This is a genomic window from Citrobacter sedlakii NBRC 105722, from assembly GCF_000759835.1.
GTDB lineage: Bacteria > Pseudomonadota > Gammaproteobacteria > Enterobacterales > Enterobacteriaceae > Citrobacter_A > Citrobacter_A sedlakii.
Genome location: NZ_BBNB01000012.1, coordinates 171,941 through 227,403 on the forward strand (window position 1 = coordinate 171,941; position 55,463 = coordinate 227,403).

The 55,463-nt window shown below is 54.0% G+C and carries 56 protein-coding genes, 6 tRNA genes and 1 other RNA gene (2 of these 63 running past the window's edge); 28 read left to right on the plus strand and 35 right to left on the minus strand.

Features of this window, described 5'->3' with window-relative positions:
- Positions 1–18: the 3' portion of a LytR/AlgR family response regulator transcription factor gene (locus CSE01S_RS16585; protein WP_042290791.1), read on the plus strand. Its footprint begins 717 nt before the window's first position; the window shows 18 of its 735 coding nt (coding positions 718–735); its start codon lies off the left edge, out of view; it ends in the stop codon at positions 16–18.
- Positions 19–60: 42 nt separating this feature from the next.
- Here CSE01S_RS16585 and CSE01S_RS16590 read toward each other — a convergent pair whose 3' ends face one another.
- The 7 genes from CSE01S_RS16590 to glk form a co-directional block, all read right to left on the minus strand.
- Complete coding sequence (locus tag CSE01S_RS16590; RefSeq protein ID WP_042290793.1) at positions 61–543, minus strand: cold-shock protein; 483 nt, start codon at positions 541–543, stop codon at positions 61–63.
- Between the two features lie 76 nt (positions 544–619).
- Positions 620–1,159, minus strand: coding sequence for a DUF2058 domain-containing protein (locus CSE01S_RS16595; protein ID WP_042290794.1), 540 nt, complete (start codon positions 1,157–1,159; stop codon positions 620–622).
- A 163-nt stretch (positions 1,160–1,322) separates the two neighbouring features.
- Positions 1,323–1,748 carry a glutaredoxin-dependent arsenate reductase gene (gene arsC / locus CSE01S_RS16600; RefSeq protein ID WP_042290796.1) on the minus strand — a complete coding sequence of 142 codons (426 nt, stop codon included), beginning with the start codon at positions 1,746–1,748 and terminating at the stop codon, positions 1,323–1,325.
- A gap of 12 nt (positions 1,749–1,760) precedes the next feature.
- Complete coding sequence (locus CSE01S_RS16605) at positions 1,761–3,050, minus strand: arsenic transporter (protein WP_042290797.1); 1,290 nt, start codon at positions 3,048–3,050, stop codon at positions 1,761–1,763.
- 41 nt (positions 3,051–3,091) lie between these two features.
- A complete protein-coding gene (locus tag CSE01S_RS16610) occupies positions 3,092–3,412 on the minus strand; it encodes a metalloregulator ArsR/SmtB family transcription factor (protein WP_042290953.1) in 321 nt (106 codons plus the stop codon).
- A 113-nt stretch (positions 3,413–3,525) separates the two neighbouring features.
- Positions 3,526–3,783, minus strand: coding sequence for a hypothetical protein (locus tag CSE01S_RS16615; protein ID WP_217997763.1), 258 nt, complete (start codon positions 3,781–3,783; stop codon positions 3,526–3,528).
- Positions 3,784–3,869: 86 nt separating this feature from the next.
- Positions 3,870–4,835 (minus strand): glucokinase, encoded by a 966-nt coding sequence (gene glk, locus CSE01S_RS16620; RefSeq protein ID WP_042290799.1) that lies wholly within the window; start codon positions 4,833–4,835, stop codon positions 3,870–3,872.
- A 204-nt stretch (positions 4,836–5,039) separates the two neighbouring features.
- Here glk and CSE01S_RS16625 point away from each other — a divergent pair, with 204 nt between their 5' ends.
- Entirely contained in the window at positions 5,040–6,275 is a 1,236-nt protein-coding gene (locus CSE01S_RS16625; protein WP_042290801.1) for an ion channel protein, read from the plus strand.
- Here CSE01S_RS16625 and CSE01S_RS16630 read toward each other — a convergent pair whose 3' ends face one another.
- Entirely contained in the window at positions 6,276–7,931 is a 1,656-nt protein-coding gene (locus tag CSE01S_RS16630) for an alpha-keto acid decarboxylase family protein (RefSeq protein ID WP_042290802.1), read from the minus strand. It abuts the gene before it with no gap.
- A gap of 182 nt (positions 7,932–8,113) precedes the next feature.
- On the opposite strand from CSE01S_RS16630, the gene mgrA reads away from it, so the two are divergent.
- A complete protein-coding gene (gene mgrA / locus CSE01S_RS16635) occupies positions 8,114–9,112 on the plus strand; it encodes an L-glyceraldehyde 3-phosphate reductase (protein ID WP_042290804.1) in 999 nt (332 codons plus the stop codon).
- Positions 9,113–9,239: 127 nt separating this feature from the next.
- The gene (gene ypeC / locus CSE01S_RS16640) at positions 9,240–9,572 is read left to right on the plus strand and encodes a DUF2502 domain-containing protein YpeC (protein ID WP_042290806.1); all 333 of its coding nucleotides are present in this window, start codon (positions 9,240–9,242) and stop codon (positions 9,570–9,572) included.
- A 47-nt stretch (positions 9,573–9,619) separates the two neighbouring features.
- Here ypeC and CSE01S_RS16645 read toward each other — a convergent pair whose 3' ends face one another.
- Positions 9,620–10,858, minus strand: a complete 1,239-nt coding sequence (locus tag CSE01S_RS16645) for an Nramp family divalent metal transporter (RefSeq protein WP_060570077.1) — start codon at positions 10,856–10,858, stop codon at positions 9,620–9,622.
- Positions 10,839–11,003, minus strand: coding sequence for a hypothetical protein (locus CSE01S_RS23625; protein WP_420244010.1), 165 nt, complete (start codon positions 11,001–11,003; stop codon positions 10,839–10,841). Before CSE01S_RS23625 ends, CSE01S_RS16645 begins: the two co-directional genes overlap by 20 nt.
- Before the next feature lie 198 nt (positions 11,004–11,201).
- Here CSE01S_RS23625 and nupC point away from each other — a divergent pair, with 198 nt between their 5' ends.
- Positions 11,202–12,404: a nucleoside permease NupC gene (gene nupC, locus CSE01S_RS16650; protein ID WP_042290810.1), complete on the plus strand. Its 1,203-nt coding sequence runs from the start codon at positions 11,202–11,204 to the stop codon at positions 12,402–12,404.
- 45 nt (positions 12,405–12,449) lie between these two features.
- On the opposite strand, the gene CSE01S_RS16655 is transcribed toward nupC, so the two are convergent.
- From CSE01S_RS16655 to CSE01S_RS16665, 3 genes are all read right to left on the minus strand, one after another.
- A complete protein-coding gene (locus tag CSE01S_RS16655) occupies positions 12,450–14,648 on the minus strand; it encodes a bifunctional diguanylate cyclase/phosphodiesterase (RefSeq protein ID WP_042290811.1) in 2,199 nt (732 codons plus the stop codon).
- Positions 14,649–14,845: 197 nt separating this feature from the next.
- Positions 14,846–14,921: transfer RNA gene (locus tag CSE01S_RS16660), tRNA-Ala, on the minus strand.
- A 39-nt stretch (positions 14,922–14,960) separates the two neighbouring features.
- Positions 14,961–15,036: transfer RNA gene (locus CSE01S_RS16665), tRNA-Ala, on the minus strand.
- Between the two features lie 221 nt (positions 15,037–15,257).
- Here CSE01S_RS16665 and CSE01S_RS16670 point away from each other — a divergent pair.
- Positions 15,258–15,620, plus strand: a complete 363-nt coding sequence (locus CSE01S_RS16670) for a YfeC-like transcriptional regulator (RefSeq protein WP_042290812.1) — start codon at positions 15,258–15,260, stop codon at positions 15,618–15,620.
- A gap of 2 nt (positions 15,621–15,622) precedes the next feature.
- Complete coding sequence (locus CSE01S_RS16675) at positions 15,623–16,021, plus strand: MerR family transcriptional regulator (RefSeq protein WP_042290813.1); 399 nt, start codon at positions 15,623–15,625, stop codon at positions 16,019–16,021.
- A gap of 66 nt (positions 16,022–16,087) precedes the next feature.
- On the opposite strand, the gene gltX is transcribed toward CSE01S_RS16675, so the two are convergent.
- Positions 16,088–17,503 (minus strand): glutamate--tRNA ligase, encoded by a 1,416-nt coding sequence (gene gltX, locus CSE01S_RS16680; RefSeq protein WP_042290816.1) that lies wholly within the window; start codon positions 17,501–17,503, stop codon positions 16,088–16,090.
- A 257-nt stretch (positions 17,504–17,760) separates the two neighbouring features.
- Here gltX and CSE01S_RS16685 point away from each other — a divergent pair.
- From CSE01S_RS16685 to CSE01S_RS22450, 5 genes are all read left to right on the plus strand, one after another.
- A tRNA-Val gene (locus tag CSE01S_RS16685) sits at positions 17,761–17,836 on the plus strand.
- Between the two features lie 45 nt (positions 17,837–17,881).
- Positions 17,882–17,957: transfer RNA gene (locus tag CSE01S_RS16690), tRNA-Val, on the plus strand.
- A gap of 41 nt (positions 17,958–17,998) precedes the next feature.
- Positions 17,999–18,074 (plus strand) — tRNA-Val (locus tag CSE01S_RS16695).
- A 4-nt stretch (positions 18,075–18,078) separates the two neighbouring features.
- Positions 18,079–18,154: transfer RNA gene (locus CSE01S_RS16700), tRNA-Lys, on the plus strand.
- Between the two features lie 24 nt (positions 18,155–18,178).
- A non-coding RNA gene (locus CSE01S_RS22450) (RtT sRNA) lies at positions 18,179–18,312 on the plus strand.
- Between the two features lie 117 nt (positions 18,313–18,429).
- Here the strand turns inward: CSE01S_RS22450 and CSE01S_RS16705 are convergent.
- From CSE01S_RS16705 to xapA, 3 genes are all read right to left on the minus strand, one after another.
- Positions 18,430–19,314 carry a LysR family transcriptional regulator gene (locus CSE01S_RS16705; protein ID WP_042290817.1) on the minus strand — a complete coding sequence of 295 codons (885 nt, stop codon included), beginning with the start codon at positions 19,312–19,314 and terminating at the stop codon, positions 18,430–18,432.
- A gap of 96 nt (positions 19,315–19,410) precedes the next feature.
- Positions 19,411–20,667, minus strand: coding sequence for a nucleoside permease (locus CSE01S_RS16710; protein ID WP_042290818.1), 1,257 nt, complete (start codon positions 20,665–20,667; stop codon positions 19,411–19,413).
- Between the two features lie 60 nt (positions 20,668–20,727).
- Positions 20,728–21,561: a xanthosine phosphorylase gene (gene xapA / locus CSE01S_RS16715; RefSeq protein WP_042290820.1), complete on the minus strand. Its 834-nt coding sequence runs from the start codon at positions 21,559–21,561 to the stop codon at positions 20,728–20,730.
- A gap of 279 nt (positions 21,562–21,840) precedes the next feature.
- On the opposite strand from xapA, the gene CSE01S_RS16720 reads away from it, so the two are divergent.
- Positions 21,841–22,605 (plus strand): nucleoside-specific channel-forming Tsx family protein, encoded by a 765-nt coding sequence (locus tag CSE01S_RS16720; RefSeq protein WP_042290822.1) that lies wholly within the window; start codon positions 21,841–21,843, stop codon positions 22,603–22,605.
- A 385-nt stretch (positions 22,606–22,990) separates the two neighbouring features.
- Complete coding sequence (locus CSE01S_RS16725; RefSeq protein ID WP_042290823.1) at positions 22,991–23,989, plus strand: bile acid:sodium symporter family protein; 999 nt, start codon at positions 22,991–22,993, stop codon at positions 23,987–23,989.
- Here the strand turns inward: CSE01S_RS16725 and CSE01S_RS16730 are convergent.
- From CSE01S_RS16730 to zipA, 3 genes are all read right to left on the minus strand, one after another.
- Positions 23,986–24,204, minus strand: coding sequence for a DUF3820 family protein (locus CSE01S_RS16730; protein WP_042290824.1), 219 nt, complete (start codon positions 24,202–24,204; stop codon positions 23,986–23,988). The genes CSE01S_RS16725 and CSE01S_RS16730 overlap by 4 nt on opposite strands.
- 1 nt (position 24,205) lies before the next feature.
- Positions 24,206–26,221, minus strand: coding sequence for an NAD-dependent DNA ligase LigA (gene ligA, locus CSE01S_RS16735; RefSeq protein ID WP_042290826.1), 2,016 nt, complete (start codon positions 26,219–26,221; stop codon positions 24,206–24,208).
- Between the two features lie 72 nt (positions 26,222–26,293).
- The gene (gene zipA / locus CSE01S_RS16740; RefSeq protein ID WP_042290827.1) at positions 26,294–27,316 is read right to left on the minus strand and encodes a cell division protein ZipA; all 1,023 of its coding nucleotides are present in this window, start codon (positions 27,314–27,316) and stop codon (positions 26,294–26,296) included.
- 230 nt (positions 27,317–27,546) lie between these two features.
- Here zipA and cysZ point away from each other — a divergent pair, with 230 nt between their 5' ends.
- The 5 genes from cysZ (at position 27,547) to crr (ending at position 32,407) form a co-directional block, all read left to right on the plus strand.
- A complete protein-coding gene (gene cysZ / locus CSE01S_RS16745) occupies positions 27,547–28,308 on the plus strand; it encodes a sulfate transporter CysZ (protein ID WP_042290828.1) in 762 nt (253 codons plus the stop codon).
- 163 nt (positions 28,309–28,471) lie between these two features.
- Entirely contained in the window at positions 28,472–29,443 is a 972-nt protein-coding gene (gene cysK / locus CSE01S_RS16750) for a cysteine synthase A (protein WP_042290830.1), read from the plus strand.
- A gap of 382 nt (positions 29,444–29,825) precedes the next feature.
- Positions 29,826–30,083 (plus strand): phosphocarrier protein Hpr, encoded by a 258-nt coding sequence (ptsH, locus tag CSE01S_RS16760; RefSeq protein WP_000487600.1) that lies wholly within the window; start codon positions 29,826–29,828, stop codon positions 30,081–30,083.
- A gap of 46 nt (positions 30,084–30,129) precedes the next feature.
- Positions 30,130–31,857 carry a phosphoenolpyruvate-protein phosphotransferase PtsI gene (ptsI, locus tag CSE01S_RS16765; protein WP_042290832.1) on the plus strand — a complete coding sequence of 576 codons (1,728 nt, stop codon included), beginning with the start codon at positions 30,130–30,132 and terminating at the stop codon, positions 31,855–31,857.
- Positions 31,858–31,897: 40 nt separating this feature from the next.
- Complete coding sequence (crr, locus tag CSE01S_RS16770; RefSeq protein WP_042290834.1) at positions 31,898–32,407, plus strand: PTS glucose transporter subunit IIA; 510 nt, start codon at positions 31,898–31,900, stop codon at positions 32,405–32,407.
- Between the two features lie 55 nt (positions 32,408–32,462).
- On the opposite strand, the gene CSE01S_RS16775 is transcribed toward crr, so the two are convergent.
- Both CSE01S_RS16775 and pdxK read right to left on the minus strand, forming a co-directional pair.
- Positions 32,463–32,711, minus strand: a complete 249-nt coding sequence (locus tag CSE01S_RS16775; RefSeq protein ID WP_042290835.1) for a hypothetical protein — start codon at positions 32,709–32,711, stop codon at positions 32,463–32,465.
- On the minus strand, positions 32,708–33,574 hold the full coding sequence (pdxK, locus tag CSE01S_RS16780) for a pyridoxine/pyridoxal/pyridoxamine kinase (protein WP_042290837.1): 867 nt from the start codon (positions 33,572–33,574) through the stop codon (positions 32,708–32,710). Before pdxK ends, CSE01S_RS16775 begins: the two co-directional genes overlap by 4 nt.
- A gap of 82 nt (positions 33,575–33,656) precedes the next feature.
- Here pdxK and ptsJ point away from each other — a divergent pair, with 82 nt between their 5' ends.
- From ptsJ to CSE01S_RS16805, 5 genes are all read left to right on the plus strand, one after another.
- The gene (gene ptsJ / locus CSE01S_RS16785) at positions 33,657–34,949 is read left to right on the plus strand and encodes a MocR-like B6 salvage transcription factor PtsJ (RefSeq protein ID WP_042290838.1); all 1,293 of its coding nucleotides are present in this window, start codon (positions 33,657–33,659) and stop codon (positions 34,947–34,949) included.
- Positions 34,950–34,961: 12 nt separating this feature from the next.
- Positions 34,962–35,702: a type 1 glutamine amidotransferase gene (locus tag CSE01S_RS16790; protein WP_042290839.1), complete on the plus strand. Its 741-nt coding sequence runs from the start codon at positions 34,962–34,964 to the stop codon at positions 35,700–35,702.
- Between the two features lie 55 nt (positions 35,703–35,757).
- Positions 35,758–36,120, plus strand: a complete 363-nt coding sequence (locus CSE01S_RS16795; protein ID WP_042290841.1) for a YfeK family protein — start codon at positions 35,758–35,760, stop codon at positions 36,118–36,120.
- A 67-nt stretch (positions 36,121–36,187) separates the two neighbouring features.
- A complete protein-coding gene (locus CSE01S_RS16800) occupies positions 36,188–38,074 on the plus strand; it encodes a hypothetical protein (protein ID WP_148365430.1) in 1,887 nt (628 codons plus the stop codon).
- Positions 38,058–39,899 carry a tetratricopeptide repeat protein gene (locus CSE01S_RS16805; protein ID WP_148365432.1) on the plus strand — a complete coding sequence of 614 codons (1,842 nt, stop codon included), beginning with the start codon at positions 38,058–38,060 and terminating at the stop codon, positions 39,897–39,899. Before CSE01S_RS16800 ends, CSE01S_RS16805 begins: the two co-directional genes overlap by 17 nt.
- Before the next feature lie 40 nt (positions 39,900–39,939).
- Here the strand turns inward: CSE01S_RS16805 and cysM are convergent, their stop codons facing one another.
- From cysM to murR, 7 genes are all read right to left on the minus strand, one after another.
- On the minus strand, positions 39,940–40,851 hold the full coding sequence (cysM, locus tag CSE01S_RS16810) for a cysteine synthase CysM (RefSeq protein WP_042290846.1): 912 nt from the start codon (positions 40,849–40,851) through the stop codon (positions 39,940–39,942).
- A 66-nt stretch (positions 40,852–40,917) separates the two neighbouring features.
- Positions 40,918–42,012 (minus strand): sulfate/thiosulfate ABC transporter ATP-binding protein CysA, encoded by a 1,095-nt coding sequence (gene cysA, locus CSE01S_RS16815; protein WP_042290848.1) that lies wholly within the window; start codon positions 42,010–42,012, stop codon positions 40,918–40,920.
- On the minus strand, positions 42,002–42,877 hold the full coding sequence (gene cysW, locus CSE01S_RS16820) for a sulfate/thiosulfate ABC transporter permease CysW (protein WP_042290850.1): 876 nt from the start codon (positions 42,875–42,877) through the stop codon (positions 42,002–42,004). The genes cysA and cysW overlap by 11 nt, the downstream gene beginning before the upstream one ends.
- Positions 42,877–43,710, minus strand: a complete 834-nt coding sequence (cysT, locus tag CSE01S_RS16825) for a sulfate/thiosulfate ABC transporter permease CysT (RefSeq protein ID WP_042290851.1) — start codon at positions 43,708–43,710, stop codon at positions 42,877–42,879. Before cysT ends, cysW begins: the two co-directional genes overlap by 1 nt.
- Entirely contained in the window at positions 43,710–44,726 is a 1,017-nt protein-coding gene (gene cysP / locus CSE01S_RS16830) for a thiosulfate/sulfate ABC transporter substrate-binding protein CysP (RefSeq protein ID WP_042290852.1), read from the minus strand. The genes cysT and cysP overlap by 1 nt, the downstream gene beginning before the upstream one ends.
- 153 nt (positions 44,727–44,879) lie before the next feature.
- Entirely contained in the window at positions 44,880–45,671 is a 792-nt protein-coding gene (gene ucpA / locus CSE01S_RS16835) for an SDR family oxidoreductase UcpA (RefSeq protein ID WP_042290853.1), read from the minus strand.
- A gap of 125 nt (positions 45,672–45,796) precedes the next feature.
- A complete protein-coding gene (murR, locus tag CSE01S_RS16840; RefSeq protein ID WP_042290854.1) occupies positions 45,797–46,657 on the minus strand; it encodes an HTH-type transcriptional regulator MurR in 861 nt (286 codons plus the stop codon).
- Positions 46,658–46,914: 257 nt separating this feature from the next.
- Here murR and murP point away from each other — a divergent pair, with 257 nt between their 5' ends.
- Together murP and pbp4b are read left to right on the plus strand one after the other, a co-directional pair.
- On the plus strand, positions 46,915–48,348 hold the full coding sequence (gene murP, locus CSE01S_RS16845; protein WP_042290856.1) for a PTS N-acetylmuramic acid transporter subunit IIBC: 1,434 nt from the start codon (positions 46,915–46,917) through the stop codon (positions 48,346–48,348).
- Between the two features lie 3 nt (positions 48,349–48,351).
- On the plus strand, positions 48,352–49,650 hold the full coding sequence (gene pbp4b, locus CSE01S_RS16850) for a penicillin binding protein PBP4B (protein WP_042290858.1): 1,299 nt from the start codon (positions 48,352–48,354) through the stop codon (positions 49,648–49,650).
- Between the two features lie 91 nt (positions 49,651–49,741).
- Here the strand turns inward: pbp4b and CSE01S_RS16855 are convergent, their stop codons facing one another.
- The 4 genes from CSE01S_RS16855 to CSE01S_RS16870 form a co-directional block, all read right to left on the minus strand.
- Complete coding sequence (locus CSE01S_RS16855; RefSeq protein WP_042290859.1) at positions 49,742–50,641, minus strand: Dyp-type peroxidase; 900 nt, start codon at positions 50,639–50,641, stop codon at positions 49,742–49,744.
- Between the two features lie 95 nt (positions 50,642–50,736).
- A complete protein-coding gene (locus CSE01S_RS16860; protein ID WP_042290861.1) occupies positions 50,737–51,312 on the minus strand; it encodes an RpoE-regulated lipoprotein in 576 nt (191 codons plus the stop codon).
- Between the two features lie 59 nt (positions 51,313–51,371).
- Positions 51,372–51,821, minus strand: a complete 450-nt coding sequence (locus tag CSE01S_RS16865; RefSeq protein ID WP_042290863.1) for a DUF2919 domain-containing protein — start codon at positions 51,819–51,821, stop codon at positions 51,372–51,374.
- Positions 51,808–52,233 (minus strand): GNAT family acetyltransferase, encoded by a 426-nt coding sequence (locus CSE01S_RS16870; protein WP_042290864.1) that lies wholly within the window; start codon positions 52,231–52,233, stop codon positions 51,808–51,810. Before CSE01S_RS16870 ends, CSE01S_RS16865 begins: the two co-directional genes overlap by 14 nt.
- Before the next feature lie 213 nt (positions 52,234–52,446).
- Between CSE01S_RS16870 and amiA the strand changes: the two genes are divergently transcribed.
- Complete coding sequence (gene amiA, locus CSE01S_RS16875) at positions 52,447–53,316, plus strand: N-acetylmuramoyl-L-alanine amidase AmiA (RefSeq protein ID WP_042290865.1); 870 nt, start codon at positions 52,447–52,449, stop codon at positions 53,314–53,316.
- 2 nt (positions 53,317–53,318) lie between these two features.
- The gene (gene hemF, locus CSE01S_RS16880) at positions 53,319–54,218 is read left to right on the plus strand and encodes an oxygen-dependent coproporphyrinogen oxidase (protein WP_042290866.1); all 900 of its coding nucleotides are present in this window, start codon (positions 53,319–53,321) and stop codon (positions 54,216–54,218) included.
- Positions 54,219–54,282: 64 nt separating this feature from the next.
- Here hemF and eutR read toward each other — a convergent pair whose 3' ends face one another.
- Together eutR and eutK are read right to left on the minus strand one after the other, a co-directional pair.
- Complete coding sequence (gene eutR / locus CSE01S_RS16885) at positions 54,283–55,335, minus strand: HTH-type transcriptional regulator EutR (RefSeq protein ID WP_042290867.1); 1,053 nt, start codon at positions 55,333–55,335, stop codon at positions 54,283–54,285.
- A 46-nt stretch (positions 55,336–55,381) separates the two neighbouring features.
- On the minus strand, positions 55,382–55,463 hold the final stretch of the coding sequence (gene eutK / locus CSE01S_RS16890; protein WP_042290869.1) for an ethanolamine utilization microcompartment protein EutK. It continues 419 nt past the right edge of the window; 82 of the gene's 501 nt are visible here — the last part of the coding sequence; its start codon lies off the right edge, out of view; the stop codon is at positions 55,382–55,384.

Consider the following 55,463-nt stretch of genomic DNA (forward strand, 5'->3'; position numbering starts at 1 on the left):
CAGCTTATGCATCTGTGAAGGGGTAACCGGGCGCATCGCGCCCGTTTGCACGCCGCAATGTTAGATTTTGAGCAACTTCACCGTGGCGTCCACGTCAATCTCATCTTCGGAAAAGATCAACGTCGTTCCCTGAAAGGTGGTGATCGCCAGCTTTTTCACGGTCCGCATCTCGCCCGGCTTCACGGCAGATTTTGGACGGATATTGCTCATCAGAACACCGACCGACAACACCGCATTTTCTTTATCGATGGGGGCATCGACAGGCACTTCTTCGCTGAAGACCACAAACGATTTGATCGAGGTAAGCTTAAGCCGCTCGCCCGCAATGTAAATATATTTGCTGTCCGGAATGACCTTCACCGCATACGCCGACAGCCCTTTGTTGTTGGTGGTGGGTTCGAAGGTAACCTGAGCATCTTTCTTAATCAGCTCCGGATTGGCGACCTTAATCACATGAAAGTAGCGATTATCGCCATTTTCATCTTTGATAAATCCGAAGCCTTTATCTTTAAACCACGTTGTGATTGTTCCGTTCATCGCCATTACCGCCTGTTGTTCATACCGGATTATTTTAACGCGCGCAGTGTAAAGCCTAAAGGCCGGGATGAATAGCCGTTCATCACCACATCAAATCATCAGGCACTTTGAAATCAGCATACGGATCGTCTTCTTCAGCTTCTTCCGCACTCAACGCGCTGTTCAGGACAATACAGCTCGCATCACGCTGGGCAATCTTATCGGCAACGCTCGCCGGAATAATCGCGTATTCATTTTCGCCGTTGCTGTCGTTGACCAAACGGGCAATGGCCAGACGACCATTGATCAGCTGCGTCTGAGTGAGCTTATCAACGTCGATTTTTTTGATCAGATTATTGTCGGTGAAGTTAAAACCAATATTGCCTTTGGCCACGGTGATCCTGTTCATTTCGATGAGCTGCTTCACCTGCGCTTTCAGTTCCTTCGCCAGAACGGCCTGTCTCTGCTGCTCGCTGAGTTGCTTGTCACGCTCAAGCTGGGCTTTTTTATTTTCTTCCACCGCTTCTCTGGCTTCCCGCGCCTGAACACGTGATTTCTTCGCCGTTCTCTGGACCTTAGCCATCTTTTTACTGCTGACCAGTCCCGCTTTGAGCATTTGCTCCTGTAAGGTAAGTTTTGTCATCTTGCCGTCTGAATCTGTTAGGGAGTTTTTGTGATTATACCTGCAAGCTGACGTAGCGCAGACCGATTTTTCGGGATGACGATAATCAGCACGAGGAACGCCGCTGACATTGCCGCTTAAAACGGGTTGTCTGTTCCCCTGGATAACGTCACGCGGCGGCAGATTACTTCAGCCGTTTCCCTGTCTCGTTAATCACCTTTTCTCCATCTTCTTTGGTAAATGCGCCTTTCTGACCGTCAGGAAGAATATCCAGCACACGTTCCGAAGGCCGGCACAAGCGGGTGCCAAGCGGCGTGACCACGATCGGTCGATTAATCAGGATCGGATACTGAAGCATAAAATCGATCAACTGCTCGTCGGTAAAGCGGTCTTCTTCAAGGCCCAACAGGGCATACGGTTCAACGTTCTGACGCAATAACTCACGCGCCGTTATCCCCATATCGGCAATGAGCTTACTCAGTTCATTGCGGGTGGGCGGGGTATCAAGATAATAAATAATTGTCGGTTCGTGACCGCTGTTACGGATCATCTCCAGCGTGTTACGGGAAGTGCCGCAGGCCGGGTTGTGATAAAGGGTAATGTTGCTCATTTCAGTATCTCATTAAAAAGTGACAGAGAGCCGCCAGGCCAGCGCGGCGAGCGTCACAAACAGCACAGGCAGGGTCATGACGATCCCCGTGCGGAAGTAATAGCCCCAGGTGATGGTCATATTCTTTTGAGCCAGCACATGCAGCCACAGCAGAGTCGCCAGGCTGCCAATAGGCGTGATTTTCGGCCCTAAATCGCAGCCGATCGCATTGGCATAAATCATCGCTTCTTTGACGATGCCATTCGCGGCGCTCCCGTCAATCGACAGCGCGCCAATCAGCACGGTCGGCATATTATTCATGACCGACGAAAGAAACGCCGTCAGGAAGCCGGTCCCAAAGGTTGCGGCGAGGATCCCTTTGTCCGCCAGCAGATTCAACACGCCAGACAGATAGAGCGTCAGTCCCGCATTGCGTAGTCCGTAAACCACCAAATACATACCCAGCGAGAAAATCACGATCTGCCAGGGAGCGCCGCGCAGGACGTTGCCAGTATTAATCACACGGCCTCTTTTCGCCACCGCGAACAGCACTGCCGCGCCCACTGCCGCTATCGCACTGACGGGGATCCCCAACGGTTCCAGAACAAAGAAACCGACAAGCAGGGACAGAAGAACCATCCTGCCTGCTCTGAAGGTCGCCGGATCTTTAATCGCACTGGCGGGAGCGTTGAGTCGGGAGATCTCATACGTTGCCGGAATATCCCGGCGAAAGAAAAGGTGCAACATCACCAGCGTCGAGGCAATCGCGGCCAGATCCACGGGGATCATAACCGAGGCGTACTGCGTAAAGCCCAGACTGAAGAAATCGGCCGAAACGATATTCACCAGGTTAGAAACAATCAGCGGCAGACTGGCGGTATCTGCGATGAACCCCGCCGCCATGACAAAGGCCAGCGTGGCGCCTTTGCTGAAGCCCAGCGCAAGCAGCATCGCAATAACGATCGGCGTCAGGATCAGCGCGGCGCCGTCGTTGGCAAACAGCGCGGCAACGCTGGCGCCGAGCAAAACTATCCAGGTGAACAGCAAGCGCCCACGTCCCTTCCCCCATCGGGCGACGTGTAGCGCGGCCCATTCAAAGAAACCGGACTCATCGAGTAACAAACTGATAATGATCACGGCGATAAAAGCGGCGGTCGCGTTCCAGACGATATTCCAGACTACGGGGATATCATCGAAATGAATGACGCCCGTGCCCAGCGCCAGAACTGCCCCGATCGTCGCGCTCCAGCCGATACTGAGCCCCCTGGGTTGCCAGATAACCAGTACCAGCGTAAGTAAAAAAATACTCCCTGCCAACAGCATTTCAGGCTCCAACATATGTTTATACGTATATGATATTTGATTTAACAGGAGGTGCGGGCAGACTTCGCCAACCCGTCACGCACGTCGTCGCGCAGACACTGCCAGGAGATCGCGATCGTCTCGGCCGCCCACGCCGGCATATGTGGTGACAGACGATAGTGGATCCATTTACCTTCACGACGGTCAAGGACAAGCCCGGCCTCGCGCAGAATCGCTATATGCCGCGAGATCTTAGGCTGTGAGACGGCGGTAGCCGCGCAGATTTCGCAAACGCACATCTCCCCGGATTCCCGAAGTAGCATGACAATGGCGAGTCGGGTTTCGTCCGAGAGAATTTTGAAAAGTTGAACAGGTTGCCGCATTTCTCGCTCCATAAGCCTTTCCAGACACATATGGTAAATCATATTTGTGCGCATTGAAATGATGGGGCTGTCACAGCACTCAGTTAAGGCGCGTCAGGGGGGAGAAGATATGGTTACGACAAGGCCTTCGAAAACGGTGTCCCTAATGCGCAACATACCCAGTCGGGCGTAAAACCGATTAGCGTGGTCATTGTCCTCAGGCCCTTCCAGCCATCAATAATTTTTTTGGCGGCCACGGGCAAGTTCGATGATTTTTCAAACATACGCTGACCATAATGCGTATGGGTCTCGCGGCTATCCAGAGAGAGTTTGTTGAGAAGAATGTCCTGGCTATCTGTGTCAGGAAGCGTGTTTTCCCATGTCAGCTTCATATAGCCAATCGACAACATTCAGGTCATGTTGACAAAGAAAAGGAGTATCCGGCGCCGGACAGCGCAAGCGGCCGTCCGGCATCCAACTAAAGAATTTGCCCTAACGTCTGGCGCAGATGCGCGCCTGCGCCAAGCAGACCGGGATTATCATGAACAATCAAATAAACCGGAATATCCTGCACATAAGCCTTAAAACGTCCTTTATCTTCAAAAGCGCCGCGGAAGCCGGAGGCTTTGAAAAATTCAAGGAAACGCGGCACGATGCCGCCAGCGATGTACACGCCGCCAAAGGTACCAAGGTTCAACGCCAGGTTGCCGCCAAAGCGCCCCATGATCACGCAGAAAAGCGACAGCGCGCGACGGCTGTCGATACAGCTGTCCGCCAGCGCCCGCCCGGTGATGTCTTTTGGCTGTAGATTTTCCGGCAGACGGCCATCTGCTTTGACAATCGCCCGGTACAGATTCACCAGACCCGGTCCGGAAAGTACGCGTTCGGCGGAAACGTGACCGATTTCGGCGCGCAGCACTTCCAGGATGATCCCCTCTTCTTCACTGTTAGGGGCGAAATCCACATGCCCCCCCTCACCCGGCAGGCTGATCCAGCGCTTGTCGACGTGTACCAGATGCGACACGCCCAGCCCGGTTCCGGCGCCATACACCGCAATAGGCTTACCTTCAACCGGCTCCGCCCCGCCAAACTGGATCACATCCTCTTTCTTCAGCATCGGGATCGCCATCGACACCGCGGTGAAATCATTGATGATTTCGAGATGGCTGAAGCCGAGGTTCTTTTTCATTTCCGCAATAGAAAATGCCCAGGTATGGTTGGTCATAGCGACCCAGTCGCCGGTGATCGGACAGGCGATCGCGATACACCCATCTTCCACGCTCGCCTGATGTTCGTCGAGGTAAACCCGGACAACGGCTTCGAGGCTGGGATAATCGAGGCCGGAATACGTTTTGGCCTGCGAGATTTCACCGCTGTCGACGTCACACAGAGCAAGACGCGCGTTGGTGCCGCCCACATCGCCCACTAAAGCATACTTTGTCATTCTTCTACTGCTCCGCTAAAGTCAAAATAAGTCTTTGCCACACTGTAAATTCACAGGGGCATAACAACAACGCCAGAAAGGCAAGTCCCCTGAAAATATCGATCCCGGTCACACAATAACTTTATCGTTTCAGCACCATTTGCCGCGTCGCTGAAAGGCAACTGCGGCAAACTGAGCGCGAGATTCGGCATTAAGGAAAAAACCATGCTCCATCCGCGAGCCAGAACCATGCTGTTATTGTCGCTTCCCGCGTTAATTCTTGGGATAGCGTCAAGTTTAGTCCTTATTGTAGTAATGAAATTTGCTTCAGTATTGCAGCTTGTCCTGTGGCAGCGCCTGCCGGGCAGTTTCGGACTTGTCCCGGATTCCCCAGCCTGGATAATGCTCATCCTGACGCTGACCGGCGTACTGGTGGGACTGGTGATCCGCTACAGCCCGGGTCACGCCGGACCCGATCCGGCGACCGAGCCGTTGATCAGCGCCCCGGTCGCGCCTGGCGCGCTGCCAGGCCTGATTGTGGCGCTGGTGCTGGGGCTGGCAGGCGGGGTTAGCCTCGGGCCGGAACATCCCATCATGGCCGTGAATATTGCGCTGGCGGTAACGTTAGGCAGTCGATTAATGCCGCGGGTAAACGCACTCGACTGGACGATACTGGCTTCCGCAGGCACGATTGGCGCGTTGTTTGGCACCCCTGTCGCTGCCGCGCTGATCTTTTCGCAAACGCTGAACAGTTCTGACGATGTTCCGCTCTGGGATCGTCTTTTCGCCCCGCTGATGGCCGCAGCGGCAGGGTCCTTGACCACCAGTCTGTTCTTCCATCCTCATTTTTCGCTGCCCATTGCCCATTACACGCAAATGCGGCTGGTGGATATTTTCAGCGGCGCGGTGGTCGCGGCGATCGCCATAGCCGCAGGGATGGTGGCGGTATGGTGCCTGCCGCGTCTGCATTTTTTGCTACATCGGCTGAAAAACCCGGTGCTTATTCTTGGCGTCGGCGGATTCATGCTCGGCGTACTGGGGGTGATTGGCGGTCCCCTGTCGCTGTTTAAAGGCCTGGATGAAATGCAACAGATGGCGTTCAGTCAGACCCTTAGCGCTACGGACTTTTTCCTGCTGGCGGTGATCAAACTCGCGGCGCTGGTAGTGGCGGCCGCCTGCGGATTTCGCGGCGGGCGAATCTTCCCGGCTGTCTTTGTCGGCGTCGCATTAGGATTGATGCTGCACGCGCATGTCGACGCGGTACCGACGGCGATTACCGTCTCCTGCGCGATTCTCGGCATGGTGCTGGTTGTTACCCGCGACGCCTGGCTCAGTTTATTTATGGCCGCCGTGGTGGTGCCCGACGCCAATCTGCTGCCGCTGTTGTGCATCGTTATGCTGCCGGCCTGGCTGCTACTGGCCGGCAAGCCGATGATGCTTGCTCACCGACGGGAAAAATAGTCATCCGCTGTTGCGTGACTCCAGCGCCCGGGTCACCGCGCGCAGCAGCGCCGGTACGTCGGCTTTTGGCAGTATCACTTCAACCAACGACAGCCGCTGTGGCTGCGACAGGCGCGCCAGCACCTCTTTCAGTTGGATAGCCTGACTGACCTGCCAGCACGCCGCGCCTTCCTTCAGGCTGAAAGCGCGAGGTATCTGGGTCCAGTTCCACGGCGCAATGTCGTTATAACGCTGTGTTTCACCGTGGATCGCCCGTTCAACGGTATATCCGTCGTTGTTAAGCAGCAAAATGACTGGCGACAATGCTTCCCGCAACATCGATCCTATTTCCTGAATCGTCAGTTGTGCCGCGCCATCGCCGGTTATCAGTATCACCCGCCGCCCGGGCGCCGCCAACTGCGCGCCAAAGGTCGCCGGGAGCGCATAACCAATCGATCCCCACAGCGGTTGCACCAGCAGTTCCGCGCCGGTCGGCAGTGACAGACTGGCTGCGCCAAAGGCCGCCGTTCCTTGATCCGCCACAAGGATATCCCCTGGCTGGAGGGCCTGCTGCACGGTATGCCAGAAGTTTTCCTGGGTCAGCGATCCTTTTTCGACCCTCGCTGATTCGCCCGCGGGCTTCACGGGTAGCGGCGCAAACGACAGCTCCAGGCACAGCTCTCGCAGGGTAGTCACGGCCTGTTCCATCGATAAACCGCTGAACCAGATCTGGCCGACCCGGGCGCCCTGCGGCTGAATGTCTATCGTGCGCTGCGCCGCAAACTGTTGGGTAAATCCGGCAGTAAGCGTGTCGACAAAACGCGTCCCCACGCAAATAGTGGTATCCGCGCCTTCGATGATCTCACGAACATATTCGCTGCTGGCCCCTGCGCTGTAGATGCCAACAAAACCCGGCTGCTGTTCGTCAAACAGCCCTTTGCCCATGAGCAAGGTCGCGTGAGGCATGGGCGTCTCGGCCATCCAGCGTTGCAGGATTGGCTGTAAATCGAATCGCCAGGCAAGAAAGTCAGCCAGCAACGCCACACGACTGCTGTTCATCAGCATCTTGCGAGCCTGATAGCGGAACGCGGTGACCACGCTCTCCTGCGATTCTGGCAACGTCAAAGAGAGTGCTCTGGTCGGCGGGAACGCCGGGCGCTTCGCCACGTCTGCGGGTAACATCAGGTAGCCAGGACGACGAGAGGTCAGCATAATTTGCATTACGCGATCAATTTCATAGCAGGCGTTGTGTTCATCCAGCACCGCGCTGGCGGCTGAGATAGCCTGGCTCATACGGTAAAAGTGCTGAAAATCCCCATCCCCCAGCGTGTGGTGCATCAGTTCTCCCCGGCGCTGCGCCCCGCTACAGGGAGCGCCGACGATGTGCAATACGGGCACGTATTCAGCATAGCTGCCTGCCAGACCGTTAATCGCGCTCAGTTCCCCAACGCCAAAGGTAGTGAGCAGCGCCCCAGCCCCCGCCACGCGGGCATAACCGTCGGCGGCGTAAGCGGCATTCAGTTCATTCGCACACCCCACCCAGCGGACAGCCGGGTGGTCAATGACATGATCAAGGAACTGCAAATTGTAATCGCCCGGTACGCCAAACAGATGTTCAATCCCACAGCCTGCCAGTCGATCAAGCAGGTAATCCGCAACGCTATAGGGATTTTGCATGACAGCTTTCCTTTTGAAGGTCATCACATGTTGAGTATTGAATAACCGTGTGGCCTGTCCAGAAAGTAATCGTGATGGGAGTGGAAAGCAGCCTTTACAGGCGGCGCGGCGCAGAATGTGATTGAAAAAGAGGCAGTGTAAACGTATACACTGTAAAGCTGAACTCACCGCGAGGAAACACAATGGTTTACCAGCCTGATGAAAATCGCTATCAGAATATGACGTTCCACCGCTGCGGTCAGAGCGGCCTGAAGCTACCTGCCATATCGCTCGGACTGTGGCATAACTTCGGAGATACCACCCAGGTGGGGAACAGTCGGGCGCTGCTACAACGGGCGTTTGACCTCGGCATCACGCATTTCGACCTTGCCAATAACTACGGTCCTCCGCCGGGGTCGGCTGAGCGTAACTTTGGCCGCATTCTGCAGGAAGATTTTCTTCCCTGGCGCGATGAGCTGATCGTCTCCACCAAAGCGGGCTACACCATGTGGGACGGCCCGTATGGCGACTGGGGTTCCCGCAAATACCTGATTGCCAGCCTCGATCAAAGCCTGAAACGCATGGGGCTGGAGTACGTGGACATTTTCTACCACCATCGTCCGGATCCCGACACGCCGCTGCTGGAAACCATGAAAGCGCTGGACCATGTGGTGCGTCAGGGCAAAGCGCTGTACGTAGGGCTATCGAACTACCCTGCCGACCGCGCCCGTGAAGCCATCGATATCCTCAATGATTTAGGCACACCGTGTCTGATTCATCAGCCTAAATACTCCCTCTTTGAGCGCTGGGTTGAAGACGGATTACTCGCGCTATTGCAGGAAAAAGGGGTGGGTAGTATCGCCTTTTCACCGCTCGCAGGTGGACAACTCACCGATCGTTACCTTAATGGTATTCCAGCCGACTCCCGTGCGGCGAGCGGAAGCCGTTTCCTCAGACCGGAACAGTTGACAGAGGCAAAGCTGGAAAAAGTGCGTCAGTTAAACGCGCTGGCGGAAAAGCGTGGACAAAAGCTGTCGCAAATGGCGCTCGCGTGGGTGCTGCGTAACGATAACGTCACTTCGGTGCTGATTGGCGCCAGTAAGCCCGCGCAGATCGAAGATGCCGTTGGAATGCTGGCGAACCGGGCGTTCACCCCGCAGGAGTGCGCCGCGATCGACAGCATACTGAAGGGCGAAGATTAACGACGCCTTTAGCATTTCGTGCTCTCCTTCATCATTTAAGAGTTAAGGCGATAAAACGCAACTTTACTACCTCGTAAAATTGCGTTAACAGGCCGATTACGGCTTCGATCGTGAAGGAGAAAAAAGTATGTTCAGGTCACTGATTCTCGCGGCAGCCTTGCTGGCTTTTGCACCGCTGGCCGCAAACGCGGGAGAAATCACCCTGTTGCCATCGATAAAATTACACATTGGCGATCGCGACGACTATGGCAGATACTGGGACGGTGGCTACTGGCGCGACCGTGATTACTGGCATCGTCACTATGAATGGCGTGGCGACCGCTGGTGGCGACATGATAACGGCAAACACCGCGGCTGGGATAAACGCAAAGCTTACGAGCGCGGATACCGTGAAGGCTGGCGCGACCGTGACGACCATCGCGGACGTGGACGCGGCCACGGTCACAGACACCACGATTAAGCCGTTCATTACCTCACTAAGCCGGGTAGTTTCACCCGGCTTATTCTTTACCGTCCCAGCGCCGTTCCCACCAGCAGCCAGATATTCAGCACCACAACCAGCACGACAATCATCCAGCCTATTAATTTCACTCTGCGGGTATTCACCAGCTCACCCATCAGCGCGCCATCACTGGTAAAGATCAGCAACGGCACCAGCGCCAGCGCGATACCAAAACTCAACAGCACCTGGCTCATCACCAGTATCCGCGTCGGATCCAACCCCAGTAAAATGACAATAAATGACGGCATCATGGTGATGACACGGCGAACCCATAAAGGAATATGGAAACGCACAAAACCCTGCATGACCACCTGTCCGGCCAGCGTTCCCACAACCGTTGATGACAGCCCTGCAGCGACCAGACTCAGTCCGAAAACCGTTGCCGCCGCATGACTGAGCAAAGGTTCAAGGGTCAGATAGGCCTGATCGAGGTCGGCTACCCCGGTATGACCACTGAAGTGAAACGCCGCAGCCGCGGTCGCCATCATCGCCAGGTTGACGAATCCGGCAATCGTCATCGCAATCGCGACATCCCATTTCGTTGCAGCATAGCGCTGCTGGCGCGTTCCACCGTGTAAATGCTGGGTAAGAGACGAGTGTAGATAAATGACGTGCGGCATTATCGTTGCGCCCAACACCCCGGCGGCCAGAAAAACCGCCTCGCCGTTCGGCAAGCTGGGAATGATCATCCCTTTACTTAATTGCGTAAGGCCTGGCCGGGAAAAAATCAGTTCGACAATATACGCCACTGCCACAAACAGCAGCAGGCCGCCGATCACTTTTTCCAGCGGCTTTTGCCCCCGACGCTGCAGCATCAGGATCAGAAACGTGGCAATACCGGTTAGCACCGCCCCTTGCAGAAGCGAGACGCCAAGGATCAGTTTGAAGCCAATCGCCGCGCCGATGAACTCCGCGAGATCGGTCGCCATCGCAATAATTTCCGCTTGCACCCAATAAAACCACACCACCGGACGGGGATAATGGTCGCGAATCTGTTCGGCCAGATTCTTGCCGGTCGCGATGCCCAGCTTCGCTGACAACACCTGAATCAGCATTGCCATCAGGTTTGCCCAAACCACTACCCACAGCAACGTATAACCAAAGCTGGCGCCCGCCTGGATGTTAGTGGCAAAGTTGCCTGGATCGATATATCCGATAGCTGCGATGAACGCAGGTCCCATTAATGCGAGCCTTAACTTGCGCGCTGCCCTTCCACTGCTACGCTCAACGCGATCGTCTGTCATCTTGTGCCCCGGAAATATAGCCTTTGCTATGTTTAATGCTACGCCTAATGAGAATGGTTATCAAATGCAACGGCGACAGGTGATAATGATTTCTCAGATAGGCTGGAACGATAAGGTCTGCGGATACGGAAAATGCCCGCGGCATGTTTAACAATCGTTATAAGATTAGCACAAGGACGTAACTATTCACTTCGGTACTAGACATAACAGAAGTGTATGCGTGATCACTATTTTTGAATCTCGTCACAGGTCCTGATTATAGTGTGTGTTAGATCTCGTTTTCTTTGTATCTGTTACATAGAATGTGCACGGAAATTAAACCTGCCTCATATTTGGAGCAAATATGGACCGCGTCCTTCATTTTGTCCTGGCGCTAGCCGTTGTTGCGATCCTCGCATTGCTGGTAAGCAGTGACCGTAAAAAAATTCGCATTCGTTATGTTATACAGTTGCTTGTTATCGAAGTTTTACTGGCGTGGTTCTTCCTGAACTCCAACGTCGGGCTGGGCTTCGTGAAAGGCTTTTCCGAAATGTTCGAAAAACTGCTCGGATTCGCCAATGAAGGTACCAACTTCGTCTTTGGCAGCATGAACGATCAGGGTCTGGCTTTCTTCTTCCTGAAGGTGCTCTGCCCAATCGTCTTTATCTCTGCTTTGATTGGTATTCTTCAGCACATCCGCGTGCTGCCGGTGATCATCCGCGCGATCGGCTTCCTGTTATCCAAAGTCAACGGCATGGGTAAACTGGAATCCTTCAACGCGGTAAGTTCGCTGATCCTCGGCCAGTCTGAGAACTTTATCGCCTATAAAGATATTCTCGGCAAAATGTCCCGCAACCGTATGTACACCATGGCGGCGACAGCGATGTCGACCGTTTCCATGTCTATCGTTGGCGCGTACATGACCATGCTGGAGCCGAAGTATGTGGTGGCTGCGCTGGTGCTCAACATGTTCAGTACCTTTATCGTTCTGTCGCTGATCAACCCGTACCGCGTTGATGCCAGCGAAGAGAATATCCAGATGTCTAACCTGCACGAAGGCCAGAGCTTCTTCGAAATGCTGGGTGAGTACATCCTGGCTGGCTTTAAAGTCGCGATTATCGTTGCGGCCATGCTGATCGGCTTTATCGCCCTGATCGCCGCGCTGAACGCCCTGTTCGCTACCGTGACCGGCTGGTTCGGCTACAGCATCTCCTTCCAGGGCATCCTGGGCTATATCTTCTACCCGGTTGCGTGGGTGATGGGGGTGCCGTCCAACGAAGCGCTGCAGGTGGGCAGTATTATGGCGACCAAACTGGTTTCCAACGAATTCGTCGCAATGATGGATCTGCAGAAAATCGCCTCTACGCTCTCTCCGCGCGCGGAAGGGATCCTGTCGGTGTTCCTGGTGTCCTTCGCTAACTTCTCATCCATCGGGATTATTGCCGGCGCCATCAAAGGTCTGAACGAGGAACAAGGTAACGTTGTTTCCCGCTTTGGTCTGAAACTGGTCTACGGTTCTACGCTGGTGAGCGTGCTCTCTGCGTCTATCGCCGCGCTGGTTCTGTAAGGCAACAGCGTCATGTAAAAGCCGGAGACGCTTTCTCCGGCTTTTTTACGTCTGCGACGCGTCAAGCGGCAGAGGCCGCCCAATCAAATAGCCCTGCAAATAGTTCACGCCCATACTTAACAGCAGATCCCGCTGCGCTGGCGTTTCAACGTATTCGGCGACCACGCTCAAGGATTTTGCTTTCGCCAGATCGGTTATCGACTTCACAATCATGGCATCCAGCGAATCGTTCAGGATGTCCTTCACAAACACGCCATCAATTTTAATGATGTCAGCCTGCAGGCGCTTCAGGCGCTCATAGTTGGCGTATCCGGTACCGAAATCATCGATAGCGATTCTGAAGCCAAACTTATGCAGTTGTTCAATATTTTGCATGCTGACTTCCGAGTTAGAGAACGCTTGTTCTTCGGTAATCTCGATAATCACGGTTTGCGGCGCGATGCCGTAGCGATTAAACAGGCGAATGATCCGCGGGGCGGTCTCTTTTTGCAGCAGCGTTAGCGGCATTAAATTAACCGAGAAGCGTGGTCCTGGTTCACTGGAAGGATGCGCTGAAAGCCACGTCAGCAAGGCTTCAACCACCAGCAGATCAAAGCGTGCGCTGAGGTTAAACTGAGCGATCAGCGGAATAAACTGATCCGGCGTCATAACCCCGTCATCGCTTTTCAGCCGCGCCAGAATTTCATCATAGCCTTTGCCTTCACAGTCGCGGATCGGCTGCGCGTAAAGCAGCAGATCGCCGTCATCCAGCGCTTTACGAATTTTATTGAGCAACAGTACGCGTTCGGTCGTCTGTCCAGTGGCGACTTCAAGGCTGTTGGTGAGCGCCATCACCCGGTGATGCGCACAGGACTGCTCGGCCAGCCAGCTTAGTTGCCCAAGCAAAGGCTGTAAGGTCTCCGCCTTTCCATCCCAGCCACCCCAGGAAGCGCCGTACCCCATATCCAGCCCGGTATTGTTCCAGATAATTTTGCGGCTGTTGAGCAGGTCGAGCATATGCTGCAAACGCGCATCCATTTCGGGGCCGTTCAGCACCAGTAATAACTCGCTGCCAGGCAACTGGAAGATCTTTTCGTTATCCAGCAGCAGAGGTTCGAGGGTGCGGTATACCGTCCGTTTACAGTGTACGCGCATCAGCATGCCATAGTGCCGGCTCAAAAATTCCAGGTTATCCAGCCGCAGGCAGCACACGCTCTGCCCCGCCTCGTTTTGCAGAAATTGCTCCAGCGCGCGCAAATTCGGCAGGCGGGTTAGCGGGTCGGTCAGCGCCTGCTGGTGCCAGCGGCGATTGAGCCAACTGCTGCGCTGATAAATGCGCGTCATATACAGCAAACAGATACTGAACGAGATCAGCGCGGAAAGAATAAACGCCAGCGAATACTCCGAGCCGACGCCCTGCAGGAAATTTCGGTTATAGGTCAGCAGGCACAGCGTCGACACCGCCCAACTGAGGTTCAACAGCGGGTAGCTGAGTTTGCCGACGCCGATGGTAAAGACAATGAAAAAGACCGGCACCATATACCCCGCGATGTAATCATTGTCGAAGGGAGCGCACATGATCGCCAGCAGCGCAGCCAGGACTGCCAGCCAGCATAGCGTGAACGCGCGCTGTTTTTTCTCAAGGGCCGGGGCGATGTCTCTGCGCCAGAAGATTCGCACATAACGGGGGTTCACTATCATCCGCATCGGATAATAGAAAAGCATCGTAAAAATCAGCGCGGCAGAGATCAGGCTCAGGATGTCGACAATGGTAAATATCGCCACTGCGGTGCCAAAAAAGGTGGAAACCGCGACCGGAAAGTCGAGATAATAACCCGCCAGATACATACTCAGCTTCATCCCTATCGGGGCGACAAAACCTAGCCATATTACCCGACGCCAGATATTCCGGTTTGGTAAACCATGTCGCCAGCGCGAGCCCAGCCGCCAACGCACCAGCGCGCACACGCCCAGAACAGACAGCATCTGGCAAAAGAGCAGCACCAGACTTTGGGTAAACGGCAGATGCAAATTCCATTCGTTGGTGATTAACATGCCGAGCACAATCGGCGCCACGCCGCGCCTGCCAAAAATAAGCAGAATGGCCAGCATCACACACAGCGGTAACCAGGAGAGATAAATATAGCTGGCGTCGACGATAGCAAGAGGAGAAATAAGGCGTGAAAACTGAATGGCAGCAATGGAGAGCGTTATCGCAAGCGCGAATATTCTTATATTATTTATCAGGTTATGCTTAACTGGCATGGATTGACTGCTCTCACGAAACGCACGATTAATCACATAAATGATAAGTTTATTCACACCGCGAAGCAAACCTATGGCGACCAGAAAACGAGGCAACCTTGTGTCAAACAGGCTCTGTCTCATCAGAAACTGTATTACAAAACAGGAAGAATTGCTGAGATAAAAAAACCCCCGCTTCGCAGCGAGGGTTCAGAATGTGGTGGAGCTAAGCGGGATCGAACCGCTGACCTCTTGCATGCCATGCAAGCGCTCTCCCAGCTGAGCTATAGCCCCACGATCTCTTTACGTACCAAAATTGTTGGGTGCAATTTTTGGTGGAGCTAAGCGGGATCGAACCGCTGACCTCTTGCATGCCATGCAAGCGCTCTCCCAGCTGAGCTATAGCCCCGTCACGTAAAGCTTGTCGAGTTGACGGGCGGCATCATATGAATTCCCTTCGCACGTGTCAACGGCAAATTAAAGCCCCTGACGCTAATCGCTGAAAAAGCAAACAAATGAAGAACATTGCGTATCAACTCGCATTCAGTAGTTAAACGCGTCACGGTTTCTACTAAAATGGTGCTATAAAATGAACCACTAATTAACCACACGACTACTCAGGGAATTGTTATGTTCAAGGAGCGGATGACGCCGGAAGAACTCGCCAATCTGACCGGTTACAGCCGACAGACCATCAATAAATGGGTGCGTAAAGAGGGATGGGTGACATCGCCGAAACCGGGCGTTCAGGGCGGTAAAGCGCGTCTGGTGCACGTAAACGAACAGGTTCGTGAATATATCCGCAGCGCAGAGCGTTCGGCGGAGGGGTTATCGGACACATTGTCGTCCCCTGGCGATGCGTCGCTTGAAGCTTTGCTGATCAAGCTGGCGAAAGAAATGACGCCTGCGGAACAGAAAAAAATCACTTCCTTGCTACTTCGGGAAGGGATTACCGGTTTGTTACAACGCTTAGGGATCCGCGACAGCAAATAATTATGAAAAGATTACGCAGCAAGATGACCACCGAAGAGCTGGCGGACTGCCTCGGGGTCGCCAGACAAACCGTCAATCGTTGGATCCGTGAGCAAAAATGGGAAACGGAAAAATTTCCTGGCGTGAAAGGCGGTCGGGCAAGACTGGTACACATCGACAGCCGCGTGCGGGAGTTCATTCTGAACATCCCTGCGTTTCGCAATCATTACGCATTTTATCAGGCCGAAGAACCGCTGGCCGATTACCATCCCGGCGCACGCAGTCATGCCTTTCGGCAGATCGTTGATGCCATAGAGAATATGTCAGAAACGGAACAGGAAAAGCTGGCGTTATTTCTTTCGCGCGAAGGTATTCGTCGTTTTCTCGCCCGTCTGGGCATTGAGGAATCGGAAGCGCAATAAGCGCAACGTCAGCAGATAACAGGCCGGGAGGCATAACCGCCCTCTCCGGCCTGGTTCCATAACGGATTACTGTTGTGCTTCACGCTCAGCAATAAACGCCAGCGCTTTATTGATACGCTCGATGCTACGGGTTTTACCGATCGCGTGTACCGTAACGTCTAAGCCTGGAGACTGACCCGCGCCGGTGACGGCGACGCGCAACGGCATCCCCACTTTGCCCATCCCGATGTCCAGCTCATCGGCAGTAGCCTGAATCGCATGATGCACGTTCTCAGCCGTCCAGTCGCTGATTGCCGCCAGTTTGTCACGCACCACTTCCAGCGGTTGACGCGCAACCGGACGCAGGTGTTTCTTCGCGGCATCGGCGTCGAACTCAGCGAAATCCTCATAGAAATAACGGCAGCTTTGAGCCATCTCTTTCAGCGTTTTGCAGCGTTCGCCCAGCAGTTTCACCAGTTCAGCCAACTGCGGGCCGTTACGGGTATCGATATGTTCTTGTTCGATATGCCACTGAAGGTGCGTAGCCACATATTCCGGCGCCAGCGTATTGATATAGTGGTGGTTCAGCCACTGCAATTTCTCAGTATTAAACGCGCTGGCGGATTTGCTGACCGCCCCCAGGGAGAACAGTTTGATCATCTCTTCACGGGTGAAGATTTCCTGATCGCCACTGGACCAACCGAGACGTACCAGATAGTTCAGCAATGCTTCCGGCAAGTAGCCGTCGTCACGATACTGCATGACGCTTACCGCGCCATGACGCTTGGACAGTTTTTTTCCGTCGTCGCCGTTGATCATGGAAACGTGCGCATACACCGGCACCGGCGCGTTCAGCGCTTTCAAAATGTTGATCTGGCGCGGCGTGTTATTGATATGGTCTTCACCACGAATAACATGCGTGATTTCCATATCCCAGTCGTCCACAACGACACAGAAGTTATAAGTCGGAGACCCGTCGGTACGACGGATAATCAGATCGTCCAGTTCAAGGTTGCTGAACTCGATTGGTCCACGGATCTGATCGTCGAAAATGACAGAGCCGTCCTGCGGGTTTGCGAAACGCACGACGCACGGCTCATCGTCAGCATGGTGCTCGTGACCGTGGCGGCAACGACCGTCATAACGCGGCTTCTCGCCTTTTGCCATCTGCTCTTCACGCAGCGCGTCCAGACGCTCTTTCGAGCAATAGCATTTATAGGCGGTGCCCGCTTCCAGCATCTCATCAATCACGGCGTTATAACGATCAAAACGTTTAGTCTGGAAATACGGGCCTTCATCCCATTCCAGGCTCAGCCAGTTCATGCCATCCATAATGGCTTCGATAGCTTCCGGGGTAGAACGTTCGAGATCGGTGTCTTCAATACGCAGCACAAACTCACCGCCGTGGTGACGTGCAAAAAGCCAGGAATAGAGAGCAGTACGCGCACCACCGACGTGCAGATAGCCTGTCGGGCTTGGCGCGAAGCGAGTTTTGATTTTCATGAAATGGCCTTACGTTGATAAAGATGCCGACAGCCGGCAAATCCGGGAAAAATTGACGTTCGGTATTCTATCACTCCCACCTGATTCCTCAATGTTGTTACGGCCCGAACCGTGGGCTTTGCTATTTTCGTATAGAAATCATACCTGATGGATCGATTTGCGATCGTTTTGCTTAAATTTACGACGAACGAACAATTTCTTTAGAAAATGCGTTGACTCATTTTCAACTCTCCCTATAATGCGACTCCACACAGCGGGGGTGATTAGCTCAGCTGGGAGAGCACCTCCCTTACAAGGAGGGGGTCGGCGGTTCGATCCCGTCATCACCCACCAACTACTTTATGTAGTCTCCGCCGTGTAGATAAGAAATTGAGAAGTGGGTGATTAGCTCAGCTGGGAGAGCACCTCCCTTACAAGGAGGGGGTCGGCGGTTCGATCCCGTCATCACCCACCACTTTCTCGCCAGCTAAATTTCTTATTGTGAAGTACCGAAGTGGGTGATTAGCTCAGCTGGGAGAGCACCTCCCTTACAAGGAGGGGGTCGGCGGTTCGATCCCGTCATCACCCACCACTTCGGGTCGTTAGCTCAGTTGGTAGAGCAGTTGACTTTTAATCAATTGGTCGCAGGTTCGAATCCTGCACGACCCACCAATGTAAAAAGGCGCCCTAAAGGCGCCTTTTTGCTATATGCAGAATTTAATGATTCGAACCTGCCGCAGGTTCGGGTCGAACGTAGTGAGACAACGGAGCCGCTTGCGGCGACGGCCCGAAGGGCGAGGCGAAGCCGAGTCATCCTGCACGACCCACCAATGTAAAAAGGCGCCCTAAAGGCGCCTTTTTGCTATATGCAGAATTTAATAACTGGAAAGGCTACGGCGCCGTTTTGTAGGCTGGATAAGAGCATGCCATCATCCGGTAAAATGCCGCTACGCCGTTAACGACTCAATCATCCGCTCCAGTGCGGGCGTTGTTTGCTGCTTCTCATAAACCACATACAGGTCCGCCGGTATCCGCTCTTCCAGAGGTCGAAACGCCACCCCTGGCCAGTTCATCTGCGCGTATCCATCCGCCATCAGCGTGATCCCCATCCCCATGCTTATCATCGCCAACACCGTCTGCGGCTCCACCACTTCACGGATGATCATCGGGGAGAAACCCGCCTGCTGGCATACGCGCTGGAGAAATGCCCAATCGGAATGTACCGACGGAAGGGTGACGAAGTATTCATTCCGCAACGCGGCGAGGGGGATTGACTCACGAAAGGCCAACGTATGATCCTCAGGGACGGCGACCAGAAATGAAGACTCATGCAGACGCAGGCTGGTAAATCCGGAGGGAGGCTCGATCGCCATTCGCCAGATCCCGGCATCCAGTTCCCGACGCTCTAACAGCGCCATTTGCATACCCGGTGATTTTTCGCGAAAGAGTACTTCTACGTTGGGGTTTTCTTTTAGAAAACTGCGCATCGCCGGACGCATCCTCCCCCACATTGCGGTCCCGACCACGCCAAGTTCGATTCGCCCCGCCTCACCCCGCCCGATCTGTTCAACTCGCGCCATTGCCTGATTGGCACTCGCCAGCAGCCGCCGGGACTCCTCCATCAGGATTTTACCCGCATGCGTTAGCGCCACGCTGCGCGAATGACGCACAAACAGCAACGTCCCCAGCTGCTGCTCGAGCTCTTTGATATGAATACTCAACGGAGGCTGCGACATGTTCAGACGCGCTGCCGCCCGGCCAAAATGCAGTTCTTCCGCAACCGCAAGAAAATACCGCAGTAGCTTGAGATCGATGCGATGCGCGCGTTCCATGATAAGTGCGTTCCAGTTTAGAGGGAGACGTCGCAACGTTACCACATTGCCGCTCATAAGATAAAACGGCGGGTAGATGACCCGCCGCGAGAGAGATTAATGTGCCAGCGACCTGGTCATTAACTTTTCTGGCTCATGCTTATACTTAAAGAACAGCGCGAATATCACCGCCAGCACCAGAGCGTACGCCGCAAAGACTAACCAGATAGTTTGCCAGTCCTTCACGCCGTCAACCGAAAAATAATCTACCGCCAGGCCGCTCAGTATTGAGCCAACCCAGGCGCCGACGCCATTGACCATGGTCATAAACAGCCCCTGGGCGCTGGCGCGAATTCGCGCGTCCACTTCCTGCTCCACAAAAACAGAACCTGAAATGTTAAAGAAGTCAAAGGCGCAACCGTAGACAATCATCGACATCAGCAGCATGACAAAACCAAACGGCGATGGGTCGCCAAAAGCAAAGAAGCCAAAGCGCAGCGTCCATGCCAGCATGCTCATCAGCATGACCGTTTTAATACCAAATCGCTTCAGGAAGAACGGGATCGTCAGAATAAAGCCCACTTCCGCCATCTGGGAAACCGAAAGCAATATTGAGGGATATTTCACCACAAAACTGTCGGCAAATTCCGGGTTGCGGGCAAAGTCATGCAGGAACGGGTTACCGAATACGTTGGTAATTTGCAGCACTGCACCCAGCATCATCGCGAAGAGAAAGAAGATCGCCATACGCGGTTTTTTGAATAGCACAAAAGCATCCAGCCCCAGCTTGCTGACTAAAGATGCGGTCGCTTTCTTCTCCGCAATCGGGATCTTCGGCAGCGTAAAAGCATACATCGTTAACAGCAGCGATGCGCCAGAAGCGATATACAACTGCGCGCTGCTAAGTTCCAGCCCCATCAGACTGACGGCCCACATCGCGACGATAAAACCAATCGTGCCGAAAACGCGAACAGGCGGGAATGCCGTCGCCGGATCCTGCCCCGCCTGCGCCAGGCAGGAATAAGAAATGCTGTTAGAGAGCGCTATTGTCGGCATGTAGGCCATCGCATTGACCAGCATTACCCAGAACATGGTGTCCGAATCAGTGACGGTCGTTGCGTACAGCAACACGCCAGCGCAAACCAGATGACACAGCATGTACGCACGTTCTGCGCGTAGCCATTTGTCCGCGATGATCCCCATAATCCCCGGCATAATAATCGCCGCCAGCCCTTTTGAGCTGTAGATCATGCCCACGTTGGCTCCGGTAAAATGTAAGGTGTTAATCATGTAAGAGCCCAGAGTCACCAACCAGCTTCCCCAGATAAAATATTGCAAAAAAGACATGATTTTTAAGCGTGTCGCAATACGCATTCTTTTCCTTCCTTGCCGTAGAGTACGACCCCGTAAGCCGGGGTCTTATTGTTATATGCTTCAGGCCAGTTTGCGCAGGAAACCGCAAATGAGGTTGATAAAATTTTGCCGGGAAAGTTCTGCTGCCGCGAGCGTTTGCGCATGGGAGAGCGTCACATCGCCCAACCCTTCCGCCAGGTTAGTTATTGCAGAAACGGCAACCACCTTCAGTCCACAATGGCGGGCGGTAATCACCTCAGGTATCACCGACATCCCCACCACATCACCGCCAATCATTTGCATCATGCGAATCTCTGCGGCTGTTTCAAAGTTCGGTCCAGGATAAGAAACAAATACCCCTTCATTGAGGGTAAAACCCTCTTCCGCCGCCACCGTCTGCAGAACCGAGCGATAATCGGCGTCATAAGCATTGGCCAGCGAGAAGAAACGCTCGCCAAAACGTTCGTCATTCAGCCCCACCATCGGCGTACCCGGCATGGTATTAATATGGTCGCTGAGCGCCACCAGGCTTCCTGGTCCTACTTCCGGGCGCAGCGATCCGGCAGCGTTAGTACAGAACAATAACTCGCAGCCCAGCAGCCTGAGGGTACGGATTGCGTCCGTCATAATGGTCATCCCCCGTCCTTCATAGTAGTGCCCGCGCCCTTTCATACAGGCAACCGGCACACCTGCCAGAGAGCCGAGAACCAGTTCACCGGCATGACCATGAACCGTGCTTACCGGGAACCCCGGCAGCTTCTCGTACGAAATCGCCACGGCGTCTTCGATCTTTTCAGCAAGCGCGCCTAAACCAGAACCGAGAATAAAGGCTACGCGCGGCGTAAAGCCAGGTGAGTAACCGCGAATGATATCAACGCAATACCACGGATTCTGTGACAGGTCGGAATGAGTCATGGGATGTCCTTAAAAGCTACATATCGAATGAATTGTGTTCAGCACCCTCTTTTTATAGCGAGAGAGCATTGCAACTTTCCAATACACTTTCTCATGACGATCGATATGGAAATGATATCGATCGCCATAGGCAATTAAGATCGCCTCGCTATCGATTAGTAATAATTATGTATTGGATTTCTCACCCATGACATAAATACCATACCTGCTGCTGACAAGAGCTAAATAATAAAACAATTATTCGAAAACAATCTATTTCCGGATACTGGAATATACCCTATGAATAAAAATATTATTATCATAAGTTTTACCGCCGCGTTAACGTTACCGCAATCTGCCCACGCGGAGTTTACAGGGGGATTTGCCGATATCGGTCTTCACTACCTGGACTGGACGTCTGATACCACACACCGAACCAGCAGCAAATCCCACAAAGACGACTTTGGTTATCTGGAACTTGAAGGTGGCGCTAATTTTAGCTGGGGTGAAATATACGCTTTCTTCGACTGGGAAAATTTTTATCGCTCACGGAATGAAAAACCGGGGAGTGAACAGCGCTATACGTTTAAAAACACCAATCGTATTTATCTTGGCGACACCGGATTAAATCTTTATTTGCATGCATACGGGACCTACGGTTCCCCCAATCATATTCATTTCCATGATGACATGTTTTTGTATGGTCTGGGATATAACTTTACCGGCACGGGTTATTGGTTAAAGCCATTTATTGCAAAACGCTATACCGACCAGACATATTATAGCGGTGACAATGGTTACGTAATGGGATGGGTTGCCGGATACAGTTTTACTCTCGGAAGCGAGAAATTCACCCTCACCAACTGGAACGAATACGAGTTTGATCGCGCCCCCGCCTATGCCGCCGGAAACGGAGGCAAAGATGGCATGAATGGCGCCGTGGCGGTATGGTGGAACGCAACCCCGCACCTGACGGCAGGCATTCAGTACCGCTACGCTGATAATAAGCTGGGAGAGTCGTTCCTTCAGGATGGGGTTATCTACTCGACGAAATTTAACTTCTGACTGCAGGGCTGCCAAAGGCTGGCATTGCTGAAGTTTTGCGCTCCTGTGTCGATATCTTGATGGTCCGTCATTTCGGAACAGGTGCGCGCTATGAAGACCCGTAATGTATCCATCCCTTCCTTGCAAAACTGCGGCGGCGGGGCAAAAACCACCGCTGGCAACCAGCAGACAAACGTATATATCTGACTGAACGCCCACGCAGGCACAACGCACCTTTCACCCGGCAGGGAAAAGTACTATGCCCTTACTCGCTAGCGCTTCTTTCCTGGGCATCAGCGACATGCGGTGTATACTCTATCGATTCCATTAATATGCAGACGCAGTACGCCTTTGTTATTTCTGTAGTCGATACACACAATGTCAGTACTGAATCCCTGGAGTCGTTATGACGCTTTTTCGTATTCTTGATCCGTTTACGCTGACACTGATCGCCGTTGTTTTGCTGGCGTCGTTTTTTCCCGCAGAAGGGGCTTTTGTCCCTGTCGTCGAAGGCGTGACGACCGCCGCCATTGCGCTGTTGTTCTTTATGCATGGCGCGAAGCTCTCGCGCGAAGCCATTATCGCGGGCGGAAGCCACTGGCGCTTACACCTGTGGGTGATGTGCAGCACCTTTATCCTGTTCCCTGTGCTCGGCGTACTGTTTGCCTGGTGGGCGCCCGTCAACGTCGATCCGATGCTCTACACCGGTTTCCTGTATCTCTGCATTCTGCCTGCCACCGTTCAGTCGGCTATCGCCTTTACTTCGCTGGCCGGCGGCAACGTGGCGGCGGCGGTCTGCTCCGCATCGGCGTCGAGCCTGCTGGGGATTTTCCTTTCGCCACTGCTGGTCGGTCTGGTGATGAACATGCACGGCGCGGAAGGCAGTCTGGAGCAGGTCGGTAAAATCATGCTGCAACTGCTGCTGCCCTTTGTCCTTGGTCATCTTTCCCGACCATGGATCGGTAAATGGGTGGCGAAAAATAAGAAATGGATTGCGAAAACCGACCAGACATCCATCCTGCTGGTCGTTTACTCTGCCTTCAGCGAAGCGGTGGTTAACGGTATCTGGCACAAGGTAGGCTGGGGGTCGCTGCTGTTTATCGTCGTTGTCAGTATTGTGCTATTAACTATCGTTATTGCGGTAAACGTTTTTGTCGCCCGCAAATGCGGCTTCAATAAAGCGGATGAAATCACCATCGTATTCTGCGGCTCAAAAAAGAGCCTCGCCAACGGTATCCCCATGGCCAACATTCTGTTTCCAACGTCGGTGATCGGCATGATGGTATTACCGCTGATGATCTTCCACCAGATTCAACTGATGGTCTGTGCGGTAATGGCACGCCGCTACAAGCAGCAGACCGAAAAAATGCAGGCGCAGCAGGAGAGCCGCGCCGCGAAAGTTTAAAGCGGGCGTTTCAGGGGCTGAACCAACTGCGTCAGCCCCTCGGTTTTAATGAGCAGCGCAATTTGCATCAGTTCGCCCAGTTTACCCGGCGGAAATTCATCCTTGCGGGCAAACCACAGTAAATACTCCTCCGGCACATCAATCAGCCGACGCCCTTTATATCTCCCGAACGGCATCACCGTGTTGGCGATCTCAATGAGCTGCTCTTTTTCCATTTCAGGCACCCAGCAGGCGGAGCATTTCCGCTTCGTCAATGACGTCGATGCCCAGCTCCTGGGCTTTCGCCAGCTTCGATCCTGCCGCTTCACCGGCAATCACCAGATCGGTTTTTTTCGACACACTGCCCGCCACTTTCGCCCCAAGAGCCACCAGACGCGCTTTGGCGTCATCACGGGACATCTGGCTCAGGCTGCCGGTCAGAACCACCGTTTTACCGGCGAAGGGGCTATCGATCTCTGCGGGATTGATTGCAACCGGCGCGGGCCAGCGCACGCCTTCCGCCAGTAGTTGGCCAATAACCTCGCGGTTGCTCTCTTCCGCAAAGAAATTGAACACATGGGTCGCCACCACAATTCCCACGTCAGGCACTTTCTGCAACTCGTCTATCGAGGCCGCTTCTAAAGCGTCAAGCGTACCGAAGTACGCGGCTAATCCCGCGGCGGTCGCTTCACCGACTTCACGAATACCCAGCGCATAGAGAAAACGCGAGAACGTTGTCTCCTTCGCCTTTTCCAGCGCGTCCACCACGTTTTGCGCCGACTTCGGCCCCATGCGGTCCAGCCCGGTCAGTTTTCCTGCCGTCAGCCGGAACAGATCCGCAGGCGTATGCACATACTCTTTCTCAACCAACTGGTCGATAATTTTGTCGCCCATTCCGTCAACGTCCATCGCCCGACGGGAAACGAAATGCTTAAGCGACTCTTTCCGCTGCGCGCCGCAGATTAAGCCGCCGGTACAGCGGGCAACGGCTTCGCCTTCCACGCGCTCGACGTCAGAACCGCAAACCGGGCACTGGGCCGGAAATTCAACCGGACGCGTATCATCCGGACGGTCGGAGAGCACCACATTGACGACCTGCGGGATCACGTCGCCCGCCCGGCGAATAACCACTTTGTCGCCAATCCGCAGCCCAAGACGGGCGATCTCATCGGCATTGTGCAGCGTGGCGTTACTGACCAACACGCCAGCCACCTGTACGGGCTCCAGCCGCGCGACAGGCGTGATGGCGCCCGTACGCCCCACCTGAAATTCCACGTCGCGGACAAAGGTCATCTGTTCCTGGGCCGGGAATTTAAACGCCACTGCCCAGCGCGGCGCGCGGGCAACGTAGCCAAGCTGTTCCTGCAGCGCCAGTGAGTTCACTTTGATCACCACGCCGTCAATATCGAAGCCCAGCGTTGGGCGGTCTTCTTCCACCTGACGGTAGAACGCCAGAACCGCTTCCGGAGAGTCGCACAGCGTAACGCGATTACTCACCGGCAATCCCCACGCCTTAAACTGCATCAGTCGGCCCAGGTGGGTATCGGGCAATTCGCCACCTTCCAGGATACCAACGCCGTAACAGAAGAAAGTCAGCGGTCGCTTCGCTGTAATACGCGGGTCAAGCTGGCGTAGCGAACCCGCGGCCGCATTACGCGGGTTAGCGAAGACTTTGCTCCCGGTACGACGCGCCTCTTCGTTGATTTTTTCAAAACCGGCCTGGGGCAGAAAGACTTCTCCGCGCACTTCCAGACGCTCAGGAATGTTATCGCCATGCAGACGTAGCGGGATGGCGCGGATGGTGCGCACGTTGGTGGTAATGTCTTCCCCGGTGGTTCCGTCGCCACGGGTTGCGGCCCTGACCAATATGCCGTTTTCATACAGAATGCTGACCGCCAGACCATCAAGCTTTAGCTCGCAGCACCAGGTCAGTTTATCGGTGCTTTTTAAGCGATCCTGAACGCGTTTGTTAAACGCCAGGAAGCTCTCTTCGTCAAAGACGTTGTCCAGCGACAGCATCGGTACTTCATGACGAATCTGGCTGAACGAGGCCAACGGCGCCGCCCCAACCCGCTGGGTAGGCGAGTCCGGGGTGATCAACTCCGGGTGCCGGGCTTCCAGCTCGCGCAGCTCGCGCATCAGACGATCGTACTCCGCGTCGGGCACTTCCGGCGCATCCATCACATGGTAAAGATACTCATGATGGCGAAGCGTGGTTCGCAGTTCTGTCAGTTGTTGTTCGATTGATTCCATATCGCACCATCAATGATAAAAAACCCCCGACAGGCGGGGGTTCAGAAAAGTATGTGTCGTGCCTTTAGTGTATCAGGCGTTAGCGTCTTTCACTTCGCGGATGCGGTCCTGATACTCACGCAGTTTTTGCGGCGTCATCATCCGGCGCTGGTCATCCAGCACTACGCCACCCACTTCATCAGCGATATGCTGCGCAGATTGAAGCATCAGCTTAAAGTTTTGCAGTTCGTCGCCATAAGACGGCACCTGCATGAAAATGGTCACGCCTGGCGTGGTGAAGTCGGTCATTTCCGGGTCAAACGTCCCCGGATTAACCATATTCGCCAGGCTGAACAACGCCGGACCACTGCCGTCGGGACTCAGGTGGCGGTGGAAGATATTCATGTCGCCGAATTTGAAGCCCGCTTGCTGGATACTGTTGAGCAGGACGTCGCCATTCAGTTCGCTACCGTGATGAGCGGCAACGTTCATGATGATTACCGCTTCTTTACGCTGCGGTTTTTCTGGCGCAGGGGTCGGCGTTTCTTCTACCACCGGTTCTGGTTGCGGCTCTGCTACTGGCTCAGCCGGCTGGAATGCTTGCGAGGCCGCCTGCGGCGCTGGCGAAGCGGGCTGCTGAACGGGCTGTACCTGAGGCGCGGCAGTTTGCTGCGCCTCAGGCGCAGGTTGTTGCGGCGCGGCCTGCGGCTGAATGGGTTGCTGCGGGGCAGGCTGCGGCTGAACCGGCTGTACCGGACGCGGAGCGTGCTGCGGCGGCACCGTCGCGTCAGGCGGCGGCGCGACCGGCTGACGCGGCTGCGCAGACGCATAAGGCGGCTGGTACTGGTGTTGCGGCGACTGGCGAGGGGCTTCATGCTCCTGCGGGCTGCCGGGGGCATGATTCACGCGGTGAACACGAACTTCACCCACGCCTTCGTCAGCGTCGATATCGTCGTCAAACGGCTCATCGTCGCGTTTTGATTTCATGCGTTTCAGTGGACGATCGCGGAACATAGAAGATCGTTCTTTACGGCTGGTCCAGAAACCATGTACCAGTAAAGCGATTATGGCGATCGCGCCAACAATGATTAATATCAGACGCAAATCCTGCATCATTATATTCTCTGTTGTTCTAACACCTTGCCACCACGGCAAACATTTACTCACTAAGAGTATTTGCCGATTACGTCAAGTGCAAGTGTACTCTTAGCTTTCCCGGCATAAAGATGAAGGAAATCGTGCTTTTTGCTGTTTTTTCGAACATTTCCGAACTGTCCTGAGCGCAATTACCCGGTAAGATACCCGGGTTCACTTAGGACTAATACTAAAAGGAGTCTGTCCTGACTATGGTGTCATCATCCGTCACCGCACCACGCAGCGGTGTGTACTACTTCGCTCAGGGGTGGAAGCTGGTCTCGCAACCCGGGATCCGCCGTTTTGTTATTTTGCCCCTGCTGGTCAATATCGTGCTGATGGGCAGCGCCTTCTGGTGGCTGTTTACCCAACTGGATGCCTGGATCCCGTCGTTAATGCGGCATGTCCCGGACTGGCTGCAGTGGCTGAGTTATCTGCTCTGGCCGATCGCCGTGATCTCGGTGGTGTTGGTCTTTGGCTATTTCTTTTCGACGGTCGCCAACTGGATTGCCGCACCGTTTAACGGTCTGTTGGCGGAACAGCTGGAAGCGCGTCTGACCGGGGCCACGCCGCCAGATACTGGCGTGCTGGGCATCATGAAAGATCTGCCGCGCATCATGAAACGCGAATGGCAAAAATTCGCCTGGTATTTACCGCGCGCCATCGTCCTGCTGATCCTCTATTTCATTCCCGGTATTGGTCAAACTGTCGCCCCGGTGCTCTGGTTCTTGTTCAGTGCCTGGATGCTGGCGATCCAGTATTGCGATTATCCTTTCGATAACCATAAAGTGCCGTTTAAAGAGATGCGTTCTGCCCTGCGCGCGCGCAAGGTCACCAATATGCAGTTTGGCGCGCTCACCAGCCTGTTTACCCTTATCCCGGTGCTGAATCTTTTTATCATGCCGGTTGCAGTGTGCGGCGCAACGGCGATGTGGGTCGATTGCTATCGCGCGAAGCATGCCTTGTGGAAATAATGTAAAGATGAGACGCCAGCCGCTGGTATATGCCGTTTCTTATTCCATACTGATCGTCATTATTTCCTCATAGCATATAGATATGCGAAATCCTTACTTCCCCCTATCCGTCTGACGGGTATGCTGGGAAGGTATCCCAATTTCATACAGTTAAGGACAGGCCATGAGTAAGATTTTTGAAGATAACTCGCTGACTATCGGTCATACGCCGCTGGTTCGACTGAACCGCATCGGTAACGGACGCATTCTGGCGAAGGTGGAGTCACGTAACCCGAGCTTCAGCGTGAAGTGCCGTATCGGTGCCAATATGATTTGGGATGCCGAAAAACGCGGCGTACTGAAACCGGGCGTGGAACTGGTTGAGCCGACCAGCGGCAACACCGGTATCGCACTGGCTTACGTCGCTGCCGCGCGCGGCTATAAGCTGACGCTAACCATGCCGGAAACGATGAGCATCGAGCGCCGCAAGCTGCTGAAAGCGCTGGGTGCGAATCTGGTGCTGACCGAAGGCGCGAAAGGCATGAAGGGCGCGATTCAGAAAGCGGAAGAGATTGTCGCCAGCGATCCGGCGAAATACCTGCTACTTCAGCAGTTCAGCAACCCGGCGAACCCGGAGATACATGAAAAAACCACCGGCCCGGAAATCTGGGAAGATACCGATGGTCAGGTGGATGTATTTATTTCTGGCGTGGGTACAGGCGGTACGCTGACTGGCGTATCCCGCTACATCAAAGGCACAAAGGGTAAAGCAGACCTCATCACGGTCGCCGTCGAACCGACTGATTCTCCGGTTATCGCGCAGGCCCTGGCTGGCGAAGAGTTGAAGCCAGGCCCGCACAAAATTCAGGGCATCGGCGCGGGCTTTATTCCAGGCAACCTTGATCTCAAACTGATTGATAAAGTCATTGGCATCACCAATGAAGAGGCGATTTCTACCGCACGCCGTCTGATGGAAGAAGAAGGGATTCTGGCGGGCATCTCCTCCGGCGCAGCCGTCGCTGCCGCGCTTAAATTGCAGGAAGATGAAACCTTTACCAATAAGAATATTGTGGTTATCCTACCGTCCTCGGGTGAGCGTTATCTGAGCACCGCATTGTTTGCCGATCTCTTTACTGAGAAAGAACTGCAACAGTGATGCCAGCTTGTTAAAAACGCGTAAAAAAGCACCTTTTCAGGTGCTTTTTTGTGGCCTGCTTCAAACTTTCACCCCACCTGGCATTGATTCACCCCGTTGGGTCTGGTATTTAACCTGACTAATTATTTTGAAGCGCGAAATTAATCGTTACAGGAAAACTCCCTGCTGAATCGATTTTATGATTTGGTTCAATTCTTGATTTCGCGGCATAATGTTTAATGACGAGCGAAACGTCAGCGGCCAGAAGTTGCCTGCAACGGATTGCGTATAACACCTGGTGTGTCGCGTCCGTTTACGTCGGCACTAACAATACAGGCTAAAGTCGAACCGCCAGGCTAGACTTTAGTTCCACAACACTAAACCTATAAGTTGGGGAAATACAATGTTCCAGCAAGAAGTTACCATTACCGCTCCGAACGGTCTGCATACCCGCCCTGCTGCTCAGTTTGTTAAAGAAGCGAAAGGCTTCACGTCTGAGATTACTGTGACTTCCAACGGCAAAAGCGCAAGCGCAAAAAGCCTGTTCAAACTGCAAACTCTGGGTCTGACTCAGGGCACCGTTGTCACCATTTCTGCGGAAGGTGAAGACGAGCAGAAAGCGGTTGAACATCTGGTCAAGCTGATGGCGGAACTGGAATAAGTTTTTCCGGGTTCTTTTAAAAATCAGTCACAAGTAAGGTAGGGTTATGATTTCAGGCATTTTAGCATCCCCGGGTATCGCTTTCGGCAAGGCACTTTTGCTGAAAGAAGACGAAATCGTCATTGACCGGAAAAAAGTTTCTGCCGACAAGGTTGATCAGGAAGTTGAACGTTTTCTGAGCGGTCGTGCCAAGGCATCTGCGCAATTAGAAGCGATCAAAACCAAAGCTGGTGAAACGTTCGGTGAAGAAAAAGAAGCCATCTTCGAAGGGCATATCATGCTGCTCGAAGATGAGGAGCTGGAGCAGGAAATCATAGCCCTGATTAAAGATAAGCACATGACGGCTGACGCAGCTGCGCATGAAGTTATCGAAGGTCAGGCCACTGCCCTGGAAGAACTGGATGATGAATACCTGAAAGAACGTGCGGCTGATGTGCGTGATATCGGTAAGCGCCTGCTGCGCAACATCCTGGGTTTGGCGATCATCGACCTGAGCGCAATCAAAGACGAGGTTATCCTGGTTGCCGCTGACCTGACCCCGTCCGAAACCGCACAGCTGAACCTGCAAAAAGTGCTGGGTTTCATCACCGACGCGGGCGGCCGTACCTCCCACACCTCAATCATGGCGCGTTCTCTTGAACTGCCTGCTATCGTGGGTACCGGCAGCGTTACCTCTCAGGTTAAAAACGACGACTATCTGATTCTGGATGCCGTAAACAACCAGGTTTACGTCAACCCGACTAACGAAGAAATTGAAAAACTGCGCGCCGTGCAGGAACAGGTTGCCACCGAGAAAGCGGAACTGGCGAAACTGAAAGATCTGCCGGCAATCACCCTGGATGGCCATCAGGTTGAAGTGTGCGCAAACATCGGTACCGTACGTGACGTCGAAGGCGCAGAGCGTAACGGCGCCGAAGGCGTTGGCCTGTATCGTACTGAATTCCTGTTTATGGACCGCGACGCGCTACCGACTGAAGAAGAACAGTTTGCGGCGTACAAAGCTGTTGCTGAAGCCTGCGGCTCTCAGGCAGTTATCGTGCGTACTATGGACATCGGCGGCGACAAAGAGCTGCCGTACATGAATTTCCCGAAAGAAGAGAACCCGTTCCTGGGCTGGCGCGCTGTGCGTATCGCCATGGATCGCAAAGAGATCCTGCGTGACCAGGTTCGCGCTATCCTGCGCGCGTCCGCTTTCGGTAAACTGCGCATTATGTTCCCGATGATCATCTCTGTTGAAGAAGTGCGCGCACTGAAGAAAGAGATCGAAATCTACAAACAGGAACTGCGTGACGAAGGTAAAGCATTTGACGAAGCAATCGAGATTGGCGTGATGGTGGAAACACCGGCTGCGGCGACGATTGCGCGTCATTTAGCCAAAGAAGTTGATTTCTTTAGTATCGGCACCAATGATTTAACGCAGTACACGCTGGCAGTTGACCGTGGTAATGATATGATTTCACATCTTTACCAGCCAATGTCACCGTCCGTGCTGAACTTGATCAAGCAAGTTATTGATGCTTCTCATGCAGAAGGTAAATGGACTGGCATGTGTGGTGAGCTTGCAGGCGACGAACGTGCTACACTTCTGTTGCTGGGGATGGGTCTGGACGAATTCTCTATGAGCGCCATTTCTATCCCGCGCATTAAGAAGATTATCCGTAACACGAACTTCGAAGATGCGAAGGTGTTAGCAGAGCAGGCTCTTGCTCAACCGACAACGGACGAGTTAATGACGCTGGTTAACAAGTTCATTGAAGAAAAAACAATCTGCTAATCCACGAGATGCGGCCCAATTTACTGCTTAGGAGAAGATCATGGGTTTGTTTGATAAACTGAAATCTCTGGTTTCTGATGATAAGAAAGACACCGGAACTATTGAGATTGTTGCTCCGCTCTCTGGCGAGATCGTCAACATCGAAGACGTGCCGGATGTAGTTTTTGCGGAAAAAATCGTTGGTGATGGTATCGCCATCAAACCAACCGGTAACAAAATGGTCGCGCCTGTTGACGGTACCATCGGCAAAATCTTTGAAACCAACCATGCGTTCTCTATCGAATCCGATAGCGGTATCGAGCTGTTCGTTCACTTCGGTATCGACACCGTTGAGCTGAAAGGCGAAGGCTTCAAGCGTATCGCGGAAGAAGGCCAGCGCGTGAAAGTGGGTGACCCGGTCATCGAATTCGATCTGCCGCTGCTGGAAGAAAAAGCCAAGTCCACTCTGACGCCGGTCGTCATCTCCAACATGGACGAGATCAAAGAACTGACCAAACTGTCCGGTAGCGTGACCGTGGGTGAAACTCCGGTTATCCGCATCAAGAAGTAATTCTTGCCGCAGTGAAAAATAGCGCCTTCCGGCGCTATTTTTTTATCCGTCAATTTCACCTTTTCAGCAGCGTGGCGGTGACCGGACGATAGCACTTCTCGCGCATCAGGATTTTCATGCCGTCCGGTCCACTTTCCAGCATCCGTTTTTCGGCGTCTGCGACCAGCAATTCGCACTGATACCCTCCCGCAACGCCAAACATGGCGCGCGCCACGCAAATATCCGCCAGCGCATCCACTCCACTGGTGTCGAAATGACCGACCACCCGCCCTTGTTGACGAACCACTAAGCGATAACTTTTCATTGCGCCTCCCCTGTCGGCGGCAGTATTAATTCGTCGCAGCCGCATTGTTGGGTCCACATCATGACGTCCAGCACCCTTTCTGCCGCCAGTTGCGTGGCTCGGGTTAACGTCATGTCACGTACAATGCCGCTCACCAGCTCCGCACAGAACAGATCGCCAGTGCCTTTCAGGTCGGTTTCTACCCGTGGATGTTCAATAATATCCACCGATTCAGCCGTCACCACCGCCACGTTGATAGCGTCACGGTTTTGTCCGGGAGCACTGGTGATTACAATCCACTTCAGCGTATCGGTGAGCAGCGACCTCGCCGCAATCACTGCCTCGTCAAGCGTACCGCACGGTTTGCCGCTCAGCATGTGCAGTTCAAAGACATTTGGCGTCAGCCCATGCGCCACTGGCAGCAGATGCTGCCGGTAAGCCTCCGGGATTTCCGCTTTCACATACATACCGCTGTCCACGTCCCCTATCACCGGATCAACCAAAATGGTGATATTGGGGTGGTGCTGGCGCACGTTCTGCAACCATTGCGCCAACAGGACGATTTGCTCTGCGCTGCCCATGTAACCGGTGGTCACCGCCTTCAGCTCGCGCAGGGCGTCGCGCTCACTCAGCGCCTGTAAATAGCCGTTAAACCAGTCGGCAGGAATAATGCCGCCATAAAACGTCTCGTAATGCGGCGTATTACTGAACAGCACCGTAGGTACCGCCGTGACGCGCAAACCTTTTGCCTTAATAGCCGGCACCGCGATGCTGTTACCCACGCTGCCGTACACCACCTGTGACTGAACGGCGACGATGTCGGTTTGTAACGCCCGATGGCTATCGCTAAAAAGCACTGACTGTATATCATTCTCCTGCGCCATAAACATCTCCTCTCACTGGACAGCGGGCTGGCGCCTCACTATTATCGTCATATGCTAAAATTCATTTTGTCATAGGTCAATAATGATCGACGGAAAAACCGCCAGCGAAATCTTTGACAGTATCCGCCAGCATATCACCAGCGGAGCGTTACGTTCGGGGGATACCTTACCTCCCGTGCGCGAACTGGCCCAGGCGCTGAACGTCAACCGAAATACTGTCGCTGCGGCCTACAAACGGCTGGTCATCTCCGGGCTGGCGCTGAGTCAGGGGCGCAACGGCACGGTGATAAATGGCGCCTCTGCGCCAGTTGCGCTGGAAGGAAGCGATCCGCACACTCCGCTTGTCGATCTTTCCGGCGGCAATCCCGCAGCGGATCGTCTGCCCGAGCTGGGACGCTATCTAAAAACGCTCACGCATACTCACCGCTTGTACGGCGATGAAGCGTTATCGCCCGCGTTACAACAGTGGGCGCAAACATGGATGAAGGATGCCACCCCTGCCGAAGGCGAAATTGATATTACCAGCGGCGCCATTGATGCCATTGAACGCCTTCTGAGCGCCCACCTGCTGCCGGGCGACAGCGTGGCGGTGGAAGATCCGTGCTTTCTGAGCAGCATTAATATGCTGCGCTACAGCGGTTTTCGCGCCACGCCCGTTCGCGTTGACGAGGAAGGCATGCAACCGGACATGCTGGAGCAGGCTTTACGCCTGGGCGCACGCGCGGTGATTATTACCCCACGCGCGCATAATCCAACCGGATGCAGCCTGAGCGCCACGCGTGCCGCCGCGTTACAAAACATACTTGCCCGCTATCCGCAGGTGTTAGTCATTGTCGACGATCATTTCGCCCTGCTCTCGACATCAGCCTGGCATCCGGTTATCGCCGCGGAAACCCTGCGCTGGGCGGTGGTGCGTTCAATGTCGAAAACGCTCGGCCCGGACCTGCGTCTCGCCATCGTTTCCAGCGATCCGCTGACGTCGCAGAAACTGCGCCTGCGCCTGAACGCGGGCAGCCAGTGGGTCAGTCATCTACTTCAGGATCTCGCTTCTGCCTGCCTGAACGACAGTGATTTTCAGCGTTCACTGAACCATACCCGGCAGTTTTATGCGTCCCGCCAGCAAAAGCTGGCCGGGGCGCTGGGTCAGCATGGCCTGGCCGTACCGCCGGGCGACGGTCTGAATCTGTGGCTGCCACTGAAGGACATCAGTCAGAAAACCGCTTTTATGCTGGCAAAATCAGGCTGGCTGGTGCGCGAAGGTGAGGCGTTTGGCGTGAACGAACCTGCACACGGTCTGCGTATCACGCTGTCGACACTGAGCGACAGCGATATCAACACCCTGGCGGCTGATATTTATCAGGCGCTGAATGGCTAACAGGAGAAGAGCGTGCGAGTACATTTTGTTGTTCACGAATCATTTGAATCCACCGGCGCCTATCTGCCATGGGCAGAACAACGGGGCTATACCCTCTCATGGTCTCGCGTTTATGCCGGAGAGCCCGTGCCGAAGAACGCGGACGGCTTTGACATGCTGGTTGTATTTGGCGGCCCCCAGTCGCCGCGAACAACGCTTGCAGAATGTCCGTACTTTGACTCGCTGGCGGAACAGCATCTCATTAATCAGGCGATAAGCGCCGGACGTATTGTGGTGGGCATCTGTCTTGGCGCGCAATTGATTGGCGAAGCATTGGGCGCAAAGGTCTGCAAAAGCCCGGAAAAAGAGATCGGTCATTTCCCTATTACGCTGACCGCTGCAGGCAAAGAGCATCCGTTTTTCTCTCACTTTGATTCTCCACTGAGTGTCGGTCACTGGCATAACGATATGCCGGGATTAACCGATCAGGCGACCGTCATTGCGGAGAGTAAAGGCTGTCCGCGACAAATTGTGCAGTTTGGTCATTTCATTTACGGCTTCCAGTGCCACATGGAATTTACCGCCGAGTCCGTCGAAGGATTGATTAGGCACTCCCAACAGGAGCTGGCGGAAGCCGCAGGGAAAACGTTCATCCGTTCGGTAAAGGAAATGCGCGAATGGAATTACCAGGAAATGAATGAAACGCTGTGGCGATTTCTGGATAAACTTCTGCAAGCACATTCAGAAAATTACCCCGGTCGCGGGTGCAACTAAACGCAGGACGCCTTGTCAGAACAACGAAGGATTTCTCATCGCAAGGAAAAGTGGAATGAAAAGAATCGCCTGTACGCTATTTGCTCTCCTGTTAACTCTTCCGGTCTGGGCGAAGCTGAATGCCCATGAAGAGGCACGCATCAGCGCCATGCTTGATGCACTGGCGCAAAAAAAGGATTTAATCTTCGTGAGAAACGGCGATTCACATAATTGTGATGAAGCAGTATCCCACCTGCGCCTGAAGCTGGGGAATACCCGCAACCGTATTGATACCGCAGAACAATTCATTGATAAAGTCGCCTCCTCTTCATCGATTACCGGCAAACCCTACATTGTGCGAATTCCGGGTAAAAATGATGAAAATGCCAAACCTTATCTGCACGCACTGATCGCGGAAACAGATAAAACCCTTAACTAATTTTCTCAACGAATCGGTTAGAACATTCCCTAACCGATAGTTTTACCATTGCCAAAGAGATAATGTCATGGCAAATACTTTATTGAAGTTTGTTTTACCTGTTTTATCATTAATGATAAGTCACAATGTGGTTGCCGCAGAAAATAATCGCTGTGATTTCTCTATCAGTCAGCAATCCCCTTCGACACAAATTACCTCACTGATGAATCAATTACCGGATGTGGTTAAAACCGGTAACAAAGAATCCGTCGGGAATTTCGTCGACAGCGTCTGGAATGAACTGCATGCATCCTGTGCTAATTTCGAAGACGCGAATGCGGTAGTATGGCGCCTCACGCAGGCGCTGGATGAAACCGCTCAGTATGAAAAAGCCATTGAATTAAATAAAAAAGCGGCAGAGGCGACCGCCAATGTTGATCAGCAACAGCGTTTTATTCGTAAAGCGACCACGCAAGCGATGCTGGCTGGTAAAGAAAGTGAAGCACAGCAGTTCATTAAAACGTATCTTTCCATCAAAAACCTCCTCGCTGAGATGTGGCAACTGGATGATGAGAATAATCAGTTAAATTATGCTCTTGCCCATCTGACGGTGCCGTTAACCGCCGGGCGCTGGACGCTGGCAAAAATATATTCTACCGGTCAACGTGATGGCGCGTCAGTGATTCGTTTTACTAACAATGGCGATGGGATCTATAACGTCGCAGACAACTATGTTTCCGCTGACATAACGCTCCACTACCGGGGATCTAATGACACTGAGCATTCAGTAAAAACAACGCAGATAAAACGACCCTGGCTTTATACAACAGCAGAGGATGCTGAGCTTTCGGCAAAATTACCCGATTTCCCAGGCGAAAATATTAAACAAATAAAATCAGCTCAACGTTATAGCGTCGCCGGGGATAGCGTGACGACGGCAATATGGCAAATAACGCGAGGATCGTGGGAAATGGCGGTTCAGGCAACATTTCAGACAGCGCACAGCGAAAATGCCCTTCAGCAACTGTCTTCACTGTTTACAAAAATAAAATGGCCGCAGGCAGACACGCTTCCCCCCATTCAGAAAGAACTGGATACACTGACAAAAACAACGTACCGTACCACGGCCGAATGGAATAACGCTGCCCGACAGGCAAACTTACTGCTTCCGGCGGCAAAATTCCCGCTTGAAAAAGCAAGAGTCAACGCCATTCTCGGTATCCATTCATACCGGCAAAATAAACTGGAGAAAGCCTGGTCATATCTTCAATATGCTCGCGCCGCTTATTCGCAAACCATAACGACTCAAACCGAAGATAACTATGGTTCGCAAGCGCTTCTGATGTACCTGACGGACATTGCTTACCGGACGAAAAAGAAGACCTATACCGAACTGGTGAAACAATCATTAAGGCATTCGCCAATGGATAGCCATTGGGTTTTTGATCCTGTTATCCCAGAAATATTCAACAAAAAAAGCCAGTTACGCTTTCCCTTTAACGTCGGCATTTTCCATGCCTCAGCATTCACGTATATCGAAGGAACCGTTGTTTATTCTGCAGCAAAATATGGCTATTCGACTGAGTTTTCCGCCGGGTTGACGGAGTTGTCTGAAGTCAATGTGCCGAACATTATCAAAGCTAAAGTCAAACGCCTTCAGGAAGAAGATCGACAAAAAATAACTATAGCGGACAAAGACCTGCATAAAACAACCTATCCCTTTAGTTTACAGGGACAGAAGAAAATGGCGACAAAGTGGTCGGTCAAATGGTACAGCGGTAGCGAAAAAACAGAAAAATCACTGATCTACTGGACGTTTCCTTACCAGAGCGGTTATGGCGCGATCCTTGCGGTGGTCGATAACAAGGACAACGCGGTATTGCCCGAGCTGGATAAATTTGCCAAACAACTGGCACAGTACTCTGCCCCTGCATCGTCGTCAGTTTCTGGAGAACGTAATGATGTTTCTAACTAACAGGCACGTTTTATTCGCTCTGGTTTGTTCCTTTGTCGCGCCAACGTTTGCCGCAGCCACCTCATCTCCTGTTGAACGATATGAACTGTGCCAAAAGCTACCCTATTACGACCAAGAGCAACAATATCTGATACGTCGCCAGCAACTCGACAGCTACAAGGAAGCAATGGGATTAATTCAGCAGGGAGATTTTATTACTGCACAGCGGGCGCTACTGTCCAGTCTGGAAAAAATGAAGGTAAGCTGTGACATTAACCACTATGAGTTGTCAGCAGAACTGGATACCCTGGCATGGCTGTTGGAAAAAAAACACCGCTACGCTGAAGCACAGAGCCTGTTCGAAAATGCGCTACCGCTGGCAGAATATGATGATTTCATTAAAGGATTTTTAATTTCTGCCGCTAAATATGCCTGGTTCGCAGAAAAACAAACGGATGCCATCCTTTTAATTAAACGTGTGTATTCCGGCGAAGGAGGTAAAAAAATCTCACCTGATCTTTGGCACATAGACGAAAAAAATAACCAACTGTCCTGGCGGGTGGCTAATATGCGCTTCCCTGTTATTAACGCAAAGAAATGGTTGCTGGTTGATATTGACTCGGGTGAAACCCGGGATTACCCGACAGACCTGACCTACATATTATCATCCGGTGGAAAAATTCGCTTCACGATGACCTATAATGAAGTCGAAAAAGAAGACTCAAGGGTATCACCTGAGGATAAAAACGTTGCGCCGCCCGTAACAGATATCGGCCAGATACCAGATTTCCCGGTGGATAAAAATCTCCAGCAGAAATTTGTTGTAGCAGCAGAGGAACAAATTTCCGTCACATGGAAAATTAAGCAAGGTGACTGGCGGGTCACCATAAAAGCGAAAATTCCTGAAAGCGACAGCCAGGCCGCAATAAAGTCGATTGCTGATTTGTTTGCACAGATTAAATGGGATAATCCGCCAAAACTCTATCACCAGCAAACGATGCGCTCGATTGAAGCTGAATTGTATCCTCTTGGGGTAGGACTGTCCGCGCCTGATGCTCCTGATGAGAACTGGGACAAAGCCAGGATCATCGCGCAGAAAGGGTTACAGATCGCCGCATTCCCGGCTGAATATCAAAAATTTTACAGCATTACAGGCCTCGCGGATTATCGTAAGGGAAAGTATGCCGATGCCAGTCAGGCGTTCGAAAAAGCGCGGGCGCAGTTCCCCTATACTCATAACGACTGGGATTACGAAAAAATTTTATTCTACTCAGCGCTCAGTGCATTACGTTTTGAAGAAGGGAAAGACGGTTATGAGCTTCTGGCGAAATATATCCAGGCAGCCGGCGTCATTGGCGATAGCCAGCAGTGGAGCGTAGACACCGCGCACGGGGCGATAAGAGAAAATAAAGATGATGGATTGATTTTTCCCTTACTCACTGCCCAGACAATACTGGAGTATGCAGGGACGGATTATCTCCTGTATTCCTCCGAAAAAAATCCAGACAGTTTCCTGGTTCAGATATTACCGTCAGATACGTCGCCAAAAGCATTTATCCTGCAGCGTCTGAAAATGGCGAAAGATCAGACGGAAGGCATTAAATTCGAGCACACCGCACAGGATATTTCAGGAAGTCAGAACAACGCCGTGCGTTGGGTCTTCCATAAAGAGGAATCCATCAGAGATTACCTGTCGCCGGATGACGGTGTTTACTGGTTTATTCCCTGGCAGGGAAAGACCATTGCTGTTTTTCCCAGAACGTATGACCGCAAAGCGCCTGCGGCAGAGAAAACGGATAACTTCGTTCGTGAACTGCTGACTGCTGATTTAAAAGAAAAAGCCTAATCTACGTCAAACCGGTCAGTGACACACTGACCGGCATTGGTTATATCCCCGCCCCCTGGCTGAAATGCTCTTCGCCAAACACACCCGTGGAAAGGTAACGATCGCCACGATCGCAGATAATCGCCACAACGACGGCGCCCGGTGTCGCCTGCGCCACACGAATCGCCCCGGCCACCGCGCCACCGGAACTGACACCGCAGAAAATCCCTTCCCGCACCGCCAGCTCGCGCATGGTGTTTTCCGCAGCCTGCTGATGAATATCCAGTACCTCGTCAACCAGCGAGGCGTTAAATATTCCCGGCATATATTCCGCAGGCCAACGGCGGATCCCCGGAATACTGCTGCCCTCTTCCGGTTGCAGGCCAACGATGGTGACAGGCTTCGCCTGCTCGCGCAGAAAACGCGACACGCCAGTGATTGTGCCGGTCGTGCCCATACTGGAGACAAAATGGGTGATGCGCCCGGCAGTTTGCTGCCAGATCTCCGGCCCGGTGGTGCTGTAATGCGCCAGCGGGTTATCAGGGTTGTTAAACTGATCGAGCAGTTTACCCTCTCCGCGTTCTGACATGGCTAACGCTAAGTCGCGCGCCCCTTCCATGCCCTGCTCTTTGCTGACCAGAATCAGCTCTGCGCCATAAGCGCGCATTGCCGCGCGTCGCTCCTGGCTCATGTTGTCCGGCATCAGCAGGGTCATGCGGTAGCCTTTCAGCGCGGCAATCATCGCCAGCGCAATCCCGGTATTTCCACTGGTTGCTTCAATGAGTACGTCGCCTGGTTTAATTTCCCCGCGCTTTTCCGCCTGCACGATCATCGATAGCGCAGCGCGATCTTTCACCGACCCGGCGGGATTGTTACCTTCCAGTTTGAGCCAGATTTCACTGCCGTTGTCCGGCCCCATCCGCTGCAATTTCACCAAAGGCGTATTGCCGATTGTTTGTTCTAGTGTGTTCACGTCTTTTGTCCAACTCAATGCCCGATGGCGCTACGCTTATCGGGCCTGGGTAAAATCATCCCGGGATTACGCTATTTCTGCCAATACCACATCTTCATGGCGCTCAATGCGCTGCTCGCCATTATACAGCCGGGCATTTTGCAGGCCGACAAACAGGCGTTCGCCGCGCGCCGGGGCATCGTCGCCCTGCATCACCACCGTCAGCGGTTCGTTATACCACCCCAGCGGCTGCACGACTAACTGGGTATAGTGGCCTTTCGGGCTGGCTTCGATCACCTGTACCGGCAATGGCGAGTCGAGACTGGTACGACGGCTAATGTCCACTTCCCACGGACGCAGGAACAGATCGACCGGCCCCTGATACGCAGGGGTATAACCCAGCGGCCAGCGGTGCGCGCCGACGTGGAACTGCGCGCCGCGAACAGTGCCCTGCAGTCGGTTCACCTCGCCCATAAACTCCAGCACGAAGCGGGTGGCCGGTTCGCGCCAGACCTGATCCGGCGCGTCGGCCTGTTCAATATGGCCCTGGCTCATCACCACCACCCGGTCCGCCACTTCGGTCGCTTCTTCCTGATCGTGGGTCACAAACACGCTGGTGAATTTCAGCTCTTCATGCAACTGACGCAGCCAGCGCCTGAGCTCTTTACGCACCTGGGCATCCAGCGCGCCGAAGGGTTCGTCGAGCAATAAAATTTGCGGCTCAACGGCGAGCGCGCGCGCCAGCGCCACCCGCTGTTTCTGCCCGCCGGAAAGTTGCGCCGGAAAACGATCCGCCAGGTGCGCAAGCTGCACCATTTCCAGCAGTTTGGTCACTTTCGTCTTGATAGCGGCCGCATTCGGTCGTTCACGACGCGGCAGCACCGTCAGGCCAAAAGCGATGTTGTCAAAGACGGTCATATGGCGAAACAGCGCGTAGTGCTGAAACACAAACCCGACCTTACGGTCGCGAGCATGCAGGCGGCTGACATCAGTGCCGTGAAAACGAATATGCCCGCTGGTCTGATGCTCAAGCCCGGCGATAATCCGCAGCAGTGTGGTTTTACCAGAGCCGGACGGCCCCAGTAGCGCCACCATCTGACCAGAAGGAATATCCAGCGAGATATCGTTCAGCACCTGGGTGCGACCAAAAGACTTCTTAATATTGGCAATCTCAATGCTCATGATGTTCCTCCTGTTGCGCGCGTTTTTCCTGATTCTCCAGGCGCCATTGCAACATGCTCTTTAAAAACAGGGTAATAATCGCCATCAGCGTCAGCAGCGCGGCGGCGGTAAAGGAGCCAACGGTGTTATAGTCCTGCTCCAACAGTTCAATCTGTAACGGCAGCGACAGCGTTTCGCCGCGAATCGAGCCGGACACCACCGACACCGCGCCAAATTCGCCAATCGCCCGGGCGTTGGTCAGTACCACGCCGTACAGCAGCGCCCAGCGGATATTGGGCAGCGTTACGCGGCGGAACATCTGCCAGCCGGAAGCGCCGAGCAAAATCGCCGCCTCGTCCTCCTGACTGCCCTGACTGAGCATCACCGGCACCAGTTCTCGCACCACAAACGGACAGGTGACAAAGATAGTGACCAGCACCATCCCCGGCCAGGAGAACATGATTTGCAGGTTATGCTCGTCCAGCCAGCCGCCCAGCGGGCCGTTGGAACCATAGAACAGCAGATACACCAGCCCGGCGACCACCGGCGATACCGCAAACGGAATATCCAGCAGCGTGAGCAAAAGCTGGCGACCGGGAAAGTTAAAACGCGTCACCAGCCAGGCCAGCAGAACGCCAAACACCAGGTTCACCGGCACCGCGATCAGCGCAATCAGCACCGTCAGCCAGATGGCATGGAGCATGTCCGGGTCAGATAAATTCTCGATAACCGGCATCAGCCCACGGCTGAACGCCTGTACGAAGATGTAAATCATCGGCACCAGCAAAATGAACGCTGAAACCAGCATACCGACGCCAATCAGAAACCATTTTCCCCAGTTAATGCGGGGAGCGTCATAACGCTTCAATTGAGTAACTTCCGCCATTAGTGACCTACCACGCGTCGGCCAAAGCGACTTTGCAGAGTGTTAATCGAAAACAGCAGTAGCAGCGAAGCCGCGAGGATCACCGAAGCGATCGCGCTGGCGGCGGGGTAATCAAATTCCTGCAACCGCACGAAAATCATCAGCGACGTCACTTCCGTTTTCCAGGCGATATTCCCGGCGATAAAAATCACCGCCCCGAACTCGCCGAGGCTGCGGGTAAAGGACAGGGCAACTCCCGCCACCAGCGCAGGCGACAGTTCCGGTAGCACGACTTTACGAAAACTTTGCAGACGCGTTGCGCCCAGCGTTTCCGCCGCTTCTTCATATTCCGGGCCCAGTTCTTCCAGCACCGGCTGCACGGTGCGTACCACAAACGGAATGCTGGTAAAGGCCATCGCCACCGCAATCCCCAGCCAGGTATACGTAACTTTGATGTCGACGCTCGCCAAAAACTGGCCGTAAAAACCATTGACTGAAAACAGTGAGGCCAGCGTCAAACCTGCGACAGCGGTTGGCAAGGCGAACGGCAGATCCATCAGCGCGTCCAGCAGCGTGCGACCCGGGAAACGGTAGCGGGTTAAGATCCACGCCATCAGCAGGCCAAATACGCCGTTAAAAATCGACGCCACGAACGCCGCCAGCAACGTCACTTTATAGGCTGCGACCACCTGTGGGTTAGTGATGACCTCCCAGTATTGCGCCCAGCTCATCTGCGAGAGCTGCATCACCAGCGCGCTCAGCGGCAACAGCAAAATCAGGCAGACGAACAGCAGGCTGGTGCCCAGGCTTAAGGTAAAGCCCGGCAGTACGCGTCTGGAGGAGACAGCAAACATTACTTACGCCCCGCCGCCAGCAGTTTGTCCAGTTCGCCGCCGCTGGCGAAATGGGTTTTCATGACATCCGGCCAGGCGCCAAACTTATCTTCCACGCGGAACAGTTCGGTCTGTGGGAATTGATCCTTCAGCTTATCCATGACTTCCGGGTTATTCACCCGGTAATAAAAACCGGTAATGATGGTCTGCGCCTGTGGGCTATACAGCCAGTTCAGGTACGCTTTCGCCGCTTTTTCCGTCCCGTTGGCTTGCACATTTTTATCGACCCACGCGACCGGGAATTCCGCCAGAATGTTGGTTTTCGGGATCACCACTTCAAAGCCCTGCGCTTCGTACTGTTTACGGATGTTGTTCACTTCGGACTCGAAGCTTATCAGCACATCGCCCAGCCCGCGTTCGGCGAACGTGGTGGTGGCGCCGCGTCCGCCGGTATCAAACACTTCGACGTTCTTCAGGAACTGAGTCATGAACTGCTCGGTTTTGGCTTTGTCGCCACCGTCAGCATTATCTGCCGCGCCCCAGGCCGCCAGATAGGTATAACGCGCGTTACCGGAGGTTTTGGGGTTTGGGAAGATCAGCTTCACGTCGGAACGCACGAGATCGTTCCAGTCCTGAATGTTTTTCGGGTTGCCTTTACGCACCAGGAAGCCCATCGTGGAATAGAATGGCGAGCTGTTGTTCGGCAAACGGCTCTGCCAGTCCGCCGGGATCAGCTTGCCTTTATCATGCAGGATCTGCACGTCAGTGACCTGGTTATAGGTGACCACATCAGCTTTTAACCCCTGCAGAATCGCCAGCGCCTGTTTTGAAGAACCGGCATGAGACTGTTTGATGGTCAGCTTGTCGCCGCCGTTATCTTTCGCCCACTGTTGTTCAAATGGCGGGTTAAGGGCGGCAAACAGCTCACGGGAAACGTCATAGGAGCTGTTAAGCAGTTCCGTCGCCTGCGCCTGCCCGACCAGCAACAGCGACGCAACCAGCGCCAGAGAGTTCTTTTTCAGTAAGTTAACGGCCATTGCGCACCCTTATAAAATTAATGACTTTCTAATAGCCATAATATTTATAACCAGTGTGAAAGGAGTAACGGTTTTATATACCGTTTGCTGATTTGAAAGTTGAAAAGGGAATAAGAGAACCCCTTCCGGTCAGCGGAAGGGGTGTAACGTCGGTCAGACGCCGACGCTGACGCTTTCCGGCAGCGTGCTGCCGCCGTCAATCACGTTTTGGGTGCCCGTGAGATAGCTGGACTCGTCGGAGGCCAGGAACGCCGCCAGTTCGCCCACTTCCAGCGGACAGGCCAGACGACGCAGTGGTATCGCCTTCGCCATTTCTGTCAGCACCGATTCCGGATCGTCCGCGTTGGACTGGCGGGCGATGCTTTCCGCCATTGGTGTACGTACGTAGCCCGGGCAAATGGCGTTCACGCGGATCCCCGATTGCGCAAATTCCACCGCCAGCGATTTGGTCAGGCCGACAATCGCCGCCTTCGACAACGCATAAGCAGTTTCACCCGGATCGGCCACCATATCGCCGGTCACCGAAGACATCATCACAATGCGGCCATCTTTACGTTTTACCATTTCCGGCAATACGGCTTTCGTGACGTTCCAGACGCCTTTAATGTTGACATCAATATGGAAGTCGCGATCTTCATCGCTCATCTCGAGGAAACCGCCGAGGCGACACACGCCCGCGTTGTTGACGAGGATATCGATGCGTCCTTCCACCTCTTTCGCTCGCTTGATCGCTGCGGCGACAGACGCAGGATCCGTTACATCCGCCACCACGGCTGTGCAGCGATGACCGCGTCCACCCAGTTCGTCCGCCAGCTTTTCAATCTCATCGGAGATATCCAGCAGGATTAAGTTCGCGCCGTGGCGAGCAAACACTCTGGCGATCCCTTCGCCAATGCCCTTCGATGCGCCCGTAATCAGTGCTGTTTTGCCCGTGAGTTTACCCATTTCAATGCTCTCCTTGTGAATATGAAGTCTTACACTCCATTAACAACGAAAATACATTAAAAACAGATAAGTGCTGAGGAACAGCTCACTAATTAAGGTAAATCTTAGGAAAAAATGCGCCGGAATCAATCCCGGAGCAGATTAATCAACTCACTGCTGCGTTCGATCATTCGTAATGACTCGACATCATTGCGCTGTACCAACCCGACAAAGAGCAGGTCGGTGACCGAGTTCTGGGCGGTACGCGTCGACATAGATGAACTGCGCCATGCCTTCTCACTCGAAACCGTGTCCAGCGTGTAATGCGCCAGCCGGCGCAGCGGGGAATCAGCAAGCGAAGTAATGGCAATCACCGTCGCCCCCCGTTCGCGCGCCGCTTGCGCGCACAGTACGATCTCCTTTTTGGCGCCGCTGTAGGAGATCGCCAGTTGCACATCGCCCTTCTGCAACGCCTGCGCAACCGTCACCTGCACATGCGTATCCGCTTCACAGGCCACGCGATAGCCAATCTTCATCAGTTTAAACGACAGATCGCGTCCCACCAGCGCCGACCCGCCCAGTCCGGTTATCTGAATAAACCCGGCGCGACTGATGGTTTCAATCACCTGTTTCAGCCGGACGAAATCCATCAGGCCACTGGTCTCTTCCAGGGCGGATAATTTTTCGCGATTCAGCTTACGGGCAATGACCTCCAGGCTGTCTTCGCTGGTGATTGAGCTGTGCAGATGTAGCGCTTTATCCTGCTTTTTTTCGCGCCTGGCGCTGTTTTCTTCAATCAGCGCCATTCGTAATTCAGTAAACCCCTTCGCCCCCAGCTTTTGGGCAAATTTGACAATACTCGACTGGCTAACCTGCAACTGCTTCGCGAGCTGACGGGAGGAGACGGTTTTTAGCTCGTTGAGATGAGCCAACAGAAATTCAGCGATTTTGCGTTCATTGTCGGTAAATTCTGCTTCAGCGCTGCGTATTTTCGCCAGAAAAAACATGTCGTCTTACTCTCCCCTGTTAACGGATTTCTCAATTCTACCGCCTGCCCGGCAGGATACCCGATTGTTTACCAGAGTATGACTACCCTCACATTCTTCACACGGTAATTCAACGATTCCATTGCGATGTAAAACAGAGAATATATGATTCCATTCATTTTCCATAGTAGCAGCCCCGTTAAGCTGTAAAGTTTGTGGCGCTCTCGACAAAATGGCGGCGGTAGCATTCACCCGGGACCGGAGAAGGAATAAAGCGAATGGCAAAAGAAATCAGCGTTGATCTCCTGCAGGCAATCCTCTCCCGGGTTGGCGGAGCGGAAAACATTGCCCGGTGCGGAAACTGCATGACGCGTTTACGCCTGACGGTACATGACAGTCGTCTGGTTGACGCCAGCATCAAAACGCTGGAAGGCATTAAAGGCGTGGTGCTGTCGGATAATCAGGTTCAGGTCATTTTTGGCCCCGGCAAAGCGCAGCGGGCAGCGGATGCCATGAATGCCCTCCTTGAATACAGCGGCCCTGCCGTTACGGCTGGCGCGGCGGAGATTGCCGCAAACACCAAAAAGCAGATCAAAGCGAAACAGACCTCCGGCATTCAGCAGTTCCTCGCCAGGTTTGCCACCATCTTTACGCCGCTGATCCCCGGTTTTATTGCCGCAGGCCTGCTGCTGGGGATTGCCACACTTCTTGCTACGGTGCTGCACGTGCCGGCAGATGCGCAGGGCGCCTTGCCCGACGCGCTGAACTTTATGAAGGTCTTCAGTAAAGGACTTTTCACCTTCCTGGTGATCCTGATTGGCTATAACGCCGCACAGGCCTTTGGTGGAACGGGCGTAAACGGCGCCATCATCGCCTCACTGTTTCTGCTCGGCTATAACCCCGCCGCGACCACCGGTTATTACGCAGGCATTGAGGATTTCTTTGGCCTGACAATCGATCCTCGCGGGAACATAATCGGCGTACTGATTGCGGCATGGGCAAGTGCGCGAATTGAGAACGTCATTCGCCGCTTTATGCCGGACGATCTCGATATGCTTCTGACCGCCACGCTGACCTTACTGGTCACCGCCGCGCTGGCCTACCTGGTGATTATGCCGCTCGGCGGCTGGCTGTTCGAAGGAATGTCCTGGCTGTTTATCCACCTCAACAGTAACCCGTTAGGCTGCGCCGTGCTGGCGGGGCTGTTTCTGGTTGCGGTGGTGTTTGGCGTCCATCAGGGGTTTATTCCGGTTTATCTGGCGTTAATGAGCAGCCAGGGGTTCAACAGCCTGTTCCCTATCCTTTCTATGGCGGGCGCGGGTCAGGTCGGCGCGGCGCTGGCGCTCTACTGGCGCGCGGAAAAACACAGCGCCATCCGCAGCCAGATCCGCGGAGCGATAATCCCCGGGCTGCTCGGCGTCGGTGAGCCGCTTATTTACGGCGTGACGCTGCCGCGAATGAAACCGTTTATTTCCGCCTGTCTGGGCGGCGCCGCAGGCGGGCTGTTTATCGGTCTGGTGGCCTGGTCAGGTTTGCCTATGGGGCTGAACAGCGCATTCGGTCCGTCAGGGCTGGTGGCCTTGCCTTTAATGACCTCTGCGCAAGGGATCCTGCCAGCCATGGCGGTGTACGCCGGGGGGATGCTGGTGGCTTACGTTGGCGGCTTTATTTTTACCGCGCTGTTTGGCTGCCGTAATGTCAATCTGGACTAAATTATGCGTAAACGTTTTCTGCTTATGTCCGCGCTGGCCCTGAGTTTTAGCCTTAGCGCAACCCCATTTCCGGTCCTTACGGAAAGTACGCCTGAAAAAGTCGGAATGGATACTGAACGTCTGAACAGGCTGGATAACTGGATAGCGCAACAGGTGGCGGCAGGCTATCCCGGGGTGAACCTGCTCATCGTGAAAGACAACCATATTGTCTATCGCAAGGCGTGGGGCGACGCCAAAAAATACGACGGTCATGTTCTGATGCCTCAGCCTATCAGGGCGACCACGGATACCCTGTACGACCTCGCCTCCAACACCAAAATGTACGCCACTAACTTTGCGCTGCAAAAGCTGATGTCAGAGGGCAAACTGCATCCGGACGATCTCGTCTCGACATACATTCCTGGTTTTGCCGATGCGCCAGAAGATGTGATTAAAGGGAAGAATGCGTTACGGATTGCGGACCTGCTGCATCACACCGGCGGCTTCCCTGCTGACCCGCAGTATCCAAACCAGGCCGTCGCCGGGAAACTGTACTCGCAGGATAAGGCCACGACGCTGGCGATGATCAAACGTACACCGCTGGAATACCGCCCCGGCACGAAGCATATTTACAGCGACGTCGACTATATGTTGTTGGGCTTTATCGTCGAGTCCATCACCGACCAGCCTCTCGACCACTATGTCGAAAACGCCATTTATCGTCCGCTGGGTTTAAGCCATACGGTGTTTAATCCCCTTCAGAAAGGCTTTCGTCCACCGCAGATCGCCGCGACGGAGCTGAACGGCAACACCCGTGATGGCGTGATTCATTTCCCGCACATTCGCACCACGACGTTATGGGGCGAAGTGCACGATGAAAAAGCCTACTACTCGATGGGAGGGGTCTCCGGCCACGCGGGACTGTTTTCCACCACCGGCGATCTCGCCGTACTGATGCAAACCATGCTCAACGGCGGCGGCTACGGCAACGTCAGATTGTTCAGCCCGGAGACGGTGAAAATGTTTACCCAACGCTCGGCGCAGGACGCCACGTTCGGCCTGGGCTGGCGGGTTAACGGGAATGCCAGCATGACGCCAACATTTGGCGCGTTGGCCAGTGCGCAGGCCTACGGTCACACAGGCTGGACGGGGACGCTTACCGTTATCGATCCGGTAAACCATCTGGCCATTGTGATGTTGAGCAATAAACCTCATTCACCGGTTGCCGATCCCCAAACGAATCCGAACCTGTTCAAGAGTGGACTGCTGCCGATGGCGACATATGGGTGGGTAGTGGATCAGGTCTACGCGGCGATAAAATGACCGCATCGTGCCGGATAAGGGTTCAAACAACGCCTTATCCGGCACGGCTTTCCTGATGGCGTTACGCTTATCAGGTTACAGGTTGATTCGCTTACAGCGCCAGCAGGCGATCCCGTGATGGGGCAAAGTAATAGCCGCCAGTCACCGGTTTGGTGAAGCGCAGCATCGCGTCACGTTTACCGTCGGTGTCACCGAACATGCTCAGCAACTGCTGCTCAATGTTATGCAGACGCGCGCAGTAAGCGCAGAAGTACAGGCCATGAGTGCCGCTCGCGGTGCCGTAAGGCAGACTCTGGCGAACAATTTTCAGCCCTTTACCGTCTTCTTTAAGATCGACACGGCTCAGATGAGAGGTCGCCGGACGCGCGTCGCCGTCGATCTCTTCATTCGCGTCTTTCGTGCGGCCAATCATCATTTCCTGATCGTGAACGCTCATGCGGTTGAGCTGCTTCAGGTTATGTTCCCAACGCTGAACGAACACATAGCTGCCGCCTGCATCCACACCGTCTTTAATGACCGCCACTTCACGACGCGTTTCTTCACCCGCCGGGTTTTCGGTACCGTCAACAAAACCACTGAGATCGCGCTCCTCCACCCAGCGGAAGCCATGGATTTCTTCCTGAACGTCAACGCAGTCGCCAAAGGCCTCCATCGCCGCCTGGGCTACGGAGAAATTCACATCGTGACGCAGGGAAAGAATGTGGATCAGGACGTCATACTGGGTGGCCGGTGCGAGTCCCTTACCGTAAGGGATGAAATTTTTCAGCTCTTCGGCCCCGACGCCGCCGCTCAGCGCACGCCAGGTGTCGTGTCCAAAAGCCACGACCGCGCCCAGATGCGCCTCGGGAAATTTCGCTTCAAACGTCGCCAGCTTATCGGCGAAGACTTTGCTGGCGCTGCGCAGTGCGTCAACGTCGCCTTTAACATTCGCTTCAATCCAAATCGCGGCGCGGCAATGTTCTGGCAAAATGCCACTCTGAACCTGAGACATCATTCCTCCTGGAAAATGAGAATGCCACGCGGTCGTGGCATTGATGGAGGCTATTTTACCCTGTTTTTACGCGCAGCGGTTTGTTCAGACGCAAATTAACGACGCCAGATTATCTTGCTGACTTTCCATTCTTTAAGCGTGTCATCAGACGGCATTAAGCCTTCCGGCCCATGCCATTCGCCGGAAAAGAGATAGCTAATATGCTGACTGCCTTGCGCTTTACACTCCACCGCGACGCGGTCGTCATCAGTGGCTGGCTGGCAGTTGCCAAAGGCTTTGCTGTAGAGATCGCTAAACGGCGTGCCCACGTCGACCCCGGCTTCGGAAGGAATGTCGCTGTCGAGAACATCGATGCGGCTAAGGGTGCCTTGTTCGCCATTAATGACCATCGCCACCTTGTCGTCCTTCATGGCTTCAAAAAAGCGCACGACGTTGCCGTTGGCGATTTTCATTCCGCTGCGCAGGCGATAATCCCCGTCCAGCGCGTCGGCTATCGCCTGTTCATTAAGCGGCGTGGCGGCAGTTAATGCGCCAACGCCCTGCTCGGTCACCTCCGTCGAGGAGCCAAACCAGTTCCACGGATTCGCCGCAGACCAGTTTACGGACGAGAGCGTCGAACACCCGGTCAGCGCCAGCGGCATCGCACATAACATCAAACGCAGCGATTTCATCACACTTCCTTCTTTATTCATCATCGTTGCTTGGAGTCCCGGTTCGCCAAAAAGTGCCGTTATTCTTTTTCAAGGGTGAAGCAGGCGCGTAACCGACGATGGGAGATCAGCCAGATCAACGCCACGACATCCGCCACCACCAGCGCCAGACTGACGCCGTTAACCGCTTCCCCTTGCAGCCATAGCACAAGCTGCCAGCCCAGCAGTACCGCCTGCGCCAGGACCAGTGCCGCGTAAAGCCCTCGCCAGATCGCAGGAAAAGCGTAGCGCCGCCCGCTAAGAAGGAAAGCCAGCACCGCCGGGACGCCAGGCAGCAATCCAAGCCAGAAATTATCGTGATCGGGATAAAACAAATTCAGCAGCGTATTGCCCTGTTCCCGGGAGGAACCGGCAATCACAAACAGCACCCAGGTTCGGGCCTGCAGCAACAATACCAGCCAGAACAGCGCAGGCAGGCGCAAATGGCCATGCGCGTCGTAATCAGCAGGATGAAACTCAGTATTCTTCATCTTCGATCAGGCGCTTGCCCAAACAGAGCACGTCCGCATGTTCATAGCCCAGCCGTTCATACATGCCGAGCACCACGTCGTTATCCTCGCGCACCATGATCTGCACCTTTGGACAACCACGCGCAATGAGCTTCTTTTCCAGCCGGTTGAGCAGCGCGTTGGCGATACCACGTCCCCGGAACTCCGGGTGCACGCCAAGATAATAAGCGGATCCGCGATGGCCGTCGTATCCCCCCATCACCGTCCCGACCACCTCGCCGCTGACTTCAGCCACGAGGAACAGGCTGACATCATGATTGAGCTTACGCTCAATATCCATTTCAGGATCGTTCCACGGACGCAGCAGATCGCAGCGCTCCCAAAGGGTGATCACCTCTTCGAAATCTTCCTGGCGAAAAACGCGTATCTCCATGGTATTTGCCGCCTTTTCGGGTCTAAAAACCAAGATTATGGCGCAAAGCGTTAATTCAGCCAATATCTGACGCGAAGCGGTGAAAAAAATGGCATAATAGCGAGCTGTCATGTATTGAAATGAAAAGTAAAACAATTCTCAACATCAACAGTCGTAACGGATTACGCGATACGATATAACATCTGGATTAAATATTTTTACAACTCAGGCCGTATGAGCACTTTTAAACCCCTAAAAACACTCACATCGCGCCGCCAGGTGCTGAAAGCCGGGCTGGCTGCCCTGACCATTTCGGGGATGACCCACGCCACAGCAAAAGAAGCTCCCCTGAAAACCAGCAACGGACACAGCCAGCCCGCGAAAAAAAAATCGGGCGGCAAGCGGATCGTGGTGCTGGACCCCGGCCACGGCGGCATTGATACCGGCGCGATTGGTCGCAACGGCTCGAAAGAGAAACATGTCGTGCTGGCGATCGCCAAAAATGTGCGTTCAATATTACGCAGCCAGGGAATCGACTGCCGCCTGACGCGTTCGGGGGATACGTTTATCCCTCTGTACGATCGCGTTGAAATCGCTCATAAGCACGGCGCCGATCTGTTTATGTCGATCCACGCCGACGGTTTTACAAACCCAAGCGCCTCAGGCGCGTCAGTGTTCGCATTGTCTAATCGCGGCGCCAGTAGCGCAATGGCGAAATACCTTTCCGACCGCGAAAACCGCGCCGACGAGGTGGCCGGTAAAAAAACCACCGACAGGGATCACCTGTTACAACAGGTGTTGTTCGACCTGGTGCAAACGGACACCATTAAAAACAGCCTGACGCTTGGATCGCACATTCTTAAGAAGATCAAACCCGTGCACAAGCTGCACAGCCGTTCCACGGAACAGGCGGCGTTTGTGGTGCTAAAATCACCGTCAATACCGTCGGTGCTGGTAGAAACCTCCTTTATCACTAATCCGGAAGAAGAGCGACTGCTGGGCACTGCGGCGTTCCGGCAGAAAATCGCGACCGCCATCGCCAATGGCGTCGTCAGTTATTTCCACTGGTTCGATAACCAGAAAGCCCATTCGAAGAAACGCTGAATATGAAACCCGATGCACAACGCGTTAAACAGTTCCTGCTGACCTTGCAGGACACACTTTGCCAGCAGCTCAGCGCCATTGACGGCGCGACATTCATTGAAGACAGCTGGCAGCGTGAAGCTGGCGGCGGTGGACGCAGTCGGGTACTGCGTAACGGCGGCATTTTTGAGCAGGCGGGCGTAAATTTTTCCCATGTCCATGGCGAGGCGATGCCCGCTTCCGCCACGGCCCATCGTCCTGAGCTGGCCGGACGCAGTTTCGAAGCGATGGGCGTCTCGCTGGTGGTGCATCCGCTCAACCCGTACGTTCCCACCAGCCACGCTAACGTGCGCTTTTTTATTGCCGAAAAGCCCGGTGCCGATCCGGTCTGGTGGTTCGGCGGCGGTTTTGACCTCACGCCCTACTACGGTTTTGCCGACGATGCCGTTCACTGGCACCGGACCGCGCGCGATCTGTGTCTGCCGTTTGGCGACGAGCTCTACCCCCGCTATAAAAAATGGTGTGACGACTACTTTTTCCTGAAGCATCGCAATGAGCAGCGCGGCATCGGCGGGCTGTTTTTTGACGATCTGAACACACCGGATTTCGATCGCTGTTTCGCCTTTATGCAGGCGGTGGGGAACGGTTATGCTGATGCCTACCTGCCGATCGTCGAACGTCGCAAAGCGATGCCCTGGGGCGAGCGCGAGCGTAACTTCCAGTTGTATCGTCGCGGGCGTTATGTGGAATTTAACCTGGTCTGGGATCGCGGTACCCTGTTTGGGTTACAGACAGGCGGACGCACCGAATCGATTTTGATGTCGATGCCGCCGCTGGTGCGTTGGGAGTACGACTGGCAGCCGGAAGACGGTAGCCCGGAAGCCGCATTGAGTGACTTTATTCAGGTACGCGACTGGGTGTGAGTCGCGCCGCTTCGCAGGCTGGATAAGCGGCGCGCCATGCGGCAATCACGCAGCCGCCATTGCCTCACATCCACTGGCGCATTCGTTGATGTAACGTCGACGACGGCTTCTCGGCAAACAGCTGCTGGTAGTCGGTGGCGAACTGGCCCAAGTGCCAGAATCCCCACTGCATCGCGGCGTCCTTGACCGTGGCGCTTTGCGACCACGGACTGATCAGTTCGCGGCGCACCGCGTTCAGGCGGATCCTTTTCAACCACGCGTTTGGGCCAATCCCCAAAATAGCGTGAAACGCATTCTGCAACGTGCGACGGCTGACGTGCAGTTGATTGCACAGATCCAGCACCGTCAGCGGCTCAGACATGTTTTCCAGCACATACTCCCGCGCCCGCGACAGCAGCCTGCGGTAGCCCTGATGGCTAACGCTTTCCGCCGTATGAATTGGCTGCGCCTCTTCCAGCATCGTCCCCATCGCCATTAGCAGGTTATCGCCAAGCACTTTTCGTACAGCGGGCTGATGGAGATTCTCCGGACTCTCGCTAAACGTCGCCAGCGCCTGCTGAACAAAGCCCCACAGCGCCGCTTTGTGCTGCTCTTTGACCTCCAGCGCCGCCTGGCTGCGCAGCATATGTAGCACCCGCTCCGGGTTATGTAAAAAATTGGCCTGCCGGGAGATCACATCTTCCGAAATCACCACCCCAAGAATGGTGTAATCGTCCGGGGTACTCAGTTCAAACTCGGTACCACCCGGCCGGGTCGCAATCTCCGCGCTGCCGAGGCACTGGCTGCCAATAAACCCCTGCTCGCCGCGCGTCGCCGGAATACCAAACCAGAAAGAGTTCGGCCAGACCAGACATGACTGGCGCAGCGCCAGTCCGGTGTATTCACGGAACACCTGAATATCATCGAGCAGGATTTCCGTGAACTCGCCATGAAATTTGCCGGGATGCAGTTGATCGTAAATCTGCTGCCAGGCGGTAATGGTCAGGGCGTGCTCATACACGTCCGTGGTTCGCCGCTGGTGAACGTTGTCCACTTCCACCTTCGGCGTCAGTTTTACGTCTTCGGGTAATGCTTCATGATAAAGATGGTGCAAGTTAGCTGTACGGGTCTTTTTCATGATCTTTATGCCGGACGCCTGTTGAGACGCCCGGCCCTCCGACAGATTAATTTTTTATGCGATAGCGACTGCTGCGTTTACGCAACGCCCCGTCCGTAAAAAGCTGCTCCAGCGCCGCCCGGGCCTGC

What these genes read in the sequence shown, in the direction of transcription:
- CSE01S_RS16595 (WP_042290794.1), bottom strand. Translation starts at nt 1,159, where the DNA reads ATGACAAAACTTACCTTACAGGAGCAAATGCTCAAAGCGGGACTGGTC.
- CSE01S_RS16710 (WP_042290818.1), bottom strand. Translation starts at nt 20,667, where the DNA reads ATGCGTATTGCGACACGCTTAAAAATCATGTCTTTTTTGCAATATTTT.
- CSE01S_RS16645 (WP_060570077.1), bottom strand. Translation starts at nt 10,858, where the DNA reads ATGACAGACGATCGCGTTGAGCGTAGCAGTGGAAGGGCAGCGCGCAAG.
- CSE01S_RS16730 (WP_042290824.1), bottom strand. Translation starts at nt 24,204, where the DNA reads ATGGAAAAAGAGCAGCTCATTGAGATCGCCAACACGGTGATGCCGTTC.
- hemF (WP_042290866.1), top strand. Translation starts at nt 53,319, where the DNA reads ATGAAACCCGATGCACAACGCGTTAAACAGTTCCTGCTGACCTTGCAG.
- cysA (WP_042290848.1), bottom strand. Translation starts at nt 42,012, where the DNA reads ATGAGCATTGAGATTGCCAATATTAAGAAGTCTTTTGGTCGCACCCAG.
- CSE01S_RS16855 (WP_042290859.1), bottom strand. Translation starts at nt 50,641, where the DNA reads ATGTCTCAGGTTCAGAGTGGCATTTTGCCAGAACATTGCCGCGCCGCG.
- murP (WP_042290856.1), top strand. Translation starts at nt 46,915, where the DNA reads ATGGCAAAAGAAATCAGCGTTGATCTCCTGCAGGCAATCCTCTCCCGG.
- amiA (WP_042290865.1), top strand. Translation starts at nt 52,447, where the DNA reads ATGAGCACTTTTAAACCCCTAAAAACACTCACATCGCGCCGCCAGGTG.
- CSE01S_RS16860 (WP_042290861.1), bottom strand. Translation starts at nt 51,312, where the DNA reads ATGAAATCGCTGCGTTTGATGTTATGTGCGATGCCGCTGGCGCTGACC.
- CSE01S_RS16615 (WP_217997763.1), bottom strand. Translation starts at nt 3,783, where the DNA reads ATGAAGCTGACATGGGAAAACACGCTTCCTGACACAGATAGCCAGGAC.
- ptsJ (WP_042290838.1), top strand. Translation starts at nt 33,657, where the DNA reads ATGATCGACGGAAAAACCGCCAGCGAAATCTTTGACAGTATCCGCCAG.
- CSE01S_RS16590 (WP_042290793.1), bottom strand. Translation starts at nt 543, where the DNA reads ATGGCGATGAACGGAACAATCACAACGTGGTTTAAAGATAAAGGCTTC.
- cysZ (WP_042290828.1), top strand. Translation starts at nt 27,547, where the DNA reads ATGGTGTCATCATCCGTCACCGCACCACGCAGCGGTGTGTACTACTTC.
- ptsH (WP_000487600.1), top strand. Translation starts at nt 29,826, where the DNA reads ATGTTCCAGCAAGAAGTTACCATTACCGCTCCGAACGGTCTGCATACC.
- ypeC (WP_042290806.1), top strand. Translation starts at nt 9,240, where the DNA reads ATGTTCAGGTCACTGATTCTCGCGGCAGCCTTGCTGGCTTTTGCACCG.
- cysP (WP_042290852.1), bottom strand. Translation starts at nt 44,726, where the DNA reads ATGGCCGTTAACTTACTGAAAAAGAACTCTCTGGCGCTGGTTGCGTCG.
- CSE01S_RS23625 (WP_420244010.1), bottom strand. Translation starts at nt 11,003, where the DNA reads ATGCCGCGGGCATTTTCCGTATCCGCAGACCTTATCGTTCCAGCCTAT.
- CSE01S_RS16675 (WP_042290813.1), top strand. Translation starts at nt 15,623, where the DNA reads ATGAAAAGATTACGCAGCAAGATGACCACCGAAGAGCTGGCGGACTGC.
- pbp4b (WP_042290858.1), top strand. Translation starts at nt 48,352, where the DNA reads ATGCGTAAACGTTTTCTGCTTATGTCCGCGCTGGCCCTGAGTTTTAGC.
- crr (WP_042290834.1), top strand. Translation starts at nt 31,898, where the DNA reads ATGGGTTTGTTTGATAAACTGAAATCTCTGGTTTCTGATGATAAGAAA.
- CSE01S_RS16655 (WP_042290811.1), bottom strand. Translation starts at nt 14,648, where the DNA reads ATGCCAGTTAAGCATAACCTGATAAATAATATAAGAATATTCGCGCTT.
- ligA (WP_042290826.1), bottom strand. Translation starts at nt 26,221, where the DNA reads ATGGAATCAATCGAACAACAACTGACAGAACTGCGAACCACGCTTCGC.
- glk (WP_042290799.1), bottom strand. Translation starts at nt 4,835, where the DNA reads ATGACAAAGTATGCTTTAGTGGGCGATGTGGGCGGCACCAACGCGCGT.
- CSE01S_RS16805 (WP_148365432.1), top strand. Translation starts at nt 38,058, where the DNA reads ATGATGTTTCTAACTAACAGGCACGTTTTATTCGCTCTGGTTTGTTCC.
- ucpA (WP_042290853.1), bottom strand. Translation starts at nt 45,671, where the DNA reads ATGGGTAAACTCACGGGCAAAACAGCACTGATTACGGGCGCATCGAAG.
- CSE01S_RS16865 (WP_042290863.1), bottom strand. Translation starts at nt 51,821, where the DNA reads ATGAAGAATACTGAGTTTCATCCTGCTGATTACGACGCGCATGGCCAT.
- ptsI (WP_042290832.1), top strand. Translation starts at nt 30,130, where the DNA reads ATGATTTCAGGCATTTTAGCATCCCCGGGTATCGCTTTCGGCAAGGCA.
- CSE01S_RS16775 (WP_042290835.1), bottom strand. Translation starts at nt 32,711, where the DNA reads ATGAAAAGTTATCGCTTAGTGGTTCGTCAACAAGGGCGGGTGGTCGGT.
- cysK (WP_042290830.1), top strand. Translation starts at nt 28,472, where the DNA reads ATGAGTAAGATTTTTGAAGATAACTCGCTGACTATCGGTCATACGCCG.
- arsC (WP_042290796.1), bottom strand. Translation starts at nt 1,748, where the DNA reads ATGAGCAACATTACCCTTTATCACAACCCGGCCTGCGGCACTTCCCGT.
- CSE01S_RS16870 (WP_042290864.1), bottom strand. Translation starts at nt 52,233, where the DNA reads ATGGAGATACGCGTTTTTCGCCAGGAAGATTTCGAAGAGGTGATCACC.
- pdxK (WP_042290837.1), bottom strand. Translation starts at nt 33,574, where the DNA reads ATGGCGCAGGAGAATGATATACAGTCAGTGCTTTTTAGCGATAGCCAT.
- CSE01S_RS16670 (WP_042290812.1), top strand. Translation starts at nt 15,258, where the DNA reads ATGTTCAAGGAGCGGATGACGCCGGAAGAACTCGCCAATCTGACCGGT.
- CSE01S_RS16725 (WP_042290823.1), top strand. Translation starts at nt 22,991, where the DNA reads ATGACGCTTTTTCGTATTCTTGATCCGTTTACGCTGACACTGATCGCC.
- murR (WP_042290854.1), bottom strand. Translation starts at nt 46,657, where the DNA reads ATGTTTTTTCTGGCGAAAATACGCAGCGCTGAAGCAGAATTTACCGAC.
- zipA (WP_042290827.1), bottom strand. Translation starts at nt 27,316, where the DNA reads ATGATGCAGGATTTGCGTCTGATATTAATCATTGTTGGCGCGATCGCC.
- cysT (WP_042290851.1), bottom strand. Translation starts at nt 43,710, where the DNA reads ATGTTTGCTGTCTCCTCCAGACGCGTACTGCCGGGCTTTACCTTAAGC.
- CSE01S_RS16705 (WP_042290817.1), bottom strand. Translation starts at nt 19,314, where the DNA reads ATGGAACGCGCGCATCGCATCGATCTCAAGCTACTGCGGTATTTTCTT.
- gltX (WP_042290816.1), bottom strand. Translation starts at nt 17,503, where the DNA reads ATGAAAATCAAAACTCGCTTCGCGCCAAGCCCGACAGGCTATCTGCAC.
- CSE01S_RS16800 (WP_148365430.1), top strand. Translation starts at nt 36,188, where the DNA reads ATGGCAAATACTTTATTGAAGTTTGTTTTACCTGTTTTATCATTAATG.
- CSE01S_RS16720 (WP_042290822.1), top strand. Translation starts at nt 21,841, where the DNA reads ATGAATAAAAATATTATTATCATAAGTTTTACCGCCGCGTTAACGTTA.
- xapA (WP_042290820.1), bottom strand. Translation starts at nt 21,561, where the DNA reads ATGACTCATTCCGACCTGTCACAGAATCCGTGGTATTGCGTTGATATC.
- eutR (WP_042290867.1), bottom strand. Translation starts at nt 55,335, where the DNA reads ATGAAAAAGACCCGTACAGCTAACTTGCACCATCTTTATCATGAAGCA.
- CSE01S_RS16630 (WP_042290802.1), bottom strand. Translation starts at nt 7,931, where the DNA reads ATGCAAAATCCCTATAGCGTTGCGGATTACCTGCTTGATCGACTGGCA.
- cysW (WP_042290850.1), bottom strand. Translation starts at nt 42,877, where the DNA reads ATGGCGGAAGTTACTCAATTGAAGCGTTATGACGCTCCCCGCATTAAC.
- CSE01S_RS16625 (WP_042290801.1), top strand. Translation starts at nt 5,040, where the DNA reads ATGCTCCATCCGCGAGCCAGAACCATGCTGTTATTGTCGCTTCCCGCG.
- CSE01S_RS16605 (WP_042290797.1), bottom strand. Translation starts at nt 3,050, where the DNA reads ATGCTGTTGGCAGGGAGTATTTTTTTACTTACGCTGGTACTGGTTATC.
- CSE01S_RS16795 (WP_042290841.1), top strand. Translation starts at nt 35,758, where the DNA reads ATGAAAAGAATCGCCTGTACGCTATTTGCTCTCCTGTTAACTCTTCCG.
- nupC (WP_042290810.1), top strand. Translation starts at nt 11,202, where the DNA reads ATGGACCGCGTCCTTCATTTTGTCCTGGCGCTAGCCGTTGTTGCGATC.
- CSE01S_RS16610 (WP_042290953.1), bottom strand. Translation starts at nt 3,412, where the DNA reads ATGCGGCAACCTGTTCAACTTTTCAAAATTCTCTCGGACGAAACCCGA.
- mgrA (WP_042290804.1), top strand. Translation starts at nt 8,114, where the DNA reads ATGGTTTACCAGCCTGATGAAAATCGCTATCAGAATATGACGTTCCAC.